This is a genomic window from Tangfeifania diversioriginum, from assembly GCF_900141875.1.
Classification (GTDB): Bacteria; Bacteroidota; Bacteroidia; order Bacteroidales; family Prolixibacteraceae; genus Tangfeifania; species Tangfeifania diversioriginum.
On the sequence record NZ_FQZE01000024.1, the window covers coordinates 1 to 57,671 of the forward strand.

Below are 57,671 nucleotides of genomic sequence, written 5' to 3' on the forward strand. Positions count from 1 at the left end.
ATGCTATACAAAAGCAAAATACATGCTGATTCATTCAGTAAAATTATTAATGATGAAAAGAAACAATCAATTAGCTATACTTTTTTAACAATGCCGAAATATCTTCAGCTGTTAGTCCTCGATATTTTTTTCGATTTCTAATTAATTTCGCTTCGAGTATTGACTGCAGCAATAACTTACTTGTGATATTTGTTGAATTTAAAAGATCAAATTCTAATGTCCACAGAGGTGATATAAAGATCTTAGTTTTGGATGATTTATCTTGATATGATTTCTTTTTCTTTTTTGCAGCACTTTTCAACTCTTCGATATTTTCATCTGCTTTTGGTATTAATTCCTCTTCGTAAATTTTCATTTCTACATCCAAATCAGAAATACAAGCAACAGGAATGTTTAAGCTTTTGTCATCTTTTCGTTGAAAGATTCTAGCATATCTAAAAAAGTACGCATTTGATACATTTACTAATGAAACACCGTAATTTTGTAAAGGTCTATCTAATATTTCAGCTATAGTGGGAACAAGAATATTTTCAGCATCACCCTCAACCATGATTACTCCACGAGCAAAGAACAAATTTGCTTTAGTTGCGTCAAGGAAACGTTCTAAAAATTCATAATCTCCTTCGCCTAATTTTGTTTTTCCCTTAAACATAGGATAAACATCATCTCTATGGCAAAGAATAAGATTGTCAAGTTTAACCTTAGAAGCTAAAGTAGTGCTATGGGTTGTTAAGATTAATTGTCCATCGGTAATTTTGTTGCTGCCTTGCAACGCATCAATGACTTTTAACTGCGCTTGTGGATGTAAATGGGCTTCTAATTCTTCGATTAATGCCAGTTTTAAATCGCGTCCTTTTGATTGTTTTAGCAATAAGAACTCAGCCGCCATATAAAGCTTATTCAATGACCCTAAACCAGACTTATTGGAATCACTTACAAGCTTTAAAGTTTTAAGAATGTCGGCTATTTCTTCATCAGTCAATTCAAATGCTGGTTTATTAGCGAAATTTTGAAATGATAAGGCTTTTAAAAGGTCATAGATATCTTTGGTTATCTGTGCACCATCTTTTTCATCTTGTTCCTTTATTTTAAAATAATCTCGAATCAGATCATTTGCATCTTTTGCTTTTATTTCAAGTTCATGTTTTTTTCGTTCATGAGTTCCATTCTCATATTTAGTTTTAAAAATGTCATGTCCACCTAAAATATCTGCTAATCTTGATTTATAACCTGGCGTTAATTCAGAGAGTGCATCTCTCAAAGGTTTTAGATATGTAACTTTTAAATTCTCGCGAGCTTCACCTTCTAATTGAATACCCTCTTCGTCTTGACCGGCTCGGATTATCGAAAAAATCCTATTATCTTTACGATAAGCTGTTAGCCAAACTCTTAATTCATAGTTACCATCTTTATCAAATCCAATCCATTCAAGAAAGCTACCTCCTTCACGATTAGTAAATCCCTTGAATTTGCACTCAATACGAAGTTCAATTGCTCTTTGCCTCTTATTTGATTTTTTATCAATAAATTCATAAAAGTCTTTATCTTCAAGCCTAAAATATTCGAGACTTTTTGTATTCAAAACATACTTTATTGCATCAATAATAGAAGTCTTTCCAGAATCATTCTCACCTATTAATACATTTAAATTCGGTTTAAATTCAATAATTAAATCTGGTTTGGTTTCAGTTGAAATACTATTTAAATGGTCTTTGTTACCATATTTTCTAAAATTCCAAAGTTTAAGTTCGGCTAAATACATAATTTGAATGTCTTATTGATTTAAATATTCTTTCCTATGCCACTCCAAAAACTCCAATCCCGGTTTGGCTTTATAAGGCAGTTTCAATTCTAATCCTTCAAACTGTTTGAACCAGTTGTAGAAAAATGGTTTGGATCGATTTTCTTCTAAAATGGGATTTAAGATCACACGGTAACCATTGTCGAAAGAAATTAATCCTTTATCAAAAGCTGTGTCGAAATGAGCACTCAGACAAATTCCGTTGGTAGGATTAAGTCGGTTTTCGGGATCTAAACTCCAAGGAATAATGTGGCTGGCAAACAAAATTTGCGAAATATCTATTCCAGTGAGGGCGCATTTTCCTTCATAATTCGCTAAAATCATTGCTCGGAAAAAATTTTGGTTAACGCGCGTTTTTACGTAGCGTTGTTTGTCTTCACCTTTCAAACTTTCTAAATCGGGTAAATCTTTTCTGTGTTTTTCTTCCACCGTTTTTTCTTCAAAATTGGCTAAGATGATTTCACTTTCAAAGGCTAAATCTTCCCGATTTTCATAAAACCGGTCGAAAATTTCAGCATCTTTTTTAGAAGCATTTTTTAACCCTCTTATTCCACGTGCTTGTAATTCCGGATCGAAACTGGCGAAATTGGAAAGTTTTAACGCCATTGCATTGGGACTGCGATTAATCAATTTCGCCAATTCAATAACTTTAGGATTTCGGTGATGAATACTACCAAAAGAAATTTTGCAGTATAAATTAAAAGCAGCAATTAATTCTTTCTCCGACCAATTTTTACGCAATCTATTTGAGGTTGCCATAGAATTTAGATTTTAGAAGTATAAATGTAGTAATCATAATTGAACAACAGGCAATTAACTGTTAAAAATTGAATCCATGAAGTTTTCAATGTTACTCATAATCCGTTGACAACTCTTCTTTTTTCAACTTCCTTTGATGGAAAAAATGGCAGGCAACATCCGATTTCATTATTTGTATCGCGATTCGGGAAATTATAAAACTTTCGGGTTTCAGGATTTTGCAAATCCTAATAATTTATCGTTGGAAGAAGTTAAAAACCGAATAGTAGAAAAACTGATTAGCGGTGAATTTTTTTATCCCGAAGCATCCGGAATTGAAAAGTTTGAGTTTCACCTGTATTGCGACGATTATTCGTGGTATGAATTTGATGGCATTGAATTCGTCGCGGAAACAAAACCGGAAACATCGGTTGAAGATTTCATTGCCGGAATAAGTAAAAGGCCGAAGTTATAGGAACCACCTCCCTCCGCTAAAGCGGAGTAGGTTGATTGTTTTAAGAGCCTGAAAATCAACTTAGAATTTAAGTCCTGCGGTAAAAGCAATACTACTGTTTTTCAATTCTGAAATCGATTGAAAATCATTAATTTTTGCCAGACCATAATCATATCCGATTCTTAAATTTATACGACTTACTTCGATGCCGGCTCCCAGACCAAGCCCAAAATCAAAACTCTTGTATGCACCATCTTCAAAGGCTTTCACTTCATAAGCCTCATAGTCTCCAATTGCTTTGTATTTAATTTCCCCGCTTATACCGTAAGCCAAATACGGGCCAATGCCAGCTACAAGTTTTACATCTGGTGACAGTTCGTATTTGTAAGCAATGTGGACTGGTAATTGGAGGTAATTTAAATTAACTCTGTCGCCATTACCTTCACCGCCATCAACTTTAATTCCTTTTGCCACATACTCTAACCCCGACAATATAAAAAAATCACCTTCGATATTGTAATCAACGGTAATTCCTGCTACTGGTCCAGGTTTGCTCTTAGTATTTTTTGAGTCCTGAAGAGTGGCCATATTCACACCTCCTTTTACACCGAAAATAATATTTTTTTCCTGTGCTGTGGCCAAAAGACAGGCGACCGAAAACCCAATTATTAAAATTGTTTTAAATGAATAATTCATCATGATTTTTTTTTGTTATAGAAAACGCTCTAAAATACAGGTTTAGGTCGTATGAGAATTATCAAATTGTAAAAAAGAGTGCTCAGATCGTACATTTTATCATAAGATTACCCTGCTACTGCCCGATTTTATTTTTTCCGTTATTGTACCTTTTGAATAGTTGTTGTCTGGTGCCTGACGCTGATACCGTAACCTCACTCTGAAATCATAACCTCACCCTGACATCGCAGGCGATGTCTTTCCCTCTCCGTATCGGAGAGGGGTGGGCTGCTGGCTTTGATTGAAGAAAATTGGGTATGGTGCAGTTGTATTTTAATCAATACGTTGTTCAGAGCGATCTCTCCCTCTCCGTTTTTGGAGAGGGAAAAGTCCCGGCTTGCCGGGACAGGGTGAGGTTGTGTTGCGGTGGAACCAAAACCCAGCCTCCGGCTCCGATTGAAGTTAAGAAAAACCGGGTGTGGTTGCAGTTTGTATTTTAATCAATACGTTGTTCAGAGCGATCTTCTGCCTCTCCGTTTTTGGAGAGGCACAGCACGTTGCGGCAGGGTGAGGTTATTACAAGTGTGAAATTCTAATATTTTTCTACAATTCATTTTCTTCAATATATGTATCCATCTCTTTTAGTACCTTAAAAATATCATTCAAAATCTCTTCATTGGAAAAACGAATTATTTTCAGTCCGTAGTCTTCCAAATCTGCTGTACGTTTCCGGTCATGTTCTATTTGTTCTGGTTTTTGATGGATTCCGCCATCAACTTCAATTACCAGCTTTTTTTCAATGCAGATAAAATCAACAATGTATTGGTCGATAGGGTGTTGGCGTCTGAATTTCAAGTGTTTGAATTTTCTGTTCCGCAGGAATCCCCAGAGCATTTTTTCTGCAGGAGTCAGTTTTTGTCTCAACTTCTGGGCTTTTTCAACTGTAACAGGTGCAGCATTAAACAGTATTCCGGGTATTTGGCTTTTTTGTGGCATGTATGAAAGATGTTTTTTTCAAAATTAACAAAATCAGAAAATTAAACATTAGCTGGTTCAGGTATTCTTAATTTTCTCATCGTGAAATCACAACCTCACCCTGACATCGCGGGCGATGTCTTTCCCTCTCCGTATCGGAGAGGGGTGGGCTGCTGGCTTTGATTGAAGTTAAGAAAAATTGGATGTGGTGCAGTTGTATTTTAATCAATACGTTGTTCAGAGCGATCTTTCCCTCTCCGTTTTTGGAGAGGGAAAAGTCCCGGCTTGCCGGGACAGGGAGAGGTTGTGTGCGGTGGAACCAAAACCCAGCCTTCGGCTTCGATTGAAGTTAAAGAAAAACCGGGTATGGTGCAGTTGTATTTTAATCAATACGTTGTTCAGAGCGATCTTTCCCTCTCCATTTTTGGAGAGGGAAAAGTCCCGGCTTGCCGGGACAGGGAGAGGTTGTGTGCGGTGGAACCAAAACCCAGCCTTCGGCTTCGATTGAAGTTAAAGAAAAACCGGGTATGGTGCAGTTGTATTTTAATCAATACGTTGTTCAGAGCGATCTTTCCCTCTCCATTTTTGGAGAGGGAAAAGTCCCGGCTTGCCGGGACAGGGTGAGGTTATTTTTGTGACAGAAAGTACCGGCTTGCCGGGCTGGCTCACATAACCTTTTGCAGCAATAATTTTAGAGCCACCTTGTCTTCATCGTAGATGAACCCACTCCTCCGAAAATCACTATTCCCTGTTATCGTAAACGTTTACTCGGCAACCGTGGTAGTGGTAAATGTAACCTTCCCAACTTCTTTCAGTTTTCCGTTTTTTACATAGCAATATGGGTTATGAGTACCGGTTTCGGTGGGAATCCACCTGTTTTTTGTGGTACCTAAGGTTGTCATGGTAATCGGGTGTTCCCAGTGACCTCCACCTTCTGATACCCATTCTACAAACATCATCGGGGCGGGCAGCGACCAGCTGTCTTTCACTTCTACTTCCACCTCTTTTCCCTGTTCCACTACAGAATGGGCAAAGTCATTGTCTTCCTTTTTCTCCATCGAATTTGGAGTGTGCCAAATCGGAATGTTTGGAAGCAGCGGAAGTGTAGGAATGTCCCAGTGTTTATTCAGTACACCAAAAGCATCGATCCAAACTCCACCGCCTGCACCTATTTTGGAAGATAACTTCCCGCCCCAGCCAATGTATGCCTGAGGCGCTTCGGAATCGTCGAGGCTGAAACTTGCGCCTGCTCCCACATCAAAATCGTATTCGGCTCCAATGGCAAGATTGATCTCCGGGCCGGCCACCCTGTAAATACTAAAGCCCATGGTTGGTTTTAAGGTGTAAACCTGCTTTATCGTTGTCATAGCCTCCAGTTTCAGGGGATGCATATGTTGATCGACAATTTCACCTTCTTTGTAATCATACCTCACACCGGAATGAAAATGCAGGTTTTCTTCCGAAATGTAACCTCCCACCATTAATTTTGGAATGTTGTACTTTACCGTGTATCCTGTTGATGCTTTGGCTTTTCCTTCTGCCGAAATCTCAACCCCCAAATCCAGTGCAAATTCAACTCCAATCATAACGGGGACTGCGCCAACAGGAAATTCGAAAGTTAGCTGTACCGGCAGCAACAGCGGGTCGGTTTCATTTACCAACGGAACCTCTCCCTCCACAACGGCTGCCACATCGAACCAGGCTTCAATATCCATATCTTCTGCAGTTACATCCAGCTTGGCCGCTAAATAATAAGGCGGGTAAATATTATGTCCCCAAAACTTGTGGAATTTCTTTTCGGTATGATAATTTGCCTTCAGGTTGGAGTACCACGAAAATCCAAAATCTTCGAGTACAAGTTTAAGAGGACCAGCCGAAACGATTGTCTTGTTTGTGTTGAACTGGTGCTCAAATCCCACTTTATTGTTTTTTGTGGCCGATTTGGCAGAAGCAAGAGGGATATTTTTTTCAACGGAAAAAATCAGTTGTTCCGTATCACCAACCGTCATGCGAATTTCACTCGGATGGATACTTTTATTTTCATCGGTCAGTGCTTTGCTGAGTTCATCTCCCGTATAGGTGCTGATGCTTTTGGTTTGCAACTGCTGATTACTGTAATCGGGACTAAAGTCGAAGGTGAGATTGGCATCATCAAAAACATCGGTAATATAACCTTTCCCGGTTTCGAGGATGTACTCTCCGTTTGACTTTTCCAGGTTGGTAATCCGCCGCAGGAGCACATCATCTTCCCGGTCGATATGCAGAACAAGGCCTGTGTCCAGTTCCGTTTCCACAGTGGTTGCGTCAATTTTTAAAATCTGCGTCGATTCGTCGTACAGAACGCCGGGCTGACCTCCGGAGTGTGTCAGTTCGCTGTCGTTTAAAATAACCAGGTTGTTGCTTATTTTTAATCGTTCGCCTTTATCGTAATAGGCTTCCGGTTCTTCCGTAATGATTTCCTTTTGACAGGACGTGGGCACAACTGAAAGGAATAGAACAAAAAGAAGCGTTGATAGCGGGATATTTATTCGTTTCATCTCATTAAAATTGTTTATTTCATTTGTATCCGATGTAACTCTCGATGAATTTTAATTCTTCTTGTTTGTGAATTTGAAGAATAAAAATTCATGTTCGTTTCATAAAAAGTTCATTTTGATTGTTGAAGCGGTTTAGAAATTATTTTTCATGATTTTCACCAGCACTTCCGCTCTTTTTCCGGTTTTCAGCGGCTCGTGTGTTGCAGCAATATCTGCCAGATTATTCAGTTCATCCTTTTCTACCAAAAAGTAGTATTTCTGCTCCCCAAGGTTTTCGAAGATCGCCTGTCCCTTCGAATCGGTTTGAAGTGTCTGAACAACATTTGATTTCAACTCCCAGTCCTGCTGGTTACTGAAGAGTGAAACGGTTGCCCCTTCAACAAAGACCATGTTGTCGCGCACTACCGTAAATTCAAGTTGAGGATCGGCTTTTACATACTCTGTTTTTTCGCAAGCCTGGAACGTGAGCGCCACACACACCAGGATGAGGTAGATTTTTTGAATCATAAAGACTAGTTTTTGGTTTATACATTGATTTTGTGTTTATCGCACAAAACTATTAAATCGCATAAAAAAAACAACAGCATTTATCATAAGTGCTATGGGGTGAAAGGTAAAAATTTATGTTTTCAATTTTATATGGCTATTTTAGGAAAGGACATTCTCCTGTAAGCTTTTTTGCTGTTCTGTAGCATTTTTATGATTTTCTGTAGTTTTTTTTGCTGTTCTGTTAGGTTATTTATTGCCCTGTTACATTTTTATTGAATCCTGTTAACTTTTTTGCTGTCCTGTTTAACAGGAAAGTCCAAAAATGGTACAGGGAGGGTTAAAAACAAACAGGGCACCCGGAAATGTAGCAGGACGTTGTTATTCAGCAGTATCACTGTTGTCTTTATTCTTTTTTCTATGTCATGAATGTCGGCTAAAAAAAAGATTGAAAAATCTATTTCAGGTTTGAATACAGAGGAAATAAATTTCTATATAGGAGCCACCTCCCTCCGCCAGAAGCGGAGTACTCCCCGTCTGACTGCGCTGTCGGGCAGGCTTCTGGTCAGCACAGAAATAGCTGGCCAGTTGAATTTCGTGTTACTAAAGCACATTGCAAATTAACGGGGTACAAAATTTAACCACGAGCTGTTTTCTTCGTATTCTTCTACAACTTTTGTTTGCGATTTATCAGACAGTGCGGCCACTAATTTTGAAATTTCCTGTTGCAATACATGAATACTGTTTTCTGCAATATCCCTTCTGAACCCCTGGTCAGTGATATTCAGCACCTGGTTTAAGGAGATAATTCTGCCGGTAATTTTACCCATCTCAACCATTTTTCGCTGAGGCATTTCAAAATTGAGGTTGAAATTTACCAGGTCTTTGATATATTCTGACGCACGTTTTGTCAGATCAAAATCTTTAAAGAACCGAAAAAGGTTGTTTTCTTTACTCCGTTTCATGAGCTTTAACAAGCTTTCGGAAATCTGGGCGTAAAGGATATCGTTGGAACCTTCGAATATCTGAAAGGGTCTGCTGTCAACTGTGCCACGTCCGGCAATATGATTTAACTGATAAGCCTTTGCCCCTATAAGCTGGAGCAACGACTGGGCTGCATCGTGCATCAGGTCAGTAATCACGCTTTTAACAGAATTTGCTTCAAGTCCGTGGGCAGTGAGATTGTTTTCTATTCCTGCCTTTTTGCTGCTGTTGGCACACATGGCTGAACTTATGGTAAACGCTGCCTGAAGTTTCGATAAACGATGTTGTACCTGATCATATTCAAACAGGCTTTTACCACCAACAAACCGTTCTTTACAATGAGAAATGGCTTCATCAAGCATGCGTTTAATGAATCCCATGCCCAGGCCCGGAAAAGTCATGCGGCTCCGGTGTAACAAGTCCAGCATCATTTTTATTCCGGTTGTTTGAGGCTGCAGGCGATGGGTTGCAGGCACCTTAACGTCGATGTGGTTTCTGCCGTAAGGAATCATATACAGCCCCAGATTATTAAAATACTCTTCCACAACAATTTCCTGCCCTGGTTCCTGCGCATCACAAACGAAAAAATCAATATCACGCTGCAAATCGCCATTCTTGTTTTTTCCCCGGGCAGTCAAAAGCCAGAAATCAGCCATGCCTGAAAGCCCTGCCCAATGCTTTTTCCCTTTTATGTGATAATTACCTTCAGCAGCTGTATAGGAGGTTTGCATATTAAGCGCATCACTTCCAAAGCCGGGTTCTGTTATCATCAGCCCTCCCATGCTTTTTTCTTCAAGAAACCTTTTAAATACGCTTTCCTTTACTTCAGTTGGCGCATATTTGGCAACCGGCTGTAAAAAAAGAGCTGTATTGATGCCCAATGTAAGGGATAATGGCAACGACTCGTAGGAAGCCATTGAAAGTAACGCGATATTTTCGTGCATGAAACCTCCTCTGCCTCCAAACTCACGGGGAATGCCTACCGAAAGGGGATTTCCCGACATGATTTCCCGCAATGATGAAGCAGGTATGTCACGTTGAAGGCTTAGCCTGTCATGAGTTTCCCGGTCATTAAAAACTTCTTGTATTTTCGATTTCAAAGTTTCGAGGAAAGTGGAAAACGGTGTTACTTCTTTAAGAACATTAACAACCGGATTATCATTAAAACTACTCATTAACTATTTATTTATAAAAGCAATATCAAAATTTATATTTCTGTTGGCTCTAAAACAATCCCGACAGTGGGAATGTTTTGAGGTTTTACCAGATGGATGTTTCAGGTATTAAAAGAAGTTTGGGGAGAAGAAAATTTCTGATTAGCAATTTTAAGAACCACCTCGCTCTGCTAAAGCGAAGTACTCCCCGTCTGACTGCGCTGCCGGGCAGGCTCCTCTTCGGGAGGAGAAATTCGTGCGACGCAGAATATTTGGAATACAAAATAAAATATTGGAATACGAAAATTCCCCTCCAGAAAATTCATTTATACCATATCTTTTTCCCATTTAGGGGAAATGGTCTGCGTAAGGAATGTGGGTCGGATGACCAAAGGGGTATAAAGGAGGGGGCATCCGGCCAGGGTATCCTGGTAGGCCGGATGGGGGTGGTTTTTAAAATACTCAAATTTATTGTGCCAGCCTTTTTCAGCAGGCTCCCGGCTGCTTATCCTTCTTCTTCCCCATTCTCTTCAAACGGCTCCACCGTACATTCATATTCCGGTTTTGTAATTTCGTCCTGTGTAAGCCATTTTTCTGAAATTGTCATTGAAAAGGCATTGTTGCCCTTGTTTTGAAGGTCCCACACAATGCCTTCGGCCTCGGGAAACGGTGCCTTGCCCTCCAGCTGGTCGCCGAATAGCCGGTTGAGTAAATTGTTCTCAGAAAGACCGCAGCTCAGTGCTTTTAACGCGTTTTCCTTTGTTAATTCCACCGGGGCATTGTGTTCATCTTTTAGTTCAAACTCCAAAATGTTTATATTTAAATGGGGGAATTTTCCGTTGTAGGCTTCGTAAAGCAACTGGTTGATGTTGAATAAGTCCTGGTGAAGCTGGATGTCAGTATAAGTTTCAGCAACTTTTGCCCGCAGCATTTCGTGCGAAAGATTATCAATCTGTCCTTCGTTTAATACATCCGAAAGTTTGTAGTCGAGCAGAACAGCCGCCGCCTCGTTGGGTTCAAAGTCGGAAATGGCCATAAAAAGGTATTCCTTCAATTCTGCCGGTTTTACCTGGTCCGCATCCGGGAATTCAAATCGTACCAGCAACTCTTTAAAATCATCGTTATTCCAGGCTTCTTCCAGCCTGTCGGTCGTTTTTACATCATTAATTTTCACTAAATACTTCATACTAAAATTTTTGGTTTCTACTTATCTAACTTCCGGAATGGATAAATGTTTCATTTTTATTGACCCCCACCACCAAAGAGTTACATCTGTCCCTACATGTTTGTGCTACTCACTGGGTTTCGTGTTTTTCACTTCATTTTTATGAGCGTGAGCATTACCCCTGCAAAAACCACTGCCAGGCCGGTTATGTCCATAATTTGAAGTGTATCCCCAAATGCAATCCATGCCATCAGCATGGTAACCGGCGGTCCCAGATAAAACAGGCTGGCTACCCGGGTGGCATCTAATCGTTCAACTAAACGCCACATTAATGCGTATGCCACTAACGACACGCCAACCGTAAGCCAAATCATGGTGAAAATGAATTCGGGTTCCCATTGGGTCGCCAGTTTTTCAGCAAAAATGGCGGGTATTGCCAGTACTGCCATTGTGGCGAGGCTCTGGTAAAAGAGTGTAAGATCCAGTGGCAACCGGTAGTTTGTATTTATAATATCCATTTTCCGTTGTATCAATGTGGCCACGGTGATGGCAATTACCGAACCCAGGGGGATTAAATAGCCGAACACAGATTCCGGCGTATTAAAATCAATCCGGGAAAGTACAGTAATGGCCACACCTCCAAATCCGATTATTAAACCCAGCCACCGGTAAACCGGAGTTGGTTCCCCCACAACAATTCCCGAAAATGCACCGGTGGCTAACGGCTGCAGTGCAACTACCAGGGCAATAATGCCGGCAGGAACATCCTGCTCCAGCGCTAAAAGCACACAACTCAGCCAGATACCATGAGCGAGAAATCCAACCAGCATATTATACGCTATCACAGGGCGGTTAATTCGCCGGAAGCGTTTTTTTATCAACAGGTATAAAAAGATAAGAATGGTGAGGGCCAGGTATCGCCAGAATACAAGGGTGAACGGCCCGGTGTAGGGTAATCCGTATTCTGCGCCAATAAATCCCGAGTTCCAGAACAATACAAATCCGATGGCCAAAAACAGATTTTTTTGCTTTCCGGATGGTATGGATGTAATGATTTTCATTTACCGGCTTGTCAATTTTAATTATAAAGTTGAATAACTTTTCAGAATTTTCAAAATGGATATGAATGTGCAGGATGTTCAGTAGTGGCCAAAATTCTTGCATGTTAAATGGCAGGCCTGTTGAATGCCCTGAACCGTTTTGATTTTTGTGTCAGAGGGAGATTAGGGGCCCTGCCACGAAAATATTTCCGTGGGGTAGGACTTTGATGCACTGCCACCGGTCGCTTCAGCGATTTAAACAATATTCTGAAGCCTTTCAGTATTTACTTTTAAAAAATAAGATGTGATGAATGGCATTCGTCACCAATCAAGGTTGTCTGTATTTTTGAAGGGGTATTAAAACCAAATACAGACAAATTTATCCCTTTTGTTTTATTCAATTAGATTTACATTTTACGTTTATGTTCTGCAGCTGTTGGTGCCACCGGGTTTGGGATAAAATCCGGGGCTGGTAAACCTTCTGTCAGGCTTTATGTTTGAGTAATCGTACTTCGGGGCTAAAAGTTAACAACATTTTTCGCCGGGGTTTACGTAAAAAAAGGAATTTGCGAAAAGAATAATAAAGGAAAGTATGATTAGATATTCAAAAAATAAAATTGATTTCTTAACCGAGTTAAGGACTTCAGTTAACGACTATTTTAAAGACAACAATATTGAACCGTACGGAAACAAACGAATAATTGTGAAAACCGTTTTTATGGGCATTGTTTACCTGGCACCGCTGGTTCTGATGATTGCCGGAGTTTTTACTTCGGTGTGGGCCGTGCTGGCCTGCTGGCTGGTGATGGGACTGGGCAAGTCGGGCGTGGGCATGGCTACTATGCACGATGCCAACCACGGCTCTTTTTCAAAACAAAAACGGGTTAACAAGCTGTTTGGTAATTCAATGTACCTGCTGGGCGGTTTTCCTCCCAACTGGCGCTACCAGCACAACACGCTGCACCATGGCTACACCAACGTGGAAGGACACGATGAAGATATCGCCCCGCCTGAAGTTTTGCGATTGTCGCCCCACCGTCCGCTGAAAAAAATACACCGCTACCAGCATTTGTATGCCTGGATTTTATATAGTTTAATGACTATTTCGTGGATTATTTCTAAAGATTTCAGCAGGTTTAAAAAATACAAAAATAATGGCGTTAGGTTGAGCGGCAAGCGCACATACCGCAGTTTGATGACGGAATTAATCATTTCAAAAATTGCGTACTACGCCATTTTTCTGGTTGTTCCGTTGCTCACCATACCGGTTGCCTGGTACTGGATTGTTGCCGGTTTTCTGCTGATGCACTTTACAGCGGGGTTGGTTTTGGCGAGCATTTTCCAAACAGCACATGTAGTGCCTACTTCTGAGTATCCGATGCCGGATGAAAACGGCGAATTGAACAACAACTGGGCGGCACATCAGTTATACACCACCTGTAATTTTGCCCCGAAAAGCCGGATCTTTTCATGGTTGATAGGCGGGCTGAATTACCAGGTTGAACATCATTTGTTTCCCAATATCAGCCACATTCATTATCCGAAAATTTCTGCTATTGTTCAAAAGAAGGCCAAAGAATTTGAATTGCCCTACCATGAAACCCGTACTTTTCTGGGAGCAGTGTGGCAGCATGCCCGGATGCTCAAAATGCTGGGGAGGGCCTGAAGTCAGTTCCGAAAAAGCGACTTTCAAAAACAATTAATGTTTCCTATTTCCCATCTGCTTAACAATCATGTCAACTGCCCTTTTGGGACTCAGCCGGTAAAAAATATCCAACATCCGCGCGTCTCTGCCCACGGTAACGCGGAACTTGTTTTTTTCGATGGCTTTTATCATGATGGCTGCAGCCTTGTCGGCCGGGAGGGTTTTAGCCGAGCCGCTGTCTTCCCCTTCTTGCTGAGCATCCGATCTTTCTACCCCCGAATTTGACATGATGTTGGTGTTGATGGCTCCCGGAAAAATAATGGTAACACCAACGTTGGTATCTTTGAGTTCGGAATACAGCCCTTCGGTGAAAATTTTTACGGCCGCCTTCGATGCACTGTAAAGCGCCTGCCCGGGAAACGGGATAAAGCCGCCCATGCTCGATACGTTGGCAATATGTGCCACGGGGCGTTTTAAAAGATGAGGCAGAAACGCTTTTGTCATGTACACGGTTCCGTAAAAATTGACATTGACAAGCCGTTCAATGGTGCTGTAATCCAGTTCGCTTACATCGATAAACGGCTGGATGATTCCTGCATTGTTGATGATTCCGTCAACCGAACCGTGGTGCTGCATAACCTCCGCCGGAAATTTTTCAACACTTTCACGGTCGGCAATATTCAGCACGTGTTTCGAAACGTTTTTCGCTCCAACGATACTTTCTGTTTCATTTAAATTTTCTTCGTTAATATCGGCCATAGCTACTTTGGCTCCTTTTTGTAGCAGTTGAATGGTCAACTCACGTCCCATGCCGCTTCCGGCACCGGTAACAGCAATTATTTTATTTTTAATTTCCATTGTGGTAATTTTTGGTTGATGATAAATGATTTTTATTTGCAGGATTTGTTGCTGGCTCTGTGAATTAAAACATTTTTGGAGATGAATAGTTTAACGGTGACAGTAGCTGAAAAACATTCCACATTTTCTGTTGTTTTCAAAGAAATCATTCAGAATGAATCAATGAATAAACATCCTTTAAATCTGGCATTGCGTTTTCTGCTGGAAATTGCTGCACTGGCAGCTTTTGCGGTGTGGGGATGGAAAGCAGCTTCGGGCTGGTGGGGGATTTTACTGGCAATCGGTTTGCCCGTGTTTTTTGCCACTGTTTGGGGAGTGTTTGCAGTGAAAAACGATCCCGGTCGCTCAGGGAAAACGGTTATTCCAACCAATGGAGTCGTCCGTTTGATTTTGGAAATCCTGTTTTTTGGGCTGGCTGCACTGGCACTTTTCGATTTGGGGTTCAACATCGCGGGGCTTGCAATTTCAGTTCTGGTCCCGATTCATTATGTATCTTCCTACGACCGGGTGATTTGGATGCTTAAATAAAATTGAGAACAACTGCCATTTTGGAACCAGTGAAACGAATCATTTTTATTTCTTATCGTCCCCAGCTTCGTGCTTCCCACTTCCGTCTTCGGACTTTGTACTCCGATCTTCCGACTTCTTCTTAAAATATCGTTCCGATTTGCCCCACAATTTTCCGGCGCCGCGGAAAAGTTTTTTTGTGGCTTCTTCAACTGATTTGTCGGCTTTTTTGTAGGTTTTGCTCTCGTGAATTTTGTCTGCGGCTTCGTCAATGTAATCATTGGCTTTGTCAATCCACTCGTCGGTTTTCTCTTTAGCTGTTTCCTTTTTCTTTTCCGGCTCGTTGTTTTTATTTTGATTCATGTGCAATTTTCTGCTAATGTTAACCTCATTCAAAGGTAATGAATAACCCGGAGGAAGCAAAAGCTTTCAGTTTGTAAGCTGGCAACCCAATAAACCTTGCAGAATTGAATTTGTAAAAATGGTTGATGCAATATTTTTTCGTATTATTGGTTTGCTTTTGTGAGTACGCAATAAAATTGTGAAGCAATCGCAGGTTGGGTTGATTGTAGCCTGCTGACCAGAACTAAAATCATTTTTATTCGTAACTTGTTTAACAGAATTTTAAACAGATGAGAGCCAAACGTAATTTCATATTTTACAAACCTGAAGATTTTACAAGGATGAAGCGAATTTTTATTTTGCCGGTTTTACTGGTATGCTTGTCGGTTGCGGCATTTGCCCAAAAAGACATTAATGCCTGGAAGAGTGAACCAAACATGGAACAGCAATTTGAGGTTTTTAAAGAGAATGTCAATTTTTGGGACGGGAAATATTTTATGACCCCGTCACAAATAAATGCCTTTTTTAATGCCCTGAATGATACGGTTGCTGAGCTTGAAAATGAAATTGCCACCCAGGCGGACCGGATAAATTCGCTGGAAGAGGAACTGGCCCAAATCAACCGGAATTTGGAAGATACGCGGAGCGAGCTGGAAACCAGTATTGAAAACCGAAACTCAATCAGCGTTTTGGGCCTGAATGTGGGGAAAGGTGCTTACACGCTTACCATGACCGTAATTATTCTGGCTTTGCTGGCATTGCTGGGGTTTTTATTTATGCTTTACAAACGCAGCCACAGCGTCACCGCCAGATCCAAAAAGGATTACGATGATTTGAAAGAAGAGTTTGAAACGCATAAAAAAAGTGCACTCGACCGCTACACTAAAATAAATACTGAACTGCACCACGCCCGGATGAAACTGAAGAACAGGTAAAAATTTTTCCTTCCCGGGCAACTCAACTGAACACTTTTGCATCTGTTCTGTAATCAGAAAAAAGGAGCAATTATGTTGCAAAAACAAACTGAAAACAGAAAGAGGATGAAAACAATGAAAATGAAGTGGATGGCAGTTGCCGTATTGATGGCAGGAATTATTTCTTGCAATGACAAGCGAGACGTGGAGCGGGTTGAATACAGTTTTGAATTTACATCGGATGCTGAAGGATGGACCGGCGATTTTGCTGACTACCCCGTGGGCGAAGCTGAATCGTACGAACTGGAGTTTGAGCACACCACGCTTCCTGCTCCGCTTGATGAAACCGAGGGTGCACTGCGCCTGTCAGGCTTAAACAAAAGCGACGACCTGTTTATGTTCATTAAACGGAAAATCAGCGGATTGGAACCCAATACCACTTATTACGCCACGTTTTATGTGGAGTTCGCATCGAATGTGCCCGACGGCTTGTTTGGAGTGGGCGGCAGTCCCGGGGAGTCGGTTTTTGTGAAAGCGGGTGCCACCTTAACAGAACCGGACACGGAAGAAGACAACATGAATTACTACCGCATGAACATTGACAAAGGCGGCCAGAGCCAGGGCGGTGCCGAGATGGTGGTGGTTGGCGATTTCTCCAATGACACCGACAGCGACGATTACACCCTGAAAACCGTATCCAATGAAAACCGTTTTTCAGTAACTTCCGATGCCAACGGGGAACTTTGGCTCATAGCCGGAACCGATTCCGGGTTTGAGGCCACCACAACCATTTTCTATAATAAATTACTGATAGAATTGTATTGATTTTTAGTGTTTTAAGGCTTGCTGTATGGCATTTAACAATTCTTCTTTTCTGAACGGTTTGGCAATGTAACCGCAGCAACCGTATTCAAAGCATTTATTGCGTTCATTTTCCATGGCATAGGCAGTTTGTGCCAATACCGGCAGCCGGGGATAGATTTTGTGAATGATTTTCATGGCTTCAAGTCCGTTCATTTCAGGCATGTTTATATCGAGCAAAATCAGGTCGGGAATTTCTTCTGCAAGTAGTTGAATGAGTTCCTTCCCGGTGGTTGCTTTCCTCAGCCTGGCGCCGGTTGGTTGTAAAATTTCCGAGACATAATAAAAGGAGTTATTGTCATCTTCGGCAATGAAAAAGGTTTTGTCGTTAAACTGTGGCAGATCAAATATTTTTGTTTCTTTCTTACGGGCAGGGAATATGCTTTCCGAATCCATTGGTAGGGGCAATGTGAAATAAAAATTACTTCCTCTGTTCAGCTCCGATGTGAATCTGATTTTACCACCCAGCATTTCCAGTAGTCCTTTGGTAATGCTAAGCCCCAACCCTGTGCCTTCCTGGAATCCAACATTTTCAGCCTGCGAGAAACGGTCGAAAATCAGTTCATGGGCTTCCTCGGGAATACCACGCCCGGTATCTTTTATGAAAAAATCAACAACATGGCTATCATCTTCTTTTTTGAGTATATATCCTGTTTCAATTTTGCCTGAATCGGTATATTTTACAGCATTTCCAATAAGGTTATTCAGGATTTGCTTAAACCGTGTTACATCTGTTTCGATTACCAGATTTTCAATTTTTTTATCAACCTGAAAATCAATGCGAATATCTTTTTTGAGTGATTTGATTTTGTTTTCCTGGGTTTCGACAATTTCCTGCATTACATCATAGATTTGTACCGGGCCAATATCGAAACTGATTTGATTGAGTTCAATTTTGGAAATGTCGATAATGTCTTCTATAATTCTGGTCAGTTGATCACCCGCCATACTGATTAACGAATTGTAGTGGTTAAATTTTTCGGGTGACAGGTTTTTGTTTGCAAGCAAGTCGGAAAAGCCGAGGATTGCATTGAGCGGTGTTCTGATTTCATGGCTCATATTTGCAAGAAATGCTGACTTTAGTTTGTCCGATTCCTCTGCCCGGTTTTTCTCAATTGCAAGTTTTTCCTTGTTTTCCCGTAAAAGCCGGGTCATCTTTTTTTGCTTTTTCAGCGATTTATCAATGTTGGAAATAACAATCATTAATGAAAAGGAGATGAAAGAAGTGATGGCAATAAAATTAATGGAATTAACAACCCAGCCACCGGTATCGTACTGTGCAATTTCCCCGTAACCAAAATAAACCGGAATAGTTAAAACCGAAAGGGTAACAATATTAATCAGTGCAGATCCAATAAATCCGCGATCTCCGTAAAAGAAACTTGATAAAATGGGAAATACAAAAAGCCAGTTAAACCCGGCTCCTTCTTTTCCCAGGAGCACTAAAATAGCCACACCAAGAATGTAAAAGGTTATTAAACAGGCTTTAACTTTTGATTCAGCAGAAATTTTTTTCGAGAAAATTACAATAAGCAAAATCAGGTAAGCTATTGTATCAACAGCTACAACAGCCCACAACTGTTCTTTAACCGATAGAATTACGCTGGGAATGTAGGCTATAAAACCAATTATTGCAAGCCCGGTAAGGGTAACAAAAAGCAACCTGTTCTTCCATTCAACAAAAGATTGTGCCTTTTCCAGCTCAGGATAGGGAATTAACGTGGCAAGGGTTTTTATTTGTTTGTAAAATTTCATCTGCTGCAAATGATTTAATTGTATATTCTTGTAAAATGGCTGGGAAAGTATTAAAAAACTTTTCATACCAAGTAAAAGCTATTGTGAATTTTTATTTCAGGATGTATTAAACCAGGGGTCAGGATTACTTAATCCACGATAAAATATCAGCAAAAACAGCAGTTGTTTTACTTACAGGGCAATAATGCTGCCTTGTCTGTTATGAATTGTCATAATTATTTGGCAAAAAAGAAACCCGCACCACAAATTAATGCAGCACGGGTGAACCATAATTCAAATAATAATTCAAGACTATTCCGGAGGCTGGCTATTTCAGAACTTTCAGAACGTCTTCGTAGTCGGGTTCATGCGAATTTTCAGTCACTTGTTGCACGTATGAAACGGTGCCTTTTTCATCAATAACAATTACTGTGCGGGAAAGAAGTCCTTCCAGCGGCTCGTTGGTAATTGCAATTCCGTAGTCTTTCCCAAATTGGCCGGTTGCAAAATCGGATAACATGATTACGTTTTCTATGCCTTCCGCTTCACAAAAACGAGACTGTGCGAAAGGAAGGTCTTTTGAAATACAAAGTACTTTCGTGTTTTCGAGATTAGCGGCCGCTTTGTTGAAATTTCTGACAGAAGCCGCACAAGTGCCGGTATCGAGACTGAGAAAAACATTCAAAACGAGTCGTTCGCCTTTAAAATCTTTTAAACTAACCCGTGACAAATCTCCTTTAACCAGTGTAAAATCTTTTGCCTTATCACCTACCTTGGGTGGTTCGCCTGCTATTTGAATGGGATTTCCTTTAAATGTAAGTTGCGCCATAGTTTTTATGTTTTTTTTGATTACTGTTAGCAAAACACTTTCGGGGAAAGAAAGTTTATTGTTTGGCAAATTTCTTAATCAACGAAAAGCTTTTAATTTTAAGGCTTGGTTCAATTCAAAAATTTTAATTATGCGAAAGTTGCCGGTAATTTTTTTGCTTATGATTTTATTTGCTTGTTCTGAAAAAGAAAGTACTGTTGAAAAGCATGGATATGTTTCCAAAACACCCGATCTGTCGGCTGGGGTAATGATGCCCGAAATCCTCTGGTCGTTTGGCCGGGTAGGAGGGGCACAGGTTTCTCCCGGCGGAGAAAATATTTTATATTCAGTGACATACTACGATATTGAAGAGAACAAGCCGTACAATGATATTTACAGCGTGCCCGTTGAGGGTGGTGAGCCTGAAAACCTCACCCGGTCAACAAGCAATGAGTCGGGAGCCATGTGGCGGCCCGACGGCAAAAAAATCGGTTTCCTTTCAGCTGTCTCGGGCAGTACACAACTTTGGGAGATGGAAACTGACGGCTCCCGCCCCCGGCAGGTTACTGAAATTGAAGGTGGCATCTCCGGGTTTAAATACTCTCCCGACGGAACAAAAATATTCTACATAAAGAGCATGAAACTGGATGAAAGTGTCAACGATATGTACCCCGACCTTCCCAAAGCCAATGCCCGCATTGAATCCGACCTGATGTACCGCCACTGGGACAAGTGGCACGATTATACTTACAATCATATTTTTGTGGCTGATTATTCGGACGGCAAAGTGGGCGAGGGAAAAGATATTATGGAAGGCGAACGTTACGACTCACCCATGAAGCCTTTTGGCGGAACCGGCCAGATTGCCTGGAGCCCCGACGGGAAAACACTGGCCTATACCTGCAAGAAGAAAACCGGCAAAGCATATTCTGTTTCTACCAATTCCGATATTTACTTTTATGATATGGAAACCGGTGAAACCACTAATTTTACAGAGGGAATGATGGGGTACGATAAAAATCCGGTTTTTTCGCCCGACGGAAAATACCTGACCTGGGAAAGCATGGAACGCGATGGCTACGAATCGGATAAAAACAGGCTGTTTGTGGCTAATCTCGAAACAGGGGAGAAAACAAATTATTCCGAAGGTTTCGATCAGAATGCCCACAACCTGAGCTGGAGCAGCGACGGGCAAACCATTTTTTTTATCAGTAATATCCACGCCACCGACGAGATTTTTAAGTTGCAGCTGACCGATCGAAAAATCGAACGACTGACCGACGGCATTCACAATTACCAGTCGGTTGAGCAGGCCGGAGATCAGTTGGTAGCCCAGCGTGTCTCCATGTCGCACCCGGCCGATTTGTACAGCGTGAATCCGGAATCGGGCGAAGCGCAGAACTTAACATCGGTAAACGATGAACTGCTCGGTGCAATTACCATGGGCAATGTGGAAGAACGCTGGATGGAAACCACCGACGGCAAGCAGATGCATTCATGGGTAATTTATCCGCCCGATTTCGATCCCAATAAAAAATACCCGGTGCTGCTATACTGCCAGGGAGGGCCGCAGGGAACCGTGAGCCAGTTTTGGTCGTACCGCTGGAATTTCCAGATGATGGCGGCTAACGGCTACATTGTTGTGGCACCCAACCGCCGCGGGTTGCCCGGATTTGGCCAGGAATGGAACGAACAGATTTCGAAAGATTACGGCGGGCAGAACATTAAAGATTATCTCACAGCCATCGACGAGGTGGCCAAAGAACCGTTTGTGGATAAAAACAGGTTGGGCGCTGTAGGTGCCAGTTACGGCGGATTTTCAGTGTATTACCTTGCCGGCCACCACGACGGGCGTTTCAGCGCTTTTATCTCGCACGATGGCATGTTCAACTTTGAGCAGATGTATTCTACTACCGAAGAGATGTGGTTTGTTAACTGGGATATCGGCGGCCCCTTCTGGGAGAAAGAAAATGAGGCTGCACAGCGTTCGTACTCTTTTTCGCCACATAAATATGTGCAAAACTGGGATACCCCGATTTTGGTCATTCATGGTGAAAAAGATTTCCGTGTGCCGCCGGGGCAGGGACTGGCAGCCTTCAATTCGGCAGTGCTGCGCGATGTGCCGGCCAAGTTGCTTTATTTCCCGGAAGAAAATCACTGGGTGCTGCAACCGCAAAACGGTATTTTATGGCAACGCGAATTTTTTGGCTGGCTGGATAAGTGGCTGAAGTAGAATGTGCTTGCTTTAACTTCTTTAATTTATTGGCGCTTCCCCCGTTTTTGAAAGGATTTCGTTTAAGAGTTTTTTGGAGAAATATCTTTCGTTTTTCTGCCATACTTTAAAAATTGAACGAAGATCATGAATGAGTCCTTTTTGTTTGGCCAGGATTAATAAACTAACAGAACGGATGCAATTTACACCCAATGATTCGGCCATGAGTCGAGCTTTTTGGTCGTCGATTAGAAGATAATTTGCGTTCAGTTCCTGATACAAAATTACGGATTCAGATTCGCCATAATCCATTAGCAGAGAAAGCTGATTTTTCGATTTTATTTTTAAAATGTGCTTTTTGAGTATTGCTTTGTGTTTTTCTGGAAAAGCCGGATTTTCATACCTTTCAAGCTCTTCCCAAACAGCCTGGGGAATATAAAATTCATCGAAAAGATTTTTTATAATATCTATTTTATCAATTATTCCAAGCGAAATTAAAACCCCTGTATCAGCAATTACAATCTTCATAATTACAATTTCTGCAATTTCTCTACATCACCAAAAATCTGGTCAATTTTTAAGTTGGAAATCGGAATTTTATTTTTTGCCAATAATTTTTCAAATTCAAAACGAGATAATCCTGAAAGTTGAGTTGCTTTTCCAATTGTCAGTTTCTCCTCTTTAAATAACATCATGGCTATTGAAGCTTGGAAATGTGATTTAATTTCCTGTTCCGATTCATTTAATACAATCATTAAATCAGAAGGAATCTCGATTGGTATGGTAATATTTTTCATCGCTCTTTTTTCAAAGATAGTGAATTGATTACAATTTTTTCCTGTTGATTTTGTTCTTGTTTAAATAGAAGTACTGTCATGGTGAAAAATTGCTCTTTCTTTCCATTTCACTATTTTTGAGAAAATTTAGAAATACTGTTTCTATGCAAAAAATACATATCGGATTTTTGGGCGCCGGCGGAATTGCAAGAGCTCATGCCTACGCGGCCCAATCTTTAAAGTTTTATTACAATGATGCTGCGGTACTGGTTTTTGAATCGGTGGCATCGGCCAGGGCGGAAAGCCGCGAAAGTTTCGCTGAAAATTTCGGGTTTAACAAAGCACAGTCGGTGGAAGAATTTTCGAAAAATGAAAACATTGAAGCCGTGTTTATCATGGGGCCGAACAGTGTGCATTTCGAGCACCTGAAGCTGGCACTTGAAATGCCGAACGTAAAACGGATTTACCTCGAAAAGCCGGTGTGTGCATCCCTTCAGGAAGAGAAGGAAATGAAAGCACTGCTCGATAATACCGGCGATTCGGTAAAAATCCAGGTGGGATTTCAGTACCTGCAAACTTCGGCTGTGCGCGAAGCATTGCAGTTTTGGCAAGCCGGCGAATTGGGCAAACCCATTCATTTCGACCTGAAATATTACCATGGCGATTACCTGCAAGAATCATATCGTGAAAAACGAGTGACTCGCCTCACGCCGGCACCCGACGGCGGTGCCATGGCCGACTTGGGCTCGCACGGAATTAGTTTGCTGATGGCGTTTATGGGCGAAAATATGCAAATAACCAGTGCCTTGCAGGGAGGTAAATTTAATGATGTGCCAGCAGGTTCCGATCTTTTTAGTTCGCTGTCGATGGTTGAACCGCAATCGGGAGCAGTGGGAAACATGTCGGCCAGCCGTATCAGCTCGGGCACCGGCGATTTGGTGCACCTCGAAATTTATGCTGAAAATGGTGCGTTGCGTTACTCTTCGCACAACTCCGAATATTTTGAATATTACCTGGAGGGCAGCAACCAGTGGGTGAAAAAAATGGTGGGCAGTAATTACAAGCCGGTTACCAGTTTCCCGTCGGGGCACGTGCCGCCCGGTTGGCTGCGCAGCATGGTTCATGCACACTACCTGTTTTTTACAGGCAATGACGAAAAAGCATTCAATCCCGATTTAAAACACGGACTGGCGGTGCAGCGCATTGTGCGCGAAACAGCTGATCATTTGTCCACTTTCAGAAAAAAATACAAAAATGGGTGACCGAAGCAGCGGAATTCTTTTACATATTACCTCGCTTCCCGGCTCGGAGGGAATCGGGACACTTGGGAATGAGGCTTGTCGTTTTGTTGATTTTCTGGCAGGATCTAATCAAAAACTTTGGCAAATTCTGCCGCTGGGACCGGTTGGGTTCGGAAATTCACCCTACCAGTGTTTTTCAGCTTTTGCCGGAAATCCGCTGCTAATCGATTTGGCCTCGTTGATTAAGGATTCCCTTTTAACACAGGAGGATTTGGCTAAACAGCCGAAATTTTTGAGCCCGCGGGTTGATTACAGTCGCGTTGAAAAGTGGAAGCAACCAATTTTGAAAAAAGCATTTGAACGCTATCAAAAAAAACGGCCCGAAAAATTGGAAATTGAGTTTGTTCGTTTTTTAGATGAACACAACTGGTGGCTGCACGATTACGCGATGTTTATGTCGGCAAAAAAACATTTTAACAACAAACCCTGGGGTGAATGGGACGATGAATTGAAATTCAGAAAAAAAAGTGCACTGAAAGATTTTGAGTCATTGCTTTCTGATGAGATTGGTTATATAAAGTTTATTCAGTTTCTTTTTTTCAGGCAATGGTTTCAGCTAAAGAATTATGCGAACCAGAAAGGGATAAGCATTATTGGCGATTTGCCGCTTTACGTGTCGGGCGATAGTGCTGATGTGTGGTCGAACACCGATATTTTTCTGCTCGATAAAAACCTGAAACCGCAAAAAGTAGGCGGTGTACCTCCCGATTATTTCAGTGAAACCGGTCAGTTGTGGGGAAACCCGGTATTCGACTGGCAAAAGCTCGAAAAACGCGATTACGACTGGTGGCTGGCACGCCTGCATTTTAACCTAAACTTGTTCGACCAGGTACGCATCGATCATTTTCGGGGGCTGGAAGCTTATTGGTCGGTGCCGGCAGAAGACAGAACGGCAATGAACGGCGAGTGGGTGCCCGCCGGTGGTTTTAAACTGCTGAAAAAATTCCGGGAGCAAATTGGTGAGCTGCCTTTGATTGCTGAAGATCTCGGTTTTATTACCCCTGAAGTGCATAAATTGCGTGAAGATTTTAATTTGCCCGGAATGAAAGTGCTGCAGTTTGCTTTTGGATCCGACGAAACAAACATCAATTTGCCTCATAATTATGAACCTAACTTTGTGGTTTACACCGGCACGCACGACAACGATACCACATTGGGCTGGCTGGAAAAACTGGAAGGCGAAGAAAAAGAGCTGGCACGTGAATACATAGGAAAACCACGCAAAAAAGCGCTACACAAATGTATTGAAATGGCGTGGGCATCGTGTGCGAAAATGGCTGTTATCCCCATGCAGGATTTGCTGGAACTGGGAACCAAAGCCCGGCTTAATACCCCGGGAACATCAAGTGGAAACTGGGAATGGCGTTTCCGATGGTGGCAATTGAAAAACAGGCACCGCAGGTTTTTGAAAGAGATTACCCGAAAATATAATCGGTAGAAAAAACGTTAACAACATTTCACCACAGCATCCATAAATTCATCGGGTTTTTCGGCATGGAGCCAGTGTCCGGCACCAGGAATGTCTTTGATGCTGGCTTCGGGGTAAATTTTTTTGATCAATTCAAAATCCTCGTCCATAATGTAATTGGACTCCAGCCCGCGGATAAAAACTACCGGATAGGTGGTAATCGGGATGCGGTCTTCAAACCATTTAAGATTAACACCACCAACAATTTCATCGAGGTATTCGTATAATACATCAACATTTAACCGCCAGCGGTATTTTTTTGTCTTTTTGTCTTTGGTTACATTTTTCAAAAGAAACTGCCTGATGCGCGCACTGTCAATTCGCTCTGAGAGGAGTTTATCCACTTCTTTTCGCTTTTTAATTTTGCTGAAATCCAGCTCCTGCATGGCCAGTAAAATATTTCGGTGCAGGTGATACTGACTGCTGTCTTTGTGCTGTGTGTAATCTTTTGGGGCAATGTCGGCAATAACCAGTTTTTCAACCTTTTCGGGGTAATCAGCTGCAAACCACATGGCTGTTTTTCCGCCCATGCTGTGCCCGATTATTATTGCTTTTTCAATCTCGTGTGTATTGAAAAATTCAGCCAAATCATCGCGCATGGCATCAAAAGACTGCTCATCGGCAAACGGCGATCTTCCGTGGTTCCGCTGGTCAATCATGTAAACAGTGTGGTTTTCGGCAAGTCGTTTGCCCATGTTCATCCAGTTATCCGATGAACCATAGAGGCCGTGGATCACAACTATTACCGGTCCTTTTCCTTCTTTCCTGTAATATAGTTTCATTTTTTTAAGCAATCGAGGTATTTCTGAATAGTGGTTTCCAGTCCGAGGTAGAGCGAATCAGCAATTAGCGCATGGCCTATTGAAACTTCTGCAATGGTGGGGATATTTTTATACATGTAATTCAGGTTTTCCAGGCTGAGATCGTGGCCGGCATTAACTTTCAGTCCTGCGTTTTTAGCAAATTTTGCTGCTTCAATGAAAGGCGCGATGGCTTTATCGCGGCCTAGCGGATAGAGGCGTGCATAAGGTTCAGTGTAAAGTTCAATACGGTCGGTTCCGGTTTCGGCAGCACCTTCAATGGCTTCCGGGTCGGGGTCAACAAAAATGGAAGTGCGGATTCCGTTTTCCTGAAGCCGGGCAATAACTTCTTTTAAAAAAGACAGATTATTCCAGGTGTCCCATCCGTGGTCGCTGGTGAGCTGGTTGTGCGTGTCGGGTACCAGCGTGGCCTGGTCGGCTTTCACCTCGGCAACCATTTTCAGAAAATCTTCGCCGGGATATCCTTCAATGTTAAATTCTGTGGTTATCAGTGGCTTGATTTCATATACATCTTTACGTGTTATGTGCCGCTCGTCGGGGCGTGGGTGGATTGTAATTCCCTGGGCACCAAATTTCTGGCAGTTAACTGCTGCGTCTTTCACACTGGGGATTTCCCCTCCCCGTGAGTTTCTCAGTGTCGCAATTTTGTTTATATTTACGCTAAGTCTTGTCATGACAAAAAAAATTAGTAGCGCAAGTTACAATTTTTCGTTTTGAAAGGATAATTTAAAACAGAGAGAATTGCTGGCAAATAAATTAATATCAGACGTTATAACTCCGGTGCAGAGCACCGACAAAGGCCAAAAGGTCCTTAATTCCATGGATGTTTACAGGGTTTCGCACCTGCCGGTTGTAAAGGGAAACAATTATCTTGGACTGGTTTCGGATAAGCTGATTTATGACCTGAACTTGTTGAATGAGCCCGTTGAAAAAGAAGCCGCAAAATTCAACAGTACGCATGTTCATGAGGATCAGCATATTTTTGAGGTAGCTGCATTGATGTACAAACTCAAACTGAGTGTTATTACCGTGGTTTCTGCCGGTCACGATTACCTTGGAGCCATTACACTTTATGATTTGGCAAGGCGTTTTGCACGGTTTTTTTCGCTGCAGGAAGTTGGCGGAGTGATTGTCCTGGAAGTTAATGAGAACGATTATTCACTTGCCCATATCAGCCAGATTGTGGAAAACAACGACACCAAAATTCTGAGTTCATTCATGGACCGCATTCCGGGGACTCAAACCCTCGACATAATTCTGAAACTCGACAAGGAAGATCTTTCACCGGTAATTCAAACTTTTATGCGTTACGATTACAATGTGAAAGGCGTGTACCTCGATCATTCCATGCTTAGCGATTTATACCTCGATCGTTACGATCAGTTTATGAAATTTATGAACATTTAAAGAATATTGATGCAAGTTGCCGTTTTTGGAATTTCCGTTCCCGAAAGTTTTTTACCTGTTTTACAAGAATTTTTTGGTTTTTTTGAAAAAGAAAACATTGAAATCCAGCTTTTTCGGCCATTTTATAATTTCCTGACTGAAAACTTTGGAACAAAACCCTATTTTACTTCTTTTTTTGAATCATACTCCGATTTCGACACTGACAACAGTTTCATTTTTAGTATTGGTGGCGATGGTACGTTTTTGCATTCGGTAGTTAATATCCGCAATTTCGATATTCCTGTTGTTGGTGTTAACAGTGGGCGCCTCGGTTTTTTGGCCGATGTGTCGAGAGAACATATCCAAAGTGCACTTGCCGATATTTTCAATAATAACTATTCTGTTATAGAACGTTCGTTGCTCCGTGTGGAATACAATAATGGAGACACTCCTGAATTTAACTATGCCCTCAACGAGCTGGCCGTGTTTAAGTCAGATTCTTCATCAATGATTAGAATTACCTCGATGTGCGATGAGGTGTTATTGAATAATTACTGGGCCGATGGACTGATAATTGCCACCCCAACCGGCTCAACTGCATACTCGCTAAGTGTTGGCGGGCCAATTCTCACGCCCGATTCCGAGAACTTTGTGATTACCCCGTTGGCACCTCACAATCTTACCATCCGGCCGGTTGTGGTGCCCGATAAATATGAAATTAATTTGAAGGTTGATGGCAGGGGCACCCATTTTCTTACATCGCTCGATTACCGTTCGGAGGCGGTTGAATTTTCCACTGAATTGAAAATTAAAAAAGCAAACGTTACTTTAAAAACACTTCAGTTGCCCGGACAGGATTTCTTTAATACGCTGAGAAACAAGTTGATGTGGGGGTACGACAAGCGAAATTAAATATTCAGGCGAGCTTAACAATTTTTAATCTTTCTTTGGGTTTTATAATAACATTCGGGTATGTTATTTTTAGAATTATATTACTTTTGTACCTCTTGAAAGCTGAATGATAAAGGGGCAAGCAAGGTAAGTTCGTTGAAATCAGGTGGTTGTGAAATTTTTTTTGATGTTTTTAAAGGGGAAAACAGGTGTTTAATCAACCTTTAAAACATTGATTAATTCGCTATAAATCACAATTATCAGATTCACCGGCCTGTAACATGCCTGAGGCTATTGTTGAATAAACGATTTGGAATACCAAATGAGAAAAATAGTATTGGTGTTTATAGCAGTTGTTCTTACTGTTTCAGGTTTTGCCCAAAAAACAGCTGACATAGGTATTTGGGGAGGTTCATCAACTTATTGGGGAGATGTAAAAGAGGCTTCGCCTTTGCAAACGTTCAATTTAAATTATGGGGGTTATTTCAGGTATAATTTTAACAAACGCGCCGCGTTGAGGCTGATGTTTTTAAATGGCACTTTTGCCGCCGATGGAACAGTTGAAGATGTTAAATGGGATTTTAACAAAACAGCCCAGGATTTGTCGGTGTCTGTTGAAATCAATTACCTGGAGTATATACTTGGGGATAAGAAAACTCCTTTTACACCATATATTATGGGTGGGCTGGGGGTAATGTATTTTCCGTATGAGCTTTTAAGTTCTGGAGATCCGAATAACCCGGGGGAGTTAGATGTTTTGTTTAATATCAATCCGGAGCATCCCCTGGTAGTGAACGGAAATGAAGTTCAAGAATCAGTTATTGCACCCACAATACCTTTTGGGTTTGGTGTAAAATTTAATGTTGGCGAGCGCATAGGAATTGGAGCAGAGTACCTGATGAGAAAAATTTTTAGTGACAAGCTGGATGATTTGGACGATCCTTTATCGTTCAGTAAAACAAATAATGCAGAAGCAGTTAAATATACCGATTTTTTGCATAATAACGACTGGTCGGGATATTTGGGAGTTCATGTAACTTATAAAATTTACCTGAACAAAAAAGCTTGCCCGGCTTACGACAGGAAATACTGGTAATGAAATCGTTTAAAGAAAAATTAAATACTGAGAAGATTCCACAACACGTTGCCATTATAATGGATGGTAACGGCCGTTGGGCTGCCAAACACGGCAGTGCCCGCATTCAGGGGCACGAGCACGGAGTGGAGGCTGTGCGTTCAACAGTTGAGGGAGCCGGCGAAATTGGAATAAAATACATCACACTCTACGCGTTTTCCACCGAAAACTGGGGAAGGCCAAGAAATGAGGTAGATGCCCTGATGGGATTGCTGGTGCATGCCATTGAAAATGAAACCGACAATTTGATGAAGAACAATGTTCGGCTGGGCGCAATTGGCGATTTGGAAAAATTACCCAACCAGGTAACCAAAAAATTGAACGATTGTATCGACTCCCTGAAATCGAACACCGGGTTAAACCTGATTCTTGCGCTTAGTTACAGCTCGAAATGGGAAATTACCGATGCAGCCCGTAAAATTGCCATCGAAACAAAAAACGGAAAATTAAATCCCGAAGACATAGACGATAAACTGTTCGAAAAATACCTGTCAACTTCGCACCTGCCAAACCCCGAAATATTAATTCGGACCAGTGGCGAGTACAGAATTAGTAATTTTTTACTCTGGCAAATAGCCTATGCAGAGCTGTATTTCTTACCGAAATTATGGCCCGATTTTAGGAAAGAAGACTTGTTTGAGGCAGTTTATGATTTTCAAAACAGAGAACGGAGATTTGGAAAAATCAGTGAACAGTTATTTACATAATTTTATGATGATCAGAATGCGAAAGCAAATTATATTCCTGTTATTTTTTTTGGTAATAATAACCCCGAGAGCTTTTTCACAAATTGATGATGGAAGCAATTTTTCCATTTATTATTCCAGCCCGCGTACTTATACAATTGCAGATATTCAAATTTCAGGAATTGAATACCTCGATAAAACAGTACTCATTCAACTTTCAGGTTTGGCCGTAGGCCAGGAGATTGAAGTGCCCGGTGAAGCAATCACCAATGCCATAAAAAAACTCTGGCAGCAAGGCTTGTTTTCCGATGTAAAAATTACAGCACAGAAAGTTGTTGATGATGAAATTTGGCTCGATATTTATTTGCAGGAACGACCAAGGCTTTCAGATGTAAATTTTTATGGCGTTTCAAAATCGGAGCAAGATGATATTACCGAAAAAGTATTGCTGCTCAAAGGCAGCCAGATTACCGACAACCAGGTAAACAACGCCGAGCGCACAATCAAAAATATTTTTCTGGAAAAAGGTTTTCTGAATACCGAGGTCAATATTGTGCAGCGCGATGATACCACTCAAAACAACAGCATAATACTCGATATTAACGTTGATAAAAAAGAAAAAGTAAAAGTTAACGATGTTATAATTCATGGCAACGAAGCCATCAGCGACAGGGTACTTGAGCGGGCCATGAAAAAAACCAATGCCAAAGAGCTGAAAAACTTTTTCAGAACCAAAAAATTCCTTCAGGAAGAATATGAAAATGACAAAGTTAATCTGATTAATAAATACAATGAAGAGGGCTATCGCGATGCCATGATTGTGGATGATACCGTTTACCAGGTTGAAGTGGGCCGCAAGAATAAACCCAGGGTAAATGTTGAACTTTGGATTGACGAAGGCGAAAAATATTACTTTGGCGATATTAAATGGGTAGGAAATACTGTGTATTCATCAAGGGAATTAAATAATTATCTCGGTATTGAAAAAGGGGAGGTTTTTAACCAGTCGATACTTGAGAAACAGTTGTTCGATCAGGAACAGGGACTTAACAACCTTTACTTGAACGACGGGTATCTTTTCTTCGATCTTCAACCCGTTGAGGTGAACATCAATAACGATACTATCGATTATGAAATGCGCATCAGGGAAGGAAACCAGGCCACAATTGACCAGGTGAAAATTACCGGCAACACCAAAACACACGAACATGTTGCCCGTCGTGAACTGCGTACCTATCCGGGCGATCTTTTCAGCAAGGAAGCAATCATCCGTTCGGTGAGGGAGCTGGCCCAGTTGGGACATTTCGATCCTGAAGCCATAAATCCTGATGTTCAGCCAAACCCCGAAGATGGAACGGTTGACATTGAATACCAGCTTCAGGAAAAAGCCAATGACCAGATTGAACTTTCTGGAGGTTGGGGAGCAGGCATGTTCGTTGGTTCCGTGGGATTGAAATTTGCCAACTTTTCAGTGCGCAACATATTAAATAAAGAAGCATGGAGGCCACTTCCCACAGGAGACGGACAAACACTCAGCTTGCGTTATCAAACCAGCGGACGTTATTACCGAACCGTGAGCCTTTCGTTTGTAGAACCCTGGCTGGGAGGTAAAAAACCAAATTCATTCTCGCTTTCGCTTTCACACTCACGAATTAACTACAGCGCCAATAAATATTATCAGAATTATAGCCCATATGGTGGCTATGGCGGCGGTTATTCCCCTTATGGGTATGGAAGCAGCTACGGTTATTCTCCTTATGGTTATGGCGGTTACGGCGGTTATGGTTATTCTCCTTACGGCGGTTATGGTGGTTATGGCGGATACCCGCAGTACACCTATAATTACGATGCTGAAGACGATAATGAAGAGAATGACCAGATTTGGGAAACCACAGCAGTGGCCCTGGGGTATGGTTACCGTCTGTCCTTCCCGGATGACTATTTTACTGTATATCACGAGTTGTCGATGGAGCATTACCGTCTTCAGAATATGGGGACTATGTTCTATTTCCTCGCGGACGAGTCTGGCGAGCAGGTAAATGGTTCATTTAACAATCTGAGTATCAGTACTGTTTTGAGCCGCAACTCTGTCGATAACCCGCTTTACTCACGAAGGGGCTCTCAGTTTTCGCTTTCATTAAAAGCAACGCCTCCATATTCTGTGTTTAGTGGAAAAGATTACAGTTCATCCGATATTTCAAACAAAGAAAAATACAAATGGATTGAATACCACAAATGGCTGTTTAAAGGGCAGGTTTATAACCCGATAAGCAGAAACAGCGATTTGGTTTTGCGCACTGCTGTAGAGCTCGGATTCCTGGGGTATTACGATGCTTACAGGCAGTCACCATTCGAAGGGTTTATTGTGGGCGGATCTGGTATGTCCGGGTATAATATTTACGGAACTGATTACATTGCTTTGCGAGGATATAAAGACTACAGCCTGAGTCGAGAAAGGCGTGGTTCTAATATGTACTCAAAGTTCACTATGGAATTGCGCTACCCCGTAACATTAAAACCCAGCGCCACAATTTACGGCCTTGCCTTTTTGGAAGGTGGTAATGCCAACATGAATTTCCAGAATTACAATCCGTTTAAATTGTATCGTTCGGCAGGTGTTGGGGTGCGTATCTTCCTGCCCATGTTTGGTTTGATGGGAATTGACTGGGGGTATGGTTTTGATGATGTGCCCTGGTCTTCTGATGCCAGCGGAAGTAATTTCCACTTTGTTATTGGTCAGCAGTTCTGATGGTTACGGTTTTGGCACAGAATATGATATGTGAAAAGTCAGTTGAATTAAAAAAATAGTTGCCATGAAAAAATTAATATTCACCATTGCCTCGATACTTCTGTTTACAGGAGCTACACTTGCCCAAAAATATGGCTATATCGATTCCGGTTACATCCTTGAAAATATACCCTCGTTCAGGGCAGCACAGGAACAGTTGGATCAGCTTTCGGCGCAATACCAGAAAGAGCTGGAAGGAATGCATGCTGAAATTGAACAAATGTATAAAGATTTTCAGGCCGAAAGTGTGTTGCTTTCGGAAGACATGAAACGCAAACGCGAGGATGTGATTATTTCGAAAGAGAAAGAATACAAACAATTACAGCGAAAATATTTTGGACCCGAAGGTGATTTGTACCAAAAACGACAGGGTCTTGTTAAACCCATTCAGGACGATATTTTTGCCGCCGTACAGGAAATTGCCAACGAAGGCAGTTATGCTGTTATTTTCGACAAAGCAGCCGGAACTACTTTGTTTTACACCAATCCAAGGTATGATTTAAGCGACGAGGTGCTGCAAAAACTCGGATATAAATAATTAATAATTATATTTGTGACCAAAAATTTAATATTACGTTGACTATGAGAAATTTAATGAAATTATTTACACTGCTGGTTTTGTTGGGAGTAACCGCAACAGCAAGTGCACAAGATTTAAAATTCGGCCATATCGATTTGCAGGCACTGGTACAGTTGATGCCTGAAAGAGCAACTGCCGAAACTGATTTTAATACTTTTCAAACCGAGCTGGAAGATGTTTTGGGTGAAATGCAGCAAAACTACCAGCAAAAGTTGCAGGAACTGGAACAATTGGGTGAAGAGGTATCTGAGGTAAAAAGAAATGCTAAAATTACTGAATTGCAGGACCTTCAGCAGCGCATGCAAAACTACCAGCAAACTGCCCAACAGCAGTTGCAACAAAAACAAGGTCAGTTGTTACAGCCTGTTTTCGAAAAAGCTGAAAACGCTATTGAAAAAGTAGCAAAAGAGCAAGGCCTTATTTATGTTTTCGATGCAGGTGCAGGAGTTGTTCTCTACAAATCAAATCAAAGTATGGATTTACTCCCGCTTGTAAAAGAAGAGTTGGGACTCAGCAACAACTAAACATCGGTTTTAGAAAAAATTAATCAAAAATAGTATAACCTGTGTGGCTTCCACGCAGGTTTTTTTTTGTATAAATTGCATTGTAACAATGAATATTAGATTGATTTTTGCACTTTTCTGTTTTAAAAACCAGCCGCGATATTCGATATAATCGTTCTGAAATGCTTTTATAACAGGTTTTCTTACCTGATTTTTGCTCCATTTTTTGTTGGTTGTCAAATGAATTCAAGCTATATTTATTGAATACGTTTATGAATGAAAATTGGACCTATGACAACTGATAAAAATAGTGCAGATGCAAGTGAAATCCGTATTCCTGAGAATACATTTTTATTTGAAATAGCCTGGGAAGTGTGCAATCAGGTAGGGGGCATTTATACCGTTATTCGCTCCAAGGTGCCATCAGCTATCGAAAAATGGGGAGTGGAGAACTACTTTTTAATCGGTCCCTATTTCGAGGAACAGGCTGCTGCCCACTTCGATCCGGCCACCGATTTTTCTACGCCGGTGGGCAAGGCGGTGCTCGAAATGCAGGAACGTGGTTTCGACGTGCATTACGGCCAGTGGATAGTTTCCGGAAGGCCAAATGTAGTCCTTTTTAATCCTTTTTCGGTTTACGACAAACTGGGAGAAATCAAACATTTTGTTTTGCAGGATTATCATATTGCACTGCCCGGGCAGGATGAACTGCTCGATAAAGTGGCCGCGTTTGGTTTTCAGGTGAAAGAATTTCTGCGCTTTTTGTGTGGGGCCGAATTGTGCAGCGGCCACAAGGTGATTGCCCATTTTCACGAATGGATGGCCGGCCTGCCCATTCCTGGTATCAGAAAAGAAAACCTGGACATTAAAATTGTTTTCACAACGCATGCCACTCTGCTCGGGCGCTATCTGGCAATGAATGACAACAGGTTTTACGACCATCTTCCGTTTTATAACTGGGAGGTGGAAGCCACCAATTTTAACGTGAAACCCATTGTTGAAATTGAACGCGCTTCGGCACATGGCGCCCATGTGTTTACAACTGTGAGTGAACTTACCGGCCGCGAATGCACCCACCTGCTTGGCCGAACTCCTGATATGATTCTTCCGAACGGCCTGAATATCGAACGGTTTGAAGCATTGCACCAGGTACAGAACCAACATTTCCAGTTTAAAGAAAAAATCCATGATTTTGTGATGGGGCACTTTTTTCAGAGCTACTCCTTCGATTTGGATAACACCCTGTATTTTTTTACATCAGGAAGGTACGAATACCACAATAAAGGATACGATTTAACCCTGGAAGCCCTTGCCCGGCTCAACTACAAAATGCAGCAGGCCAATTCGAAAATGACAGTGGTATCGTTTTTTATTACTAAACAGCCCTACTATTCATTTAATCCTGAAGTGTTGCATTCCAAGGCAATGATTGAAGACATTCAGCGTGTTTGCGAGGAAATAAAAACGCAGGTGGGACGAAGATTATATACCGACATAACCGCCACGAACGGGACTTACGATTTTCCCGATTTGAAAGAGATGGTTGATGATTACCTTCGCCTGAAACTCCGGAGAAATGTTCAAACCTGGAAATCGAAGAACCTGCCTAAAATAGTTACCCATACATTAATCGACGATTCCAAAGATCAGATTTTGAATTTCCTGCGCACTGCCAACCTGGTGAACAACGAACACGATAAAGTTAAAGTGGTTTATCACCCTGATTTTATATCCACATCCAACCCGCTGTTTAAAATGGATTACAACCAGTTTGTGCGGGGGTGCCATTTGGGCATTTTCCCCAGTATGTACGAACCCTGGGGCTATACACCACTCGAGTGCCTGGCCAGCGGATTGCCATCCATTACAAGTAACCTGGCTGGTTTTGGCGATTATGTTTCGCGCTATATTCAGGATCACGAAAAACAAGGTATGTTTATTATCGACCGGAAAAGCAATGATTTTCACCGGGCGGCCGAAGAACTGGCCGAAATCATGTTCAGGTTTGTTGGGATGACACGGCGCGAACGGATTGCCCTGCGTTATCAATGCGAAGAAGCGTCACTGCATTTCGACTGGTCGAACCTCGGTGAATATTACGATAAAGCTTATAACCTGGCAGTTGAACGTTAATACAGCAAAATATATTTATGGAACATGCACCCATTGGAGTTTTCGATTCAGGCTATGGCGGACTGACCGTTTTAAAAGAATTGCTGAAAAAACTTCCCGGTTACGATTTTCTTTACCTGGGCGATAATGCCCGCACTCCCTACGGAACACGATCATTTAAAGTAGTTTATGAATATACGTTGGAGGCTGTAAACTATCTTTTTGAAAAGAATTGTCCGCTGGTAATAATTGCCTGCAATACGGCCTCGGCAAAAGCGCTGCGCAATATTCAGCAGCTCGATTTACCCCGTATTGGACCCGACCGCAGAGTGCTCGGGGTAATACGCCCGAGCGTAGAAAGGGTGGCTGAAATTACCCGGAACGGACATGTAGGAGTTCTGGGAACATCGGGTACCGTTGCCTCGGAATCGTATCCCATTGAATTGGAAAAGTGGTCGGAAGGGAAAGTGAAATCAACGGTTCAGGAAGCTTGTCCGATGTGGGTGCCTCTGGTTGAGAATAACGAGATTGAAACAGAAGGCGCTGAATTTTTTGTGCGAAAAAACATTCAGAATATATTTCAGAAAGATAAAGATATTGACACACTGATTCTGGGTTGCACGCATTATCCACTCCTTGGGCACGTTATTCGGAAATATGTTCCCAACGGGGTTCAAATACTGGAGCAGGGTGAAATTGTGGCCGGGAAACTAATCGATTACTTACGCCGGCACCCGGAGATTGACGATAAAATTTCTAAAACCGGGTCGCTTGAATTTTTGACAACAGAATCGACCGGGAATTTTGAAAATCAGGCAGCACTTTTTTTAGGTAAAAAAGTAACTGCCCAAACTATTCATCTTTGATTTTTTTTACTGAGCCAGCTGCTTTATCGCGGCATTCATGGCATTGAACTTTTCCTCCATATCGGTAAGAAGTTTGTACTGTGCTCTTGTACGCACAAGGTTGTGGTCTTCCGATTTGGTTTTGTAATAGTTATCGCCATCAATATAATCCATCAAAAAACGCAACACCTGCTCGTAGGTAATGTATTTAGCTGAAAATGCCAGGTATTCCAGTTCTTTTTCAGTAAGAAATGAAGCCGCTTCTTCGAGGTACCCTTTGGTAAATGCCCTGAAAATTTCCATGTCCATCGACACGTTATCCAGGTTTTCGTCGTCTTCTTTTCCGGTATTGGTATAAAATCGGATGGCATCGCCAAAATCATTTAAAACAGTGCTGTTCAGTACAGTATCGAGGTCGATGACACAAAGCACTTCGCCGTTTTTGTCGAAAAGAATATTGTTGATTTTGGTGTCGTTGTGGCTAACGCGCGTGGGGATTGTTCCGTCTTCAACCAGTTTCCAGAAGCTGAGCATTTCCTCGCGCCTGCTGTCAATCCAGTCGATTTCTTCCTGTACCTTGGCTTTCCGCCCAACCGGATCGCGCTGTAAAACATCGTCCCATTGTTCAAAACGGATTCTGATGTTATGAAACCCGGGCAGAATATCGGTCAGTGGTTCTTTCAAATCGGCTACCTGCGATTGAAATTTACCCACTCCTTTTCCGCCGGCATAAGCCAGTTCAGGTGTTTCTGCTGCATCGTAGGCTATGGTATCGTCAATGAACAGGCTGACTGCCCAGTATTCGTCATCTTGGTCGAGGTAATAGAGTTTTCCGTCGTGCGCAGGAATTATGGTCATCGCCTCGCGCATAGGATCACCGCCGGCTTTTTCAACTTTGGTTTTAATGTGATTGCATACTTTCTGTATGTTTTCCATCATGGCCGGTATCGGCGAGAAAACATTTTTGTTTTTCCGCTGGAGAATGTAGCTGGGAGAGTTCCCTTTAGTTTTGATTATAAATGTGTCATTAATAAAACCTTCTCCGAGTTGTGTTACTTCGTCAATTTTTCCATCAAGTTGAAACTTGCCGGCAATTTCAGTTAAATCAGTATTCATTTGAATGTTTTTATTTAAAAATTTCCTGGGGATATTCTCCCTCTTTTATAAGCGATTTAATTTTTTCTACCACAATGGGTTTGTCTTCTTTGTAGGTTACGCCAAACCAGGGGGAGTTTGTATTCAGTACTTTAACGGAAGCTTTGCCTTCATCAATCATTTCAAAAACAACCGATGGGATGTACATTTCCGATTTTGGTTTATCGATTTCATTTTTCAGAAACTCGGTAAATTTTTGCTCGAGTACTTCAAAAATGGAGGTTTTAAATCCCCATATATTCATCGAAACGGTTTCTTCTCCGGTAAGTACTTTCTCGCTGCCATCGGGTTCTATTGAAATAATTTTCCCGTCTTTTTTGAGAATTTTTTTGGTTTCTACTATTGATTCCAGCAGGTTGTTCTCATTTACCTGGCAGATTCCTCTCGATACCGAACCGAAATCTGACAATGTATTGTGGAGTTGATATCCCACCATGGAATATTCATTCGTATTTTCAGAATTCATCAGGAAATCGGCCATAACTTTGTAGGCATTGAGCCCGTAAAAATCATCGGCATTTAATGCACAAAACGGCTCGTTGATAACATCTTTGGCTACAAGGATGGCATGGGCAGTTCCCCATGGTTTTTCGCGGCCTTCAGGAAGTGAAAAGCCTTCCGGCAAGTTATCCAGTTCCTGGAACACATATTCCACCTCTACTTTTCCGGCCAGTTTATTGCCGAATTTTTCTTTAAATGCATCGGCAAAACTTTCCCGAATTACAAAAACTACTTTCCCAAATCCGGCACGTATGGCATCAAAAATGGAATAATCAATTATTGCCTCTCCGTTGGGGCCAACTGGTTCAACTTGTTTCAGCCCGCCAAACCGGCTGCCCATTCCGGCAGCGAGAATTACTAATGTTGGTTTCATCATGGTATTTTGTTTTTATTACGAAAAAAGGAAATCTTTTTGATAAAAGAAAACGATTGTTCGAAAAGTTTTTAATTTTTTTCAAAAGAAGTTAACTGTTTGCAGTTTTATTTCAAAAGCAAACCGATCTCCTGATTCAAAAATAATCATTTATACCAACTGGCATACATTCCGTAAGCCTTTGCAATTCGTTTGATTTCTCCGTCGAGTAGTTCGGGGCTTATTTCTTTTATTTTTTTTGCAGGAGTCCCGGCATACACACTTCCCGATTTCACCACGGTTCCTTTGGTAACTACCGACCCTGCTGCAATAATGGAGTTGCTTTCTATAACTGCATCGTCCAAAACCACTGCGTTCATCCCAATCATAACATTGTCATTAACGGTGCAACCGTGAACAATTGCACCATGTGCAATGGTTACGTTACTGCCAATATTGGTGGGCGATTTTTGGTAGGTTGCATGTATTACGGCGTTATCCTGGATGTTTGTATTGTCGCCTATTTTTATATAATGAACATCGCCTCTCACTACAGCATTAAACCAAATACTGCAGTTATCTCCCATTTCAACATTGCCGATTACAGTGGCTGTTTCTGCCAGGAAACAATTTTCCCCAACTATGGGTGTTTTGTTATTTAATGTTTTTATGAGTGCCATTTGCTGTTTGAAATTTAAATTGATTCCAAATATATTAAAACCTTTAAATAATTGGATATGTCATTCCCAACTTGTTAAATAATGGTTATTTTTGTTTTGTAAGTTTAGTATTAAAAAAAGTATAGCAGATTCCGAAATTAAGATTACTTAGTTTTGGAATCGTTTTGCTTATAGATTGAAATTTTCAGAACAAAAAATATAATTAAATGAAGGATGCAAAAGTGATTCAGCTGGAGGAAGTCGCTATCCGTTTCTCGGGAGACTCCGGAGATGGTATGCAACTTACCGGAACACTGTTTTCAGATGCCACGGCTTTTTTAGGTAACGACATTTCAACATTCCCCGATTACCCATCCGAAATACGGGCCCCGCAAGGTACGGTTGGCGGAGTTTCCGGATTTCAGGTGCAATTTGGGGAGAAAAGAATAAGCACACCGGGCGATTATGCTCATGTGCTTATTGCCATGAACCCCGCAGCAATTAAAGCAAATGCAAAATTTATGAAACCAGGCGGGACCATTATTTATGATTCCGATGCGTTTACAGAGAAGAATTTGAAGAAAGCAAATTTTACGACTGACGAACCATTTCTGGAGTGTGATCTGCAGGATTACAATAAAATTGCCGTGCCAATTTCAAGCCTCACCCGCGAAGGATTGAAAGACTTCGGGCTCGACAATAAAAGCATCCTGAGAAGCAAAAATATGTTTGCACTTGGGTTGGTTTGCTGGATGTTTAACCGGCCTCTCGATTATATTGAAGAATTTCTGCAATCGAAGTTTGCCAAAAAACCTGTTGTTGTTGAGTCAAATATTAAGGTGTTGCACGATGGGTATAACTACGGGTTAAACATGCAGCACATGACCCCCAGCTACATTGTGCATCCGGCAAATATTGAAAACGGAACCTACAGGAATATTAACGGCAACCAGGCAACAGCCTGGGGCCTGCTTGCGGCTGCCGAAAAAGCAGGGGTGGAACTGTTTCTCGGATCTTATCCAATTACTCCTGCAACCGAAATTCTGATCGCACTTTCAGAACGCAAGGACCTTGGAGTAAAGACATACCAGGCCGAAGATGAAATTGCTGGTATCACTTCAGCTATCGGAGCGGCTTTTGCAGGCGATTTGGCAGTCACAACTACTTCGGGGCCGGGGTTGGCTCTCAAATCAGAAGCTATAGGGCTGGCAGTTATGGCCGAGCTTCCGCTGGTTATTGTAAATGTACAACGCGGCGGCCCCTCCACAGGATTGCCAACCAAAACCGAACAGTCGGATTTGATGCAGGCTCTGTATGGAAGAAACGGTGAAAGTCCGGTTGTGATTCTTGCTGCAACCACTCCGTCCGATTGTTTCTTTTATGCATTCAAAGCCGCTAAAATTGCACTGGAACGAATGGTGCCGGTTATTCTGCTTACCGATGGATTTTTAGGCAACGGAAGCGAGCCGTGGAAAGTGCCCAAAGTTGCTGAACTCCCATCCATCACGCCAAGAATTGCGAAAGATGCTTCCACGTTCAAGGCCTATAAAAGAGATGAAAAAATTTTAGCACGCGACTGGGCTTTCCCGGGAATGAAAGATTTTGAACATTTGATTGGTGGACTTGAAAAGAATGTTTCTGGCTCGGTTAGTCACGACCCTGAAAACCACCAGTGTAATACAGATATAAGAGAAGAAAAAGTTCAGCAGGTGGTTGATTTGGTTCCCGATTTGGAAACTTGCGGCGATGAAGACGGCGATGTGCTTGTAGTTGGCTGGGGGGGGACTTATGGTCACTTAATCAGTACAGTTAGAGAACTCAGGGAGGAAGGCAAAAATGTGAGCCTGGCTCATTTTAATTATATCAAGCCGCTTCCGGCAAATACCAGGGATGTTTTCAGTAAGTTCAAAAAAATAATTGTTTGCGAATTAAACATGGGGCAGTTTGCCAGTTACCTGCGCGACAAAGTTCCGGGGTTTAATTATCATCAGTTTAACAAAGTGAAAGGGTTGCCTTTTACTGTTTTTGAATTGAAACAAGGAATTAACAAATTACTGGAGGAATAAGCAATGACGGAACAAAAATATACCATAAAAGATTTTAAAAGCGAAAACGAAGTACGCTGGTGCCCGGGGTGTGGCGACTATGCCATTATGAATGCCGTGCAACGAACCATGGCCGATATGGGAATTCCTAAAGAAAAATTTGCTGTAATATCAGGAATTGGTTGTTCATCACGATTCCCCTATTATATGAATACATTTGGTTTTCACACCATACATGGAAGAGCGGCGGCTGTTGCTTCAGGTGTAAAAATGGCCAACCCCGATTTGAGTGTTTGGGTAGTTACCGGCGATGGCGATGCCATGGCAATTGGCGGGAATCATTTTATTCATACTATCCGCAGAAATATGGATTTGAATATTGTTCTTTTCAATAACCGGATTTATGGTTTGACCAAAGGACAGTATTCGCCTACATCCGACAGAGGGTTCAGAAGTAAAACTTCGCCTTTCGGCACAATTGAAGATCCCTTTGTGCCGGGGCAATTGGTAGTTGGAGCAAAAGGTACTTTTTTTGCCCGCACAATTGATGGTAACCTGAAGGTCAGCCAGTCGGTATTTCAGCAGGCTGCTGCTCACAAAGGTGCCTCAGTGGTCGAGGTTTTGCAAAACTGTGTAATTTATAATAACGGCGTTCATAAGGCAATTACTGACCCGGAACACCGCGCCGACAGGCAACTAATACTTGAACAGGGAAAACCCATGTTATTTGGTGCCGAAAATGAAAAAGGCCTCATTATGGAAAACGGGCGCCTGAAAGTGGTGAAGATTGGCAAAAACGGTATTACAGAGAATGATATTCTTGTGCATGATGCTACGGACTCTGATCCTTCAGTGCACCTGTCGCTCATTAGCATGGGGCTTCCCGATTTTCCGGCTGCTTTTGGTGTTATCCGTAATGTTGACTCGCCGGCTTACGACACTGAAATGGAAAATCAAATAAAACAGGTTCAGCAAAAGCGCAAAATTACCTGTGTGGATGATTTGCTGGTTTCGGGGAATACCTGGGAAGTTACGGGCAATGGAAATGGCAATGGAAAAACAGAAGAATGCCCTGACAAGAAGCTCAAATAACAGCAAATTTTAAATAGAAGAAGAAAAGTTATTTACCTGGTTTTCATAACAAAAGGCTGATCCAAACGGGTCAGCCTTTGTGTTTTTTATGAATTTCTTTTTTGTTTAAAGCTTAATGGCAACGCCAATGTTCAGGTAGGCAATACCATACCCCAGCTCCATCATTCCTGCAAAAGTTTCATTAAAGTAGTAGCGGCCACCCACATAAAATGCAGAAGTAAAGCCACTGCTTGCAGCCGAGCCATAGTTAAAATCACCACTGCTCGATTTCCAGCTTACAATTCTGTATCCCAGCATAAGGCCGGCATAAGTGTCCAGCTGATCGATAAACTGGTAGTGGAGAGCGCCCCTTGCCCCAATAATGATATTATTGAAGCTGTAGCTGCTACCCCAACCGGTGTATTTAGAACCGCTGTATCCAAGGTAGCCGCCAACACCCAGCGAGCTGTTTTCGTCAAACAGTTCATCTTTTACTCCAACCTCGTAGGAGGCAGAAAGCGGAGGTACGCTGCTTGAATAGTACGATCCTGTGTACAAGGTATTCCCAATCCCGAGCCCAAGGTTCAAAACATTATCGCCTTCATTAAAAGTGTTTTGGGCACTTAGTGAAGCTGTTAAAAATAATGCGAATAAAACAGGTAGAATTCGTTTTTTCATAATAGTTTTTTTACTGTTTAATAATTAATACAATTTATGATAATATTCAGTTCATGTCAACAAAATTCCTCATTTATCGTTCAATAAATTTGTTTTTTCCTTCACAGAAATATTTCTCATTTAAATTGTGATTTTACTTATGAGGCAGTTTTGGGTATTTTTGTTCAATATATTATTTTCGGCGCATGATTAAACAGGATTGAATTATGAACGTAGTTCAGGTTACCGGAAAAAATTTAATAACCCAGTTTCATGAGGTTCCGCAAATCATTTTTAAAAATGATCCCAATTACACTCCGCAATTGAGACCAATGATTGAGAATACTTTTAATCCTCAGAAAAACAATAAGTTCAAGAAAGGTGATGCCTGCAGGTGGTTGGTGAAAAAACAGGGGGAATTTGTAGGCAGAATTGCTGCTTTCTACGATTCTGATTATTACGAAGGTTACAATCAACCAACCGGGTGCATTGGTTTTTTTGAATGTATTAACGATAAAGAAGCTGCATTTTTTCTTTTCGATACGGCCCGAAAATGGTTGCACAAAAATGGCATGGAAGCCATGGATGGCCCGGTGAATTTTGGCGAAAACTTTTTTTACTGGGGGCTGCTTATCGATGGTTTTCAACCGCAAACGTTTGGCATGCAGTATCATCCCCCATACTATCGCGAGTTGTTTGAAGATTACGGGTTTAAAATTTTTTACAAGCAACTGAGCTATTCAATGGATGTTACCAATCCTGATCTGCCCGACAGGTTTTGGAAAATTGCCGGGTGGGTTGCCAAAAAGAAGGAATATTCGTTCGAGCATTTCACCTTCCGAAACCAGGAGAAATTTATTAGCGATTTTATTGAAATTCACCGGCAGGCCTGGTCGGATCACGGAAATTACAAACCGGTAAGGTTTTCTCAGCTAAAGAATATGATTCAGGATGCCCGCCTTATTCTGGATGAAGAGTTTATTTGGTTTGTTTACCACAACAATAAACCCATCGCCTTTTTTATGATGATTCCGGATTTGAACCAGATTATTCGAAAACTGAAAACGGGTAAGATCAATATATTAAACCTGTTGAAATTGCTTTATTACCGAAAGACCAATACAATTACACGTTGCAGGGTAATTGTTTTGGGCGTTGTGCCAAAGTTTCAGCGGCTGGGAATTGAATCGGGAATTTTCTATCACTTAAAAAAAGTGATGCTCCGTAAAAGTTGGTATAACGATATGGAAATGAGTTGGGTTGGTGACTTTAACCCCAAAATGAATGCGCTTTTTAAATCGTTTGGCGCGCAACAAACACTAACCCATGCAACTATGCGTTATTTATTTAATCGCGAAAAAGAATTCGAAAGGGCACCTGTTATTAACTAATCATCATTTACCTTTGTAGTAATAACACTTACCAGAGGTAGATTAAATTAAGAAAATGCAACTAATTGAAGTAACCGATAAAAAATCAAAAAAATATTTTCATAAAACACCACATTTCATTTATCGTGATGACCCAAACTGGGCTTGTCCGCTCGAAGGAATGGTAGAAAATACTTTTGACCCCCAAAAAAATCCGTCTTTCAAAAACGGCGAAGCCAAAAGGTGGGTATTAAAAAACAGCAGTGGAGAGTTGGTTGGGAGAATAGCTGCTTTTTACAATCTCGATAAAGCCAAAATTTTTGAGCAGCCTACCGGAGGGTGCGGTTTTTTTGAATGTATGGATAACCAGGAGGCTGCCAACCTGCTTTTCGACACCGCACGCGACTGGCTGAAAACAAAAGGAATGGAGGCCATGGATGGCCCGGTTAACTTTGGCGAAAATTATATGAACTGGGGCGTACTGGCCGACGGATTTATGCCTCAGGGTTTTGGCATGCCCTACAATCCTTCGTACTACGTAAAACTGTTCGAGAATTACGGATTTAAAGTTTATTTTGAACAATACAGTTATCACCTCGATACCACATTGCCCGAGCTGCCCGATCGTTTTTGGAAAGTGGCCGAATGGGTAGCCAAAAAGCCACAGTACAGTTTCAGGCATTTTTCATGGAAAGAAAAAGAAAAATTTATTGACGATTTTGCGCAAATTTACGATAATGCCTGGCGGTTTCACGAGCATTTCAAACCCATCGACAAGGATGATTTGAATGAGTTTATAAACAGTGCGAAATTTTTAATTGAAGAAGATTTAATATGGTTTGCCTATCACGAGGGCGAACCCATTGCACTTTTTGTTGCCGTACCAGACTTTAACCAGATTTTGGCCAAACTGAATGGCCGGATTACAACCTGGAATTTCCCGAAAGTATTGTGGTTGAAGTGGAGGAAAACCATGACACGCACGCGCAGCCTTATTATTGGAATTGTTCCTAAATTTCAGCGCTCTGGTATTGATGCCGCCATTTTCTGGCATCTTCGCCCTGCAATGTACCGCAAGCCCTGGTACACCGAAATGGAACTTTCCTGGGCCGGCGATTTCAATCCCAAAATTGTAGCCCTTTACGAATCGGTTGGCGGCAAACGGGCAAAAACGCATTATACCATGCGCTATTTGTTCGATCGGGACAAACCTTTCACCAGGGCACCCATTATTACCACTGAGCCGGGGAAAGAAAAAAGCCGTTCATGAAAAATGAAATTAAAAATCGTTTTGGTTTCTTGAATACAATATTTATCTTTGCAGACCTTTAAAAAGTTAAAAATGAATTAGGAATGGATTACAGTGAAAAATGTAACCATTCAAAAACAATTAAAAGAATAAGCAATGAAAAAGGGAATTCATCCAACAGATTACAGACTGGTTGCCTTCAAAGATATGTCGAACGGGGATACCTTTATCACCCGCTCAACAGTTGAAACAAAAGAGACCGTTGAAGTTGAAGGAACAGAGTATCCGTTGTACAAATTAGAGATTTCAAATACTTCGCATCCTTTCTATACCGGTAAAGTTAAACTGGTTGACTCCGCTGGTCGGGTTGATAAGTTTATGAGCCGCTATGGAAAACACATGGAAAAAAAGAAAAAGTAATCAATTTTACTGATAATTGAAAAGCTCCGTATTGCGGGGCTTTTTTTATGAAAAGTAGTTTATAATTCTTCAATATCAGGTAACCAAAAAAAAGCTCCCGGTAATACTTAAATGTCACGCGCCTGAAAAAATGTCGGTAAAGAAGCCGTATTTCTATGAACATACGGCATTTATTATTCGTTTCGGGGAGTGGCATGGCTATTGCCAGTTACCTCTGTTGTATTTTTGCGGATTCAGTTCCGTCAGTTTGACATTAATTAATTGAATATGGGTAAAATAAAAAATTCAGGATTACAAGATATATTATTGAACGGTTCGATGGAAAGTGACTCGGATTATATACCGATTATTGCCGACGGAGATGACAATGAACTTAAAAATACCGACATCCCCGATGTGTTACCTGTTCTGCCCCTGCGAAACACGGTTTTGTTCCCCGGAGTAGTGCTTCCCATCACGGTAGGGCGTAAAAAATCGTTGCAGTTAATTCAGGATGTTTACAAAGGCAGCCGGCTTCTGGGAGCATTGGCCCAGCGCGATTATACCATTGACGATCCCAAAAAAGAGGATTTGTTTTCAATTGGTACTGTGGCTGAGATTCTGAAAATATTGGAGATGCCCGACGGTTCAACATCGGTAATTATCCAGGGGAAAAGGCGTTTTACTACTATGGAATTTGTTGCCGACGAACCCTACTACAAAGCATCTGTTCAGCCACTCAACGATATCACATCGAAAAACGATTCAGAATTCAATGCAATTGTGGGTTCTTTAAAAGATTTGTCAATTAAAATTGCGCAGTTCTCTGCCAATGTTCCGCCCGAGGCTACTTTTGCTGTAAAAAATATTGAAAACTCCACATTCCTTATCAACTTCATTTGCTCAAACACCGATATCAATGTTGAAAACAAACAAACCTTGCTTGAAATCGACAGTTTAAAAGATCGGGGCGTGCAGGCAATCAGCTACCTTGTAAAAGAGGTTCAAATGCTGGAGCTGAAACAGGATATCCAGAAAAAGGTGAAAACCGACATGGATAAGCAGCAACGCGAATTCATGCTCAACCAGCAAATGAAAACCATTCAGGACGAGCTGGGCGGCAATCCGGTGGAACAGGAAATAAATGAGTTAAAAGAAAAGGGCAAAGACAAAAAGTGGAGCAAGGAGGTGGCGCGCTTTTATGAAAAAGAAGTAGAAAAACTTCACCGGTTAAACCCCGCTGCCGGAGAATATTCAGTGCAATATACTTTCTGTCAAACATTGGCCGAACTTCCGTGGAATGAATTCACCGAAGATAATTTCGATTTGAAAAATGCCAGCAAAGTGCTGGATGAAGATCATTACGGGCTTGAAAAAGTGAAGGAAAGAATTCTGGAACACTTGGCCGTGCTTAAATTGAAAAACGATATGAAAGCCCCGATTCTTTGCCTTTATGGCCCTCCCGGGGTGGGTAAAACTTCGCTCGGAAAATCAGTTGCACGAGCCCTCGACCGCAAATACGTGCGAATGAGCCTGGGCGGCCTGAGCGACGAATCAGAAATTCGCGGACACCGCAAAACCTATATTGGCGCCATGCCCGGCCGGATTATCCAAAATATTAAGAAAGTCAAAACATCCAACCCGGTATTTATTCTTGACGAGATTGACAAGGTTTCCAAACATTTTCATGGCGATCCGGCTTCGGCACTGCTCGAAGTGCTGGACCCGGAGCAAAATTCGGAATTTCACGACAATTACGTGGAAATGGACTACGACCTTTCGAAAGTGATGTTTATTGCAACCGCCAATACGTTAAATACAATTGCCCCGCCACTGCGCGACAGGCTCGAGTTGATTGAAGTGAGCGGTTATTTGGTGGAAGAGAAGATAGAAATTGCCAAACGGCACCTCATTCCCAAACAGCTGGAAAATCATGGTTTGAAAAAGAGCGAAGTCACTTTCCCGAAAAAAACTATCGAACTGATAATTGACGGGTACACCCGGGAGTCCGGTGTCAGGGAACTGGATAAAAAAATTGCTAAAATTATTCGCCGCGTGGCCAAAAAAATCGCATTCGAAGAGCCTTACAACAAAAAGCTTACAAAAGACGACGTGCGCGAGTATTTGGGAGTAACTGAATATTCAAAAGAACGCTACCAGGGAAATGAGTTTGCCGGTGTGGTTACCGGACTGGCCTGGACAGCAGTTGGTGGCGAAATCCTGTTTGTGGAAACAAGCCTGAGCAAGGGGAAAGGCACACTCACACTTACCGGAAACCTGGGCGATGTGATGAAAGAATCGGCAATGTTGGCGCATGAATATTTAAAATCGCACGCAGAAGATTTGGGACTAAACCCTGAAATTTTCAGTAACTGGAATGTGCATGTTCACGTACCAGAAGGTGCCATACCAAAAGATGGACCTTCGGCAGGAGTAACAATGGTTACTTCGCTGGCTTCTGCATTTACCCAGCAAAAAGTGAAAAAGAATTTGGCCATGACCGGTGAAATTACACTTCGGGGTAAAGTACTGCCGGTTGGCGGTATTAAAGAAAAAATACTGGCGGCCAAAAGAGCTGGCATAACTGAAATCATCCTTTCGGAAGAGAACAAAAAGAATTTGGAGGAGATCAAGGATGAGTACCTGAAAGGATTGAATTTTCACTTTGTGAAAACAATTATGGATGTGCTCGATTTTGCTTTACTGAAAACAAAAGTTAACAGGCCTGTAAAATTGTAAGGCCACCTGATAGAAATATTAACCAGTAATAAAATAGCGATGTCAAAATTTATTTTAGTTATTTTTTTGGCCCTGTTTTTTGGATGCCAGTCGGGCAGCAAAAACCAATCTGTTGGTGAAGACCAGGAAAACAGTACAGCTGCTGTGGTTGAAAAAACCATTAACATTGGCGGAATGCATTGCGATATGTGCGTGGCTTCTATCGAAAAAGGAATTAATCAACTTGAAGGGATTGAGTCGGTAACAGCCAGTTTGAGTGATTCAACTGCTATTGTGGTTTTTGATGAATCGAAAGCCAGTCTCAGTCAAATTGAAACAGCAATAGAGAAAAGAGGCTACAAGGTTAAAGCGGTATCTGAATAAGAGCTTTTCGGGAGATTAATTTTAATTTTTTCATTTTTTTTCGAAATTTGTCGCTTCCTCACTTATGTTACAAACAATGAAATTTTCATTGTTCTTTTCTCTTTTGCTATTGGCTACCGAAGTTCCATTTGGACAAAGGAATAATTTAACCCAGAATATTAGAGGCACAGTAATTACTGCCGATTCATTAGTGCTTTTAAAAACAAACGCACTTTTCTATGTCAAATACCGTGTCTGTTTTTAATGTTTTTAAACAGGCTTTTTGTCCACAATTTCAGTGGTTTTTGGCATTCGGTTTGCTTTAAAACAGCAAATTAATTTGTTGCCTGAAGTCATGAAAAACAATTCAAATCATAAAATAGAAACTTTTTCGGGAAAATCAGTCTGGAAAGTAGAAATTACCTTCCTGTCTTACGATGAAAACGGACATCACTTTTTACCCACTGAAAAACCGGTACAGTTGAAGGTGTTACTCAATTGATTACAAAAGTTATATGAAAGTCATGCCCTCACTTAAAGTGAGGGTACGACTATTCCATCCTGAGTCTAATATTCATCCCAGCTTTTTATCGAAATATCCTTCAGTTCATATTTGCAGATTCCGTAAATAAATGCACTGGCAACCCGGGCATTTGTAATTAACGGAATGTTGAAATCAATTGCATTTCTTCGAATCTGATATCCGTTTTTCAACTCACGTTTGGTATAGTTTTTCGGAATATTTATTACCAGATCGATTTTTTTCTTCTTAATGTATTCAATGGTATTCGGATGCCGGTCTTCTTCGTCGGGCCAGTTGAGCAGTGTGTTGTTGATGCCGTTGTCCATGAAAAACTTGTGGGTTCCTTCAGTCGCAAAAAGGTTGTATCCTCTCTGCGTCAGCATCTGCGCACTTTTCAACAGTTCCACTTTTGAACGCGACGGACCTGATGAGATGAGTACATTTTTTATCGGAATGTTATAACCTACCGAAAGCATCGACTTTAAAATGGCTTCGTAGTAGGTTTCTCCAATACAGGCCACTTCGCCTGTTGAAGCCATGTCCACGCCCAACACCGGGTCGGCATTCAGCAATCGCGAAAATGAAAACTGAGGTGCCTTTACGCCCACATAATCCAGTTCGAAAAGCGATTTGTCCGGCTTTGCAACCGGTACGCCCAACATTACTTTTGTAGCTATTTCAATGAGGTTCAACTTCATTACTTTCGACACGAACGGGAAACTGCGCGATGCCCTCAGATTGCACTCAATAACTTTTATGTCGTTGTCTTTTGCAAGAAACTGCATGTTGAACGGCCCCGTTATTTCCAGTCCCTGGGCGATTTCCCGTGCAATTTTTTTCACCCGCCTGATGGTTTCAATATATAGTTTTTGTGGTGGAAAAACTATGGTTGCATCGCCCGAGTGAACACCGGCAAACTCCACATGTTCCGAAATGGCATAAGCAATAATTTCCCCTTCGCGGGCTACGGCATCGATTTCAATTTCTTTGGCCTCCTCAATAAATTCGCTTACCACCACCGGGTGTTCTTTGGAAACATTGGCAGCCATCTGAAGCAAATGCTCCAGCTGTTCAGGGTTCGAAACCACATTCATGGCTGCACCCGAAAGAACATAGGAGGGGCGAATGAGTACTGGGTAGCCCACTTCATCGATAAACTTGTAAATTTCTTCGAAGGTGGAAAGCTTTGCCCAGCGGGGCTGGTCGATTTTTAATTTATCGAGCAGGGAAGAGAATTTTTCGCGATCCTCGGCATTGTCAATTTTTATTGGCGAAGTTCCCAGTACCGGCACCTCCTGGCTGTGCAGTTTCATGGCCAGGTTGTTTGGTATCTGGCCGCCCGTCGAAATAATTACCCCGTAAGGATTTTCCAGATCAATAATGTCCATCACCCGTTCAAAAGTGAGTTCATCGAAATAGAGCCGGTCGCAGGTGTCGTAGTCGGTACTTACCGTTTCGGGGTTGTAATTGATCATCACCGATCGGTAGTTTTCCTTTTTTATGGAATTGATTGCATTTACGCTGCACCAGTCGAATTCCACCGAACTCCCAATCCGGTAGGCACCCGATCCCAGCACAATCACCGATTTATTGTCGTTGAAAAATTCGATGTCATTTTCATCTCCGTTGTACGTAAGATAAAGGTAATTGGTCAGTGCAGGATATTCACCGGCAAGGGTGTCAATTTGTTTTACTACCGGTACAATGCCTTTCATTTTGCGGTATGCCCTTACTTTTAGCAAATCTTCCTGAATTCTTTCATTAGGGCTTTCAAATACGAGACGGGCAAGCTGGAAGTCGGAATACCCCGCTTTTTTGGCCAGTTTCAGCAACTCGTCCGGAAGGTCTTCAAGTCGGTTAACTTTTTCAAGTTCGTTTTTTATCTTGAAAATGTTTTTGAGGCGGTATAAAAACCAGCGATCGATTTTTGTTTTTTCGCAAAGTTCATCTATTGAATAACCTTTGTTGAAAGCTTCTGCAATGGCAAAAATACGGCGGTCGGTCGGGTAGGTCAGTTCCGATTCAATTTCTTCAATATTAATTTCTTCTTTGTTGGCTACAAAACCGTGCATTCCGAGGCCCACCATCCGAATGCCTTTTTGAATGGCTTCTTCAAAAGTACGGCCGATGGCCATAATTTCGCCCACACTCTTCATGGAACTCCCAATGTTTTTGGAAACGCCGATGAATTTGTTGAGGTCCCAGCGCGGAATTTTAACCACGCAATAATCCAGTGCCGGCTCAAAAGCAGCGGTGGTCACTTTGGTTACCGAGTTCCTGAGTTGGTGCAAACCGTAGCCCAGTCCCAGTTTGGCAGCCACAAAGGCCAGCGGGTAGCCGGTTGCTTTCGATGCCAGTGCCGACGAACGCGACAGGCGTGCATTGACTTCAATTACACGGTAATCTTCGGAGTGCGGATCGAGCGCGAACTGCACGTTACATTCGCCAACAACACCTACACGACGAATGATTTTGATTGAAATTTCCCGCAACTTGTGGTATTCTGAATTATTGAGTGTTTGCGACGGAGCCACAACAATACTTTCGCCCGTGTGAATGCCCAGCGGGTCGAAATTTTCCATGTTGCAAACCGTAATGCAGTTGTCGAACTGGTCGCGCACAACCTCATATTCAACTTCTTTCCAACCTTTAATCGATTCTTCAATCAGAATTTGGGGTGAATATGAAAAAGCTTTTGAGGCCAGGTTTTCCAGCTCTTTTTCATTCTCGCAAAAACCGCTGCCCAAACCTCCGAGGGTGTAGGCTGCCCTTACGATAATAGGGAACCCTACTTTTTGTGCGGCAGCATGGGCTTCTTCCATATTGGAAGCGGCAATGCTTTGCGGTGTTTTTACGTCGATTTCGCCAAGCATTTGTCGGAAAATATCGCGGTCTTCGGTGTCAATAATCGATTGCACCGGTGTTCCTACCACTTCAACATTGTATTTTTCCAGCACTCCGGCTTCGAATAATTTCACCCCGCAGTTGAGGGCAGTTTGTCCGCCAAATGCGAGTAAAATCCCCTGGGGCTTTTCTTTCTTAATAATTTCTTCCACAAAATATGGAGTAACCGGAAGGAAATAAATTTTGTCGGCAATCTCTGTCGAGGTTTGAATGGTGGCTATGTTTGGATTGATAAGAACAGTTTCAACACCTTCTTCTTTCAGTGCTTTTAATGCCTGCGATCCCGAGTAATCAAATTCCCCGGCCTCGCCGATTTTAAGTGCTCCGGACCCGAGGATAATTGCTTTTTTTATCTTTTTATTTATCATGATGTTCGCTTGATTTTCGAAATTGATTAATCTTTTTTGATGCTGTCAATAAAATCATCAAATAAAAACTCTGTATCGGTTGGCCCGCTTGAGGCTTCAGGGTGAAATTGTGTCGAGAAAAACGGTTTTGTTTTGTGTTTTATTCCTTCGTTGGTATTGTCGTTGGCATTGGTAAACAAAGGTTCCCAGTCGTTGGGTAGTGTTTCGGTGGCAACGGCAAACCCGTGGTTTTGCGAAGTGATAAAACACCTGTCGGTTCCCTGAAGAATTACCGGCTGGTTGTGGCTGCGGTGTCCGAACTTTAGCTTGTAGGTATCGGCACCGGCAGCTCGTGCCAGTAGCTGGTTGCCCAGGCAAATACCCATTACCGGTTTTTCGCCCCCAATGGCTTTTTTCACATTTTGCACTGTTTCCTCGCACATGGCAGGGTCGCCCGGTCCGTTGGAAATAAATACACCATCGTAATCTTCGTTCGAGAAATCATAGTTCCACGGAACGCGAATCACGGTTGTCCCTCTTTTCAGCAGGCAGCGGATAATGTTATTTTTTACACCGCAGTCAATCAGGACCACTCTTTTTTCTCCGTCGCCATATACTTCTCGTTCAGTGCAGCTGGCCCGTGCCACCAGGTTTTCTTTGTTGGGATCGTAAAAATCAGTTTCTTCTCCCTCAAACTCAATTTTACCCAGCATTGAACCTTTGTCGCGTAAAATTTTTGTCAATGCCCTGGTGTCGATATCGAAAATGCCGGGAACATTGTATTCTTTTAGCCAGTCGGAAAGGCTTTTTTCGGCATTCCAGTGGCTGAATTCAAAAGAGTAATCGGAAATTACAAGCCCGCTGATGTGTAACTTGTTCGACTCATAATATTTATGAATGCCATTTTCTTTGTGGCCATGAGGCACTCCGTAATTGCCAATCATCGGGTAGGTTGAAACCAGAATCTGGCCCGTGTACGATGGGTCTGTCAAACTTTCGGGATAACCCGTCATGGCTGTGTAGAAAACCACTTCGCCGGCAGTCGATTTTTCACTTCCAAATGATTTCCCGGTGAATACAGTTCCGTTTTCAAGAATGAGTTTTGCTTGTTTTGCTTTTAACATTTTAACCGCTCTGTTTAAAAAAATGCGCTTGCCCCAAAACGGTTCAAACGCATTTTAATGTATTACCTGTAAATTATACTTTTTAACTTTCCCATAAAGGTTTAATATGATGGATTCACATTCATAACCGCGACAAAATTAATAATATTTCTTGATTTTTCGTTTGTTTTTTGAAAATAATGCATAATTTTGCACCAGAAATGTATAATTATTCAGTGCAAAATAAATGGTCACAGTAAAATAGGCAGATGACATTATTTTTTTTGTATTGAAAAGTTTAGTCGATACATTTAATTAGATCAGGTTAAATTAAAAAGAAACAACTATTGGAAATGAAAAACCGGGTTCAGCGGCAGCTTGAAATCAGAAAAATAATTTCGAAGGGGAAGGTACGCAGCCAGGAGGAATTGCTTGCCGTATTAAAACACAGAGGTTATGATTTAACACAGGCTACTTTGTCGCGCGATTTGAAATTTCTTCAGGTTGCAAAAGTGCCTCATCCGGTAAGAGGATATGTTTACGAAATTCCGGAAAATGGCCAGAACGAAAGCAGAAAAAGACAGGTTCGCGAAAATTATCTGGCCGACGGCTTTATGAGCTTGCAGTTTTCCGGCAATCTGGCTGTAATGAAAACCCTGCCCGGATACGCAAGTAGTTTGGCGGTTGTGATCGACAGCGCGAGGAAATGGGAAATTTTAGCTACCGTTGCAGGCGACGATACGATTCTGGTTATTCAGCGCGAGGGAACTACAAAAAACGATTTGATTAATGCACTGGTATCGATTATGCCAAAATTGAAAAACAAATTGTAGGAATGAAAGAGATAAAAAACATGAAAGTGGTGGTAGCCGGGGAGGAACATGTTAAATATGTGGATGAAATTAACGACGCTATTGATGAGGCATCGAAACAAAGAGGGACCGGTATCGCACGCAGGACATTTGAATACCTTGCATCGAAAATAACTGATGGAAAGGCTGTAATTGCTTTGCATGATGATAAATTTGCAGGGTTTTGTTACATCGAATCCTGGGGGAACAAAGGTTTTGTGGCCAACTCAGGATTAATTGTGGTACCAAAGTACCGCGGTTACGGACTTGCCAAAGAAATTAAACGGAAGGCATTTCAGCTTTCAAGAAAAAAATATCCCGAGGCAAAAATTTTCGGCCTTACAACCGGACTGGCCGTGATGAAAATTAACCATGAACTGGGTTACCGACCTGTTACATTTTCAGAATTAACAACCGACGACCAGTTTTGGAATGGCTGCAAGGGGTGTGTGAATTACGATATCCTGGAGCGGATGGATCGGACCAAGTGTTTGTGTACCGGTATGTTATACGATCCGGCCTGGGAAAAAACTGCCAAAAAGAATGGTAGTATACGGAAGCGCAGTCTATTAGATATTGCTCACAAATTAAAACCCAAAAACGGTTTTAAAAAGCAAAAATCAGAATCAGTAAAAAAAAAGAAAAACTAAAGAGTGACGGATGGTCAATTGATAATTAAGCAGTAATTAATAATCACTCCGTAAATGGATAGTTTTAAAGATGGAATTGACTCTTCTGTCACTCTTTTATATAAAAATATGTTATGGGCAAGAAATTAGTTTTGGCATTTAGTGGCGGTCTCGACACTTCGTTTTGTGTTAAGTATTTAAAGGAAGAAAAAGGATTTGAAGTTTATACCGCCATTGCAAATACAGGTGGTTTTTCTAGTGATGAGTTAAAAATTATTGAAGAAAAAGCGTACCGGCTTGGAGCCAAAGAACACGTAACGCTTGATGTTACCGGCGAGTACTACGAAAAATGCATTCGCTACATGGTTTACGGCAATGTTTTGCGAAACAACACCTATCCTGTTTCAGTAAGTTCTGAGCGGGTTTTTCAGGCTATTGCCACCATTGAATATGCAAAAAAAATTGGCGCATCATACATTGCCCACGGTAGTACCGGGGCGGGTAACGACCAGGTGCGGTTCGACCTCACTTTTCAGGTGCTGGCACCCGAAATTGAAATTATTACACCCACTCGCGACCTGATGCTCAGCCGTCAGGAGGAAATCGACTTCCTGAAAAAATATGGGGTGGAAGATGATTTTGAAAAAATGCAGTATTCCATCAATCAGGGAATCTGGGGAACCAGCGTGGGGGGCAAGGAAACGTTGACTTCCGATAAGGGATTGCCAAACGAGGCTTTTCCAAGTCAACTAAAAACGGAATCAGAAAAGAATATTGAGTTGGGTTTTGAAAAGGGCGAACTGAAAACCATCAACGGCAAGTCGTATGACAATGGCCCAGCCACCATTCAGGCTTTGGAAGAGATCGCTTCGGAATACGCCATAGGCCGCGATATCCATGTGGGCGACACTATTATTGGCATTAAAGGCCGGGTGGGATTTGAAGCCGCCGCACCGCTCATCATTATTAAAGCGCACCACCTGCTCGAAAAACATACCCTCACCAAATGGCAGGCCTACTGGAAAGAGCAACTGGCCAACTGGTACGGCATGTTTCTGCACGAGGCAATGTACCAGGAACCAGTAATGCGGAATATTGAAACGTTCCTTGAGGCTACTCAGGAAAATGTGACCGGGAAAGTGTTCGTGAAATTATTGCCTTATCGTTTTGAATTGCAGGGAATTGAATCTGAACACGACCTGATGAAATCCGGTTTTGGCGATTATGGTGAAACCGTGAACGAATGGTCGGCTGAAGATATAAAAGGCTTTACAAATATTATGGCCAACTCACTGAAAATTTACCACAAGGTCAACAACAAAATCTGATAAATGATTAAAGTTGGAATCATAGGAGGTGCAGGTTATACGGCAGGAGAGTTGCTGCGGATTTTGCTTTATCATCCGCAGACTGAAATTATTTTTGTGCATAGCTCGAGCAATGCCGGAAACACGGTTTCCGATGTGCATGTTGATTTGCTGGGCGATACCGGTTTGAAGTTTACCAGTACCATGCCTTTAAGCGATGTGGATGTGATTTTTCTTTGCATGGGGCATGGAAAATCGAAAGAGTTCATTGAAAAAAATGAATTGC

52 protein-coding genes (1 of these 52 running past the window's edge) are annotated in these 57,671 nt (G+C 41.8%); 29 read left to right on the forward strand and 23 right to left on the reverse strand.

The window, feature by feature from the left end; translation table 11 throughout:
* Positions 1 to 70: 70 nt before the first annotated feature.
* Positions 71 to 1,762 carry an ATP-dependent nuclease gene (locus tag BUC07_RS14500; RefSeq protein ID WP_073170965.1) on the reverse strand — a complete coding sequence of 564 codons (1,692 nt, stop codon included), beginning with the start codon at positions 1,760 to 1,762 and terminating at the stop codon, positions 71 to 73.
* A gap of 12 nt (positions 1,763 to 1,774) precedes the next feature.
* Positions 1,775 to 2,560, reverse strand: a complete 786-nt coding sequence (locus BUC07_RS14505) for an HNH endonuclease (RefSeq protein ID WP_073170968.1) — start codon at positions 2,558 to 2,560, stop codon at positions 1,775 to 1,777.
* A gap of 136 nt (positions 2,561 to 2,696) precedes the next feature.
* Between BUC07_RS14505 and BUC07_RS14510 the strand changes: the two genes are divergently transcribed.
* On the forward strand, positions 2,697 to 3,014 hold the full coding sequence (locus BUC07_RS14510; protein WP_073170971.1) for a hypothetical protein: 318 nt from the start codon (positions 2,697 to 2,699) through the stop codon (positions 3,012 to 3,014).
* 60 nt (positions 3,015 to 3,074) lie between these two features.
* Here the strand turns inward: BUC07_RS14510 and BUC07_RS14515 are convergent, their stop codons facing one another.
* From BUC07_RS14515 to BUC07_RS14560, 7 genes are all read right to left on the reverse strand, one after another.
* A complete protein-coding gene (locus tag BUC07_RS14515) occupies positions 3,075 to 3,692 on the reverse strand; it encodes a porin family protein (protein WP_073170974.1) in 618 nt (205 codons plus the stop codon).
* A 579-nt stretch (positions 3,693 to 4,271) separates the two neighbouring features.
* Entirely contained in the window at positions 4,272 to 4,664 is a 393-nt protein-coding gene (locus BUC07_RS14525; protein ID WP_073170979.1) for an endonuclease domain-containing protein, read from the reverse strand.
* 743 nt (positions 4,665 to 5,407) lie between these two features.
* A complete protein-coding gene (locus tag BUC07_RS14535) occupies positions 5,408 to 7,180 on the reverse strand; it encodes a hypothetical protein (protein ID WP_073170985.1) in 1,773 nt (590 codons plus the stop codon).
* A gap of 132 nt (positions 7,181 to 7,312) precedes the next feature.
* Entirely contained in the window at positions 7,313 to 7,687 is a 375-nt protein-coding gene (locus BUC07_RS14540) for a SpaA isopeptide-forming pilin-related protein (protein WP_073170987.1), read from the reverse strand.
* A gap of 599 nt (positions 7,688 to 8,286) precedes the next feature.
* The gene (locus tag BUC07_RS14550) at positions 8,287 to 9,825 is read right to left on the reverse strand and encodes an acyl-CoA dehydrogenase family protein (protein ID WP_073170992.1); all 1,539 of its coding nucleotides are present in this window, start codon (positions 9,823 to 9,825) and stop codon (positions 8,287 to 8,289) included.
* A gap of 484 nt (positions 9,826 to 10,309) precedes the next feature.
* Entirely contained in the window at positions 10,310 to 10,990 is a 681-nt protein-coding gene (locus BUC07_RS14555; RefSeq protein WP_073170995.1) for a hypothetical protein, read from the reverse strand.
* 128 nt (positions 10,991 to 11,118) lie between these two features.
* Positions 11,119 to 12,030 carry a DMT family transporter gene (locus BUC07_RS14560; RefSeq protein ID WP_073170997.1) on the reverse strand — a complete coding sequence of 304 codons (912 nt, stop codon included), beginning with the start codon at positions 12,028 to 12,030 and terminating at the stop codon, positions 11,119 to 11,121.
* A gap of 571 nt (positions 12,031 to 12,601) precedes the next feature.
* On the opposite strand from BUC07_RS14560, the gene BUC07_RS14565 reads away from it, so the two are divergent.
* Positions 12,602 to 13,675, forward strand: coding sequence for a fatty acid desaturase family protein (locus BUC07_RS14565; protein WP_073171000.1), 1,074 nt, complete (start codon positions 12,602 to 12,604; stop codon positions 13,673 to 13,675).
* Positions 13,676 to 13,708: 33 nt separating this feature from the next.
* On the opposite strand, the gene BUC07_RS14570 is transcribed toward BUC07_RS14565, so the two are convergent.
* Entirely contained in the window at positions 13,709 to 14,512 is an 804-nt protein-coding gene (locus tag BUC07_RS14570) for an SDR family NAD(P)-dependent oxidoreductase (RefSeq protein WP_073171003.1), read from the reverse strand.
* 81 nt (positions 14,513 to 14,593) lie between these two features.
* Between BUC07_RS14570 and BUC07_RS14575 the strand changes: the two genes are divergently transcribed.
* The gene (locus BUC07_RS14575; RefSeq protein ID WP_083578277.1) at positions 14,594 to 15,040 is read left to right on the forward strand and encodes a YrdB family protein; all 447 of its coding nucleotides are present in this window, start codon (positions 14,594 to 14,596) and stop codon (positions 15,038 to 15,040) included.
* Between the two features lie 45 nt (positions 15,041 to 15,085).
* Here BUC07_RS14575 and BUC07_RS14580 read toward each other — a convergent pair whose 3' ends face one another.
* Entirely contained in the window at positions 15,086 to 15,382 is a 297-nt protein-coding gene (locus BUC07_RS14580; RefSeq protein WP_073171006.1) for a hypothetical protein, read from the reverse strand.
* Between the two features lie 269 nt (positions 15,383 to 15,651).
* Here BUC07_RS14580 and BUC07_RS14585 point away from each other — a divergent pair, with 269 nt between their 5' ends.
* Positions 15,652 to 16,296: a V-type ATPase subunit a family protein gene (locus BUC07_RS14585; RefSeq protein WP_073171009.1), complete on the forward strand. Its 645-nt coding sequence runs from the start codon at positions 15,652 to 15,654 to the stop codon at positions 16,294 to 16,296.
* A gap of 105 nt (positions 16,297 to 16,401) precedes the next feature.
* Positions 16,402 to 17,100: a hypothetical protein gene (locus BUC07_RS14590; RefSeq protein WP_139279602.1), complete on the forward strand. Its 699-nt coding sequence runs from the start codon at positions 16,402 to 16,404 to the stop codon at positions 17,098 to 17,100.
* Between the two features lie 3 nt (positions 17,101 to 17,103).
* Here BUC07_RS14590 and BUC07_RS14595 read toward each other — a convergent pair whose 3' ends face one another.
* Both BUC07_RS14595 and tpx read right to left on the reverse strand, forming a co-directional pair.
* Complete coding sequence (locus BUC07_RS14595; RefSeq protein ID WP_073171012.1) at positions 17,104 to 18,891, reverse strand: ATP-binding protein; 1,788 nt, start codon at positions 18,889 to 18,891, stop codon at positions 17,104 to 17,106.
* A 307-nt stretch (positions 18,892 to 19,198) separates the two neighbouring features.
* Positions 19,199 to 19,699 carry a thiol peroxidase gene (gene tpx / locus BUC07_RS14600; protein WP_073171162.1) on the reverse strand — a complete coding sequence of 167 codons (501 nt, stop codon included), beginning with the start codon at positions 19,697 to 19,699 and terminating at the stop codon, positions 19,199 to 19,201.
* Positions 19,700 to 19,829: 130 nt separating this feature from the next.
* Here tpx and BUC07_RS14605 point away from each other — a divergent pair, with 130 nt between their 5' ends.
* A complete protein-coding gene (locus BUC07_RS14605; RefSeq protein ID WP_073171164.1) occupies positions 19,830 to 21,911 on the forward strand; it encodes a dipeptidyl-peptidase Dpp5 in 2,082 nt (693 codons plus the stop codon).
* 21 nt (positions 21,912 to 21,932) lie between these two features.
* On the opposite strand, the gene BUC07_RS14610 is transcribed toward BUC07_RS14605, so the two are convergent.
* Positions 21,933 to 22,418 carry a PIN domain-containing protein gene (locus BUC07_RS14610; protein ID WP_073171015.1) on the reverse strand — a complete coding sequence of 162 codons (486 nt, stop codon included), beginning with the start codon at positions 22,416 to 22,418 and terminating at the stop codon, positions 21,933 to 21,935.
* 2 nt (positions 22,419 to 22,420) lie between these two features.
* Positions 22,421 to 22,687 (reverse strand): UPF0175 family protein, encoded by a 267-nt coding sequence (locus tag BUC07_RS14615; protein ID WP_073171018.1) that lies wholly within the window; start codon positions 22,685 to 22,687, stop codon positions 22,421 to 22,423.
* A 143-nt stretch (positions 22,688 to 22,830) separates the two neighbouring features.
* Between BUC07_RS14615 and BUC07_RS14620 the strand changes: the two genes are divergently transcribed.
* Positions 22,831 to 23,928 carry a Gfo/Idh/MocA family protein gene (locus BUC07_RS14620; RefSeq protein ID WP_073171021.1) on the forward strand — a complete coding sequence of 366 codons (1,098 nt, stop codon included), beginning with the start codon at positions 22,831 to 22,833 and terminating at the stop codon, positions 23,926 to 23,928.
* Positions 23,921 to 25,405 carry a 4-alpha-glucanotransferase gene (gene malQ, locus BUC07_RS14625; RefSeq protein WP_073171023.1) on the forward strand — a complete coding sequence of 495 codons (1,485 nt, stop codon included), beginning with the start codon at positions 23,921 to 23,923 and terminating at the stop codon, positions 25,403 to 25,405. Before BUC07_RS14620 ends, malQ begins: the two co-directional genes overlap by 8 nt.
* Before the next feature lie 8 nt (positions 25,406 to 25,413).
* Here malQ and BUC07_RS14630 read toward each other — a convergent pair whose 3' ends face one another.
* Together BUC07_RS14630 and BUC07_RS14635 are read right to left on the reverse strand one after the other, a co-directional pair.
* Positions 25,414 to 26,217, reverse strand: coding sequence for an alpha/beta fold hydrolase (locus BUC07_RS14630; protein WP_073171026.1), 804 nt, complete (start codon positions 26,215 to 26,217; stop codon positions 25,414 to 25,416).
* On the reverse strand, positions 26,214 to 26,930 hold the full coding sequence (locus BUC07_RS14635) for a pyridoxine 5'-phosphate synthase (RefSeq protein ID WP_073171029.1): 717 nt from the start codon (positions 26,928 to 26,930) through the stop codon (positions 26,214 to 26,216). The genes BUC07_RS14630 and BUC07_RS14635 overlap by 4 nt, the downstream gene beginning before the upstream one ends.
* Positions 26,931 to 27,036: 106 nt before the next feature.
* On the opposite strand from BUC07_RS14635, the gene BUC07_RS14640 reads away from it, so the two are divergent.
* The 9 genes from BUC07_RS14640 to murI all read left to right on the forward strand — a co-directional run bounded on the left by BUC07_RS14640 (position 27,037) and on the right by murI (position 37,203).
* On the forward strand, positions 27,037 to 27,663 hold the full coding sequence (locus BUC07_RS14640; protein WP_394333216.1) for a CBS domain-containing protein: 627 nt from the start codon (positions 27,037 to 27,039) through the stop codon (positions 27,661 to 27,663).
* A 9-nt stretch (positions 27,664 to 27,672) separates the two neighbouring features.
* Complete coding sequence (locus tag BUC07_RS14645; RefSeq protein WP_073171034.1) at positions 27,673 to 28,554, forward strand: NAD kinase; 882 nt, start codon at positions 27,673 to 27,675, stop codon at positions 28,552 to 28,554.
* A 301-nt stretch (positions 28,555 to 28,855) separates the two neighbouring features.
* Entirely contained in the window at positions 28,856 to 29,629 is a 774-nt protein-coding gene (gene porG / locus BUC07_RS14650; RefSeq protein ID WP_073171037.1) for a type IX secretion system protein PorG, read from the forward strand.
* A complete protein-coding gene (locus tag BUC07_RS14655) occupies positions 29,629 to 30,375 on the forward strand; it encodes an isoprenyl transferase (protein WP_073171040.1) in 747 nt (248 codons plus the stop codon). Before porG ends, BUC07_RS14655 begins: the two co-directional genes overlap by 1 nt.
* Positions 30,376 to 30,379: 4 nt before the next feature.
* On the forward strand, positions 30,380 to 33,103 hold the full coding sequence (bamA, locus tag BUC07_RS14660) for an outer membrane protein assembly factor BamA (protein WP_245792712.1): 2,724 nt from the start codon (positions 30,380 to 30,382) through the stop codon (positions 33,101 to 33,103).
* A 64-nt stretch (positions 33,104 to 33,167) separates the two neighbouring features.
* The gene (locus tag BUC07_RS14665) at positions 33,168 to 33,680 is read left to right on the forward strand and encodes an OmpH/Skp family outer membrane protein (protein ID WP_073171043.1); all 513 of its coding nucleotides are present in this window, start codon (positions 33,168 to 33,170) and stop codon (positions 33,678 to 33,680) included.
* 44 nt (positions 33,681 to 33,724) lie between these two features.
* Positions 33,725 to 34,246 carry an OmpH/Skp family outer membrane protein gene (locus BUC07_RS14670; protein WP_073171045.1) on the forward strand — a complete coding sequence of 174 codons (522 nt, stop codon included), beginning with the start codon at positions 33,725 to 33,727 and terminating at the stop codon, positions 34,244 to 34,246.
* A 255-nt stretch (positions 34,247 to 34,501) separates the two neighbouring features.
* A complete protein-coding gene (locus BUC07_RS14680; RefSeq protein ID WP_217652710.1) occupies positions 34,502 to 36,358 on the forward strand; it encodes a glycosyltransferase in 1,857 nt (618 codons plus the stop codon).
* Positions 36,359 to 36,375: 17 nt separating this feature from the next.
* On the forward strand, positions 36,376 to 37,203 hold the full coding sequence (gene murI, locus BUC07_RS14685) for a glutamate racemase (protein ID WP_139279604.1): 828 nt from the start codon (positions 36,376 to 36,378) through the stop codon (positions 37,201 to 37,203).
* Between the two features lie 6 nt (positions 37,204 to 37,209).
* Here murI and BUC07_RS14690 read toward each other — a convergent pair whose 3' ends face one another.
* The 3 genes from BUC07_RS14690 to BUC07_RS14700 all read right to left on the reverse strand — a co-directional run bounded on the left by BUC07_RS14690 (position 37,210) and on the right by BUC07_RS14700 (position 39,870).
* Positions 37,210 to 38,298, reverse strand: coding sequence for a phosphotransferase enzyme family protein (locus BUC07_RS14690; protein WP_073171057.1), 1,089 nt, complete (start codon positions 38,296 to 38,298; stop codon positions 37,210 to 37,212).
* 10 nt (positions 38,299 to 38,308) lie between these two features.
* On the reverse strand, positions 38,309 to 39,214 hold the full coding sequence (locus BUC07_RS14695) for a nucleotidyltransferase family protein (protein WP_245792713.1): 906 nt from the start codon (positions 39,212 to 39,214) through the stop codon (positions 38,309 to 38,311).
* 143 nt (positions 39,215 to 39,357) lie between these two features.
* Entirely contained in the window at positions 39,358 to 39,870 is a 513-nt protein-coding gene (locus BUC07_RS14700) for a gamma carbonic anhydrase family protein (RefSeq protein ID WP_073171059.1), read from the reverse strand.
* Between the two features lie 206 nt (positions 39,871 to 40,076).
* On the opposite strand from BUC07_RS14700, the gene BUC07_RS14705 reads away from it, so the two are divergent.
* Positions 40,077 to 41,915: a 2-oxoacid:acceptor oxidoreductase subunit alpha gene (locus tag BUC07_RS14705; RefSeq protein ID WP_073171062.1), complete on the forward strand. Its 1,839-nt coding sequence runs from the start codon at positions 40,077 to 40,079 to the stop codon at positions 41,913 to 41,915.
* A 3-nt stretch (positions 41,916 to 41,918) separates the two neighbouring features.
* Positions 41,919 to 42,986: a 2-oxoacid:ferredoxin oxidoreductase subunit beta gene (locus tag BUC07_RS14710; RefSeq protein ID WP_073171065.1), complete on the forward strand. Its 1,068-nt coding sequence runs from the start codon at positions 41,919 to 41,921 to the stop codon at positions 42,984 to 42,986.
* Positions 42,987 to 43,091: 105 nt separating this feature from the next.
* Here the strand turns inward: BUC07_RS14710 and BUC07_RS14715 are convergent, their stop codons facing one another.
* Complete coding sequence (locus BUC07_RS14715; RefSeq protein WP_073171068.1) at positions 43,092 to 43,643, reverse strand: hypothetical protein; 552 nt, start codon at positions 43,641 to 43,643, stop codon at positions 43,092 to 43,094.
* 206 nt (positions 43,644 to 43,849) lie between these two features.
* Between BUC07_RS14715 and BUC07_RS14720 the strand changes: the two genes are divergently transcribed.
* The 6 genes from BUC07_RS14720 (at position 43,850) to BUC07_RS14745 (ending at position 50,223) form a co-directional block, all read left to right on the forward strand.
* Positions 43,850 to 45,013 (forward strand): hypothetical protein, encoded by a 1,164-nt coding sequence (locus tag BUC07_RS14720; protein WP_073171072.1) that lies wholly within the window; start codon positions 43,850 to 43,852, stop codon positions 45,011 to 45,013.
* Positions 45,014 to 45,068: 55 nt separating this feature from the next.
* Positions 45,069 to 46,262 (forward strand): N-acetyltransferase, encoded by a 1,194-nt coding sequence (locus tag BUC07_RS14725; protein WP_073171075.1) that lies wholly within the window; start codon positions 45,069 to 45,071, stop codon positions 46,260 to 46,262.
* A gap of 135 nt (positions 46,263 to 46,397) precedes the next feature.
* On the forward strand, positions 46,398 to 46,661 hold the full coding sequence (locus BUC07_RS14730) for a type B 50S ribosomal protein L31 (protein WP_073171078.1): 264 nt from the start codon (positions 46,398 to 46,400) through the stop codon (positions 46,659 to 46,661).
* Between the two features lie 267 nt (positions 46,662 to 46,928).
* Positions 46,929 to 49,379, forward strand: a complete 2,451-nt coding sequence (gene lon, locus BUC07_RS14735; RefSeq protein WP_073171081.1) for an endopeptidase La — start codon at positions 46,929 to 46,931, stop codon at positions 49,377 to 49,379.
* Between the two features lie 39 nt (positions 49,380 to 49,418).
* Complete coding sequence (locus BUC07_RS20570) at positions 49,419 to 49,742, forward strand: heavy-metal-associated domain-containing protein (protein ID WP_083578280.1); 324 nt, start codon at positions 49,419 to 49,421, stop codon at positions 49,740 to 49,742.
* Between the two features lie 334 nt (positions 49,743 to 50,076).
* Positions 50,077 to 50,223 (forward strand): hypothetical protein, encoded by a 147-nt coding sequence (locus BUC07_RS14745; RefSeq protein WP_175552541.1) that lies wholly within the window; start codon positions 50,077 to 50,079, stop codon positions 50,221 to 50,223.
* A 65-nt stretch (positions 50,224 to 50,288) separates the two neighbouring features.
* Here BUC07_RS14745 and carB read toward each other — a convergent pair whose 3' ends face one another.
* Both carB and carA read right to left on the reverse strand, forming a co-directional pair.
* The gene (gene carB / locus BUC07_RS14750; protein WP_245792714.1) at positions 50,289 to 53,516 is read right to left on the reverse strand and encodes a carbamoyl-phosphate synthase (glutamine-hydrolyzing) large subunit; all 3,228 of its coding nucleotides are present in this window, start codon (positions 53,514 to 53,516) and stop codon (positions 50,289 to 50,291) included.
* Positions 53,517 to 53,542: 26 nt separating this feature from the next.
* Positions 53,543 to 54,619, reverse strand: coding sequence for a glutamine-hydrolyzing carbamoyl-phosphate synthase small subunit (gene carA / locus BUC07_RS14755; RefSeq protein ID WP_073171087.1), 1,077 nt, complete (start codon positions 54,617 to 54,619; stop codon positions 53,543 to 53,545).
* 332 nt (positions 54,620 to 54,951) lie between these two features.
* Here carA and BUC07_RS14760 point away from each other — a divergent pair, with 332 nt between their 5' ends.
* From BUC07_RS14760 to argC, 4 genes are all read left to right on the forward strand, one after another.
* Positions 54,952 to 55,431 carry an arginine repressor gene (locus BUC07_RS14760; protein ID WP_073171090.1) on the forward strand — a complete coding sequence of 160 codons (480 nt, stop codon included), beginning with the start codon at positions 54,952 to 54,954 and terminating at the stop codon, positions 55,429 to 55,431.
* Positions 55,432 to 55,433: 2 nt separating this feature from the next.
* On the forward strand, positions 55,434 to 56,099 hold the full coding sequence (locus BUC07_RS14765) for a GNAT family N-acetyltransferase (RefSeq protein WP_073171093.1): 666 nt from the start codon (positions 55,434 to 55,436) through the stop codon (positions 56,097 to 56,099).
* A gap of 113 nt (positions 56,100 to 56,212) precedes the next feature.
* Positions 56,213 to 57,406: an argininosuccinate synthase gene (locus BUC07_RS14770; RefSeq protein ID WP_073171096.1), complete on the forward strand. Its 1,194-nt coding sequence runs from the start codon at positions 56,213 to 56,215 to the stop codon at positions 57,404 to 57,406.
* A 3-nt stretch (positions 57,407 to 57,409) separates the two neighbouring features.
* Positions 57,410 to 57,671 carry the beginning of an N-acetyl-gamma-glutamyl-phosphate reductase gene (gene argC, locus BUC07_RS14775; protein ID WP_073171099.1) on the forward strand. The gene runs 707 nt beyond the window's last position, so 262 of the gene's 969 nt are visible here — the first part of the coding sequence; the start codon lies at positions 57,410 to 57,412; the stop codon falls past the right edge of the window.

What these genes read in the sequence shown, in the direction of transcription:
- BUC07_RS14500 (WP_073170965.1), bottom strand. Translation starts at nt 1,762, where the DNA reads ATGTATTTAGCCGAACTTAAACTTTGGAATTTTAGAAAATATGGTAAC.
- BUC07_RS14505 (WP_073170968.1), bottom strand. Translation starts at nt 2,560, where the DNA reads ATGGCAACCTCAAATAGATTGCGTAAAAATTGGTCGGAGAAAGAATTA.
- BUC07_RS14510 (WP_073170971.1), top strand. Translation starts at nt 2,697, where the DNA reads ATGGAAAAAATGGCAGGCAACATCCGATTTCATTATTTGTATCGCGAT.
- BUC07_RS14515 (WP_073170974.1), bottom strand. Translation starts at nt 3,692, where the DNA reads ATGATGAATTATTCATTTAAAACAATTTTAATAATTGGGTTTTCGGTC.
- BUC07_RS14525 (WP_073170979.1), bottom strand. Translation starts at nt 4,664, where the DNA reads ATGCCACAAAAAAGCCAAATACCCGGAATACTGTTTAATGCTGCACCT.
- BUC07_RS14535 (WP_073170985.1), bottom strand. Translation starts at nt 7,180, where the DNA reads ATGAAACGAATAAATATCCCGCTATCAACGCTTCTTTTTGTTCTATTC.
- BUC07_RS14540 (WP_073170987.1), bottom strand. Translation starts at nt 7,687, where the DNA reads ATGATTCAAAAAATCTACCTCATCCTGGTGTGTGTGGCGCTCACGTTC.
- BUC07_RS14550 (WP_073170992.1), bottom strand. Translation starts at nt 9,825, where the DNA reads ATGAGTAGTTTTAATGATAATCCGGTTGTTAATGTTCTTAAAGAAGTA.
- BUC07_RS14555 (WP_073170995.1), bottom strand. Translation starts at nt 10,990, where the DNA reads ATGAAGTATTTAGTGAAAATTAATGATGTAAAAACGACCGACAGGCTG.
- BUC07_RS14560 (WP_073170997.1), bottom strand. Translation starts at nt 12,030, where the DNA reads ATGAAAATCATTACATCCATACCATCCGGAAAGCAAAAAAATCTGTTT.
- BUC07_RS14565 (WP_073171000.1), top strand. Translation starts at nt 12,602, where the DNA reads ATGATTAGATATTCAAAAAATAAAATTGATTTCTTAACCGAGTTAAGG.
- BUC07_RS14570 (WP_073171003.1), bottom strand. Translation starts at nt 14,512, where the DNA reads ATGGAAATTAAAAATAAAATAATTGCTGTTACCGGTGCCGGAAGCGGC.
- BUC07_RS14575 (WP_083578277.1), top strand. Translation starts at nt 14,594, where the DNA reads ATGAATAGTTTAACGGTGACAGTAGCTGAAAAACATTCCACATTTTCT.
- BUC07_RS14580 (WP_073171006.1), bottom strand. Translation starts at nt 15,382, where the DNA reads ATGAATCAAAATAAAAACAACGAGCCGGAAAAGAAAAAGGAAACAGCT.
- BUC07_RS14585 (WP_073171009.1), top strand. Translation starts at nt 15,652, where the DNA reads ATGAGAGCCAAACGTAATTTCATATTTTACAAACCTGAAGATTTTACA.
- BUC07_RS14590 (WP_139279602.1), top strand. Translation starts at nt 16,402, where the DNA reads ATGAAAACAATGAAAATGAAGTGGATGGCAGTTGCCGTATTGATGGCA.
- BUC07_RS14595 (WP_073171012.1), bottom strand. Translation starts at nt 18,891, where the DNA reads ATGAAATTTTACAAACAAATAAAAACCCTTGCCACGTTAATTCCCTAT.
- tpx (WP_073171162.1), bottom strand. Translation starts at nt 19,699, where the DNA reads ATGGCGCAACTTACATTTAAAGGAAATCCCATTCAAATAGCAGGCGAA.
- BUC07_RS14605 (WP_073171164.1), top strand. Translation starts at nt 19,830, where the DNA reads ATGCGAAAGTTGCCGGTAATTTTTTTGCTTATGATTTTATTTGCTTGT.
- BUC07_RS14610 (WP_073171015.1), bottom strand. Translation starts at nt 22,418, where the DNA reads ATGAAGATTGTAATTGCTGATACAGGGGTTTTAATTTCGCTTGGAATA.
- BUC07_RS14615 (WP_073171018.1), bottom strand. Translation starts at nt 22,687, where the DNA reads ATGAAAAATATTACCATACCAATCGAGATTCCTTCTGATTTAATGATT.
- BUC07_RS14620 (WP_073171021.1), top strand. Translation starts at nt 22,831, where the DNA reads ATGCAAAAAATACATATCGGATTTTTGGGCGCCGGCGGAATTGCAAGA.
- malQ (WP_073171023.1), top strand. Translation starts at nt 23,921, where the DNA reads ATGGGTGACCGAAGCAGCGGAATTCTTTTACATATTACCTCGCTTCCC.
- BUC07_RS14630 (WP_073171026.1), bottom strand. Translation starts at nt 26,217, where the DNA reads ATGAAACTATATTACAGGAAAGAAGGAAAAGGACCGGTAATAGTTGTG.
- BUC07_RS14635 (WP_073171029.1), bottom strand. Translation starts at nt 26,930, where the DNA reads ATGACAAGACTTAGCGTAAATATAAACAAAATTGCGACACTGAGAAAC.
- BUC07_RS14645 (WP_073171034.1), top strand. Translation starts at nt 27,673, where the DNA reads ATGCAAGTTGCCGTTTTTGGAATTTCCGTTCCCGAAAGTTTTTTACCT.
- porG (WP_073171037.1), top strand. Translation starts at nt 28,856, where the DNA reads ATGAGAAAAATAGTATTGGTGTTTATAGCAGTTGTTCTTACTGTTTCA.
- BUC07_RS14655 (WP_073171040.1), top strand. Translation starts at nt 29,629, where the DNA reads ATGAAATCGTTTAAAGAAAAATTAAATACTGAGAAGATTCCACAACAC.
- bamA (WP_245792712.1), top strand. Translation starts at nt 30,380, where the DNA reads ATGATGATCAGAATGCGAAAGCAAATTATATTCCTGTTATTTTTTTTG.
- BUC07_RS14665 (WP_073171043.1), top strand. Translation starts at nt 33,168, where the DNA reads ATGAAAAAATTAATATTCACCATTGCCTCGATACTTCTGTTTACAGGA.
- BUC07_RS14670 (WP_073171045.1), top strand. Translation starts at nt 33,725, where the DNA reads ATGAGAAATTTAATGAAATTATTTACACTGCTGGTTTTGTTGGGAGTA.
- BUC07_RS14680 (WP_217652710.1), top strand. Translation starts at nt 34,502, where the DNA reads ATGAAAATTGGACCTATGACAACTGATAAAAATAGTGCAGATGCAAGT.
- murI (WP_139279604.1), top strand. Translation starts at nt 36,376, where the DNA reads ATGGAACATGCACCCATTGGAGTTTTCGATTCAGGCTATGGCGGACTG.
- BUC07_RS14690 (WP_073171057.1), bottom strand. Translation starts at nt 38,298, where the DNA reads ATGAATACTGATTTAACTGAAATTGCCGGCAAGTTTCAACTTGATGGA.
- BUC07_RS14695 (WP_245792713.1), bottom strand. Translation starts at nt 39,214, where the DNA reads ATGATGAAACCAACATTAGTAATTCTCGCTGCCGGAATGGGCAGCCGG.
- BUC07_RS14700 (WP_073171059.1), bottom strand. Translation starts at nt 39,870, where the DNA reads ATGGCACTCATAAAAACATTAAATAACAAAACACCCATAGTTGGGGAA.
- BUC07_RS14705 (WP_073171062.1), top strand. Translation starts at nt 40,077, where the DNA reads ATGAAGGATGCAAAAGTGATTCAGCTGGAGGAAGTCGCTATCCGTTTC.
- BUC07_RS14710 (WP_073171065.1), top strand. Translation starts at nt 41,919, where the DNA reads ATGACGGAACAAAAATATACCATAAAAGATTTTAAAAGCGAAAACGAA.
- BUC07_RS14715 (WP_073171068.1), bottom strand. Translation starts at nt 43,643, where the DNA reads ATGAAAAAACGAATTCTACCTGTTTTATTCGCATTATTTTTAACAGCT.
- BUC07_RS14720 (WP_073171072.1), top strand. Translation starts at nt 43,850, where the DNA reads ATGAACGTAGTTCAGGTTACCGGAAAAAATTTAATAACCCAGTTTCAT.
- BUC07_RS14725 (WP_073171075.1), top strand. Translation starts at nt 45,069, where the DNA reads ATGCAACTAATTGAAGTAACCGATAAAAAATCAAAAAAATATTTTCAT.
- BUC07_RS14730 (WP_073171078.1), top strand. Translation starts at nt 46,398, where the DNA reads ATGAAAAAGGGAATTCATCCAACAGATTACAGACTGGTTGCCTTCAAA.
- lon (WP_073171081.1), top strand. Translation starts at nt 46,929, where the DNA reads ATGGGTAAAATAAAAAATTCAGGATTACAAGATATATTATTGAACGGT.
- BUC07_RS20570 (WP_083578280.1), top strand. Translation starts at nt 49,419, where the DNA reads ATGTCAAAATTTATTTTAGTTATTTTTTTGGCCCTGTTTTTTGGATGC.
- BUC07_RS14745 (WP_175552541.1), top strand. Translation starts at nt 50,077, where the DNA reads ATGAAAAACAATTCAAATCATAAAATAGAAACTTTTTCGGGAAAATCA.
- carB (WP_245792714.1), bottom strand. Translation starts at nt 53,516, where the DNA reads ATGATAAATAAAAAGATAAAAAAAGCAATTATCCTCGGGTCCGGAGCA.
- carA (WP_073171087.1), bottom strand. Translation starts at nt 54,619, where the DNA reads ATGTTAAAAGCAAAACAAGCAAAACTCATTCTTGAAAACGGAACTGTA.
- BUC07_RS14760 (WP_073171090.1), top strand. Translation starts at nt 54,952, where the DNA reads ATGAAAAACCGGGTTCAGCGGCAGCTTGAAATCAGAAAAATAATTTCG.
- BUC07_RS14765 (WP_073171093.1), top strand. Translation starts at nt 55,434, where the DNA reads ATGAAAGAGATAAAAAACATGAAAGTGGTGGTAGCCGGGGAGGAACAT.
- BUC07_RS14770 (WP_073171096.1), top strand. Translation starts at nt 56,213, where the DNA reads ATGGGCAAGAAATTAGTTTTGGCATTTAGTGGCGGTCTCGACACTTCG.